Origin of the sequence: Verrucosispora sp. FIM060022 (genome assembly GCF_003977705.1) — a bacterium.
Lineage (GTDB): Bacteria > Actinomycetota > Actinomycetes > Mycobacteriales > Micromonosporaceae > Micromonospora > Micromonospora gifhornensis.
The window spans coordinates 1,435,765-1,493,263 of record NZ_RQIV01000001.1; the positions used below are offsets into that span (position 1 = coordinate 1,435,765).

Genomic DNA, 57,499 nt, shown 5'->3' on the forward strand with positions numbered 1-57,499 from the left:
GGGTCTCGATGCCGACCTCACCGGCCGGGTCGTCGAACCGGTACGCGGCCACCCGCACCACCTCGGCGGCGGCGTCCCCCTGGTACCAGCCACGGCTGGGCAGCCAGGCGGTCAACAGTTCGAGCTTGGTGGGGCGGATCTCCGCCCGGTGCAGTAACGCCATGCGCGGCATCGTATGCCCGCTCGGTGTCCGGCGCGGTCCCGGCGGACGTGTGCGCGGCGCGGTAGCGGGTATCGCAGCCCTCTCACCGGACGGGCGGCCACCGACGCGTACCGAAGGAGCGTGACAGTGACGGATCTCGGTGCGAAGGTCTCCTACCTCGCCCTCGGCGCCGGTGTCCCGGTCTACGCCCCCGGCGGCGCGTTCGTCGGGGTCGTCGAGCATGTCGTCGCCGACGAGGCGCAGGACATCTTCCATGGTGTGATCATCGAACCGTCCCGGGAGCACCATGCCCACCGCTTCGCCTACCGGGAGCAGATCGGTGAACTCCACGAGCGGGGTGTGGTGCTGTCGGTGCCGGCCGGGCAGTTGCACGAGCCGAGCACGGACATGCCGGCCGAGCAGGTGGAGGAGTCCGACGACCCGGTGCGGCTGGGCCTGCGTCGGGCCTGGGAGTGGCTGATCCGACCGCGGTGACCTGTGTTCAGGCCAGGTGCGGGTCGTGCAGCGTCTGCTCCCAGATCGACGACATCTCCTCGAACGCGTGCTCCATGATCTGCACCATGGCGCGGCGGGCGCTGTCGCCGTCGTGTCGTTGGATCCCCTGGGCGACCTCGGCGTGCAGTTGCAGGGCCTGCTCGTGCGGGTAGTGCGGCATCAGGTGGTAGTGATGCCGGCCGATGAGCACCTCGGCGACCAGGTCCTGGAGCTTGACGAACATCTCGTTGCCGGAGGCGCGCAGCACCCGCTGATGGAACTCGATGTCCAGGCGGAGGAAGCGTTCCTCGTCGCCGGCCTTGCCGGCGGCCCACATCTTCGCGGCGAGCCCCACCAGCTCGCTCGCGTCGTCGTGGTCGACGCGCTGGGCGGCCAGCCACGCGGCGTGCGGCTCGATGGCGGTACGCAGCTCGGTGATCGAGCGGATCTGGGCGATGCGTCCGGCCGAGGCCAGCCGCCAGCGGATCACCTGGGGATCGAAGACGTTCCAGTGATCGGCTGAGCGGATCATGACGCCGACCCGGCGGCGGGTCTCGATGAACCCCATCGACGCGAGCACCCGCAGCACCTCTCGGATCACCGAGCGGGACACCGCGTAGCGGTCGACCAGTTCATCGATGTTGAGCACGGCGCCGGCGGCCAGCTCACCGCCGCAGATGGCGGTGCCGAGGTGGTCGAGGACGCGTCCGTGCAGCCCAGCCTCGGCAGGGGCGGCCTGTGCGGGTGCAACCCCCGGTGAGGGCACAATCACGTCACGGATCATATCAGTCCGAGGTACCCCTTGTATAAGTCTGCTTTTTCGGCCTAGCATCCGGACGTTAAGCGGATGTAAAAACCCGTTGTCGTGCCCGTCCCCCCGGGGTCGCGACCAACACAGAAGGAGAGACGGACGTGGGACGTCGGTCAAAAATCGGGATATCTCTGGCGATGGTGTCCGCCTTGACGTTGTCCGCCTGTGGCGGCGGCGACGACAGCGGTTCCTCCGACACCGTGCGGGTCACCCTGGTCAACCATGTCTGGACCGAGAACATCCGGAAGGCGTTGCCGGAGTTCGAGCGGGAGACCGGCATCAAGGTCGAGGTCACCCAGCTCGGTGAGGACCAGCTGTCGGACCAGTACAACGTCAAGCTGAACGCCGGCTCCAGCGACATCGACGTGATGATGTACCGCCCGCTGCAGGAAGGCCGGCTGTTCGCCAAGAACAAGTACCTCGCCGACCTCACCGACAAGGCCAAGGGCAGCAGCGACTTCGACCTCGCCGACATCCAGGCGGCGCCGCTGAGCACCACCACCTACGAGGACAAGGTGGTCGGCGTGCCGATCATCACCGAGCAGCAGGTGCTCTACTACCGCAAGGACCTGCTGGAGAAGTCCGGCTTCAGCGCCCCGCCGGCGACCCTGGACGAGCTCAAGGCCCAGGCCGCGAAGATCCAGGCGGACAACCCGGGCGTGGCCGGCTTCGTCTCGCGTACCGGCAAGGCCGCCGCGGTCACCCAGTTCTCCAGCTTCCTGTTCAGCTTCGGCGGCGACTTCGTCGACGAGGCCGGCAAGTCCGCGGTCAGCACCGACGCCGCCAAGCAGGCGTACGCGTACTACGGCGGTCTGCTGCGGGAGCACGGCCCGGCCAACATCAGCACCGACATGAGCTGGTCGGAGGCGATGGCGATCTTCACCCAGGGCCAGGCCGCCTTCTACACCGAGGCGAACTCGCTCTACAAGAACGCCACCGACCCGGCCAAGTCGAAGGTCTCCGACACCGTCGGGTTCGCGCCGTTCCCGGCCGGCCCGGCCGGCTCGAAGCCGTACAACGTCCCCTCCTGGGCGCTGGCGGTCAACGAGGCCTCGAAGAACCAGGACAACTCCTGGAAGTTCATCGAGTGGGCGGCCGGTAAGGCGCAGACCCTGGAGCAGCAGAAGTCCGGTGTGCCGGGTGCCCGTACCTCCGTGTGGGAGAACCCCGAGGGCATCGCCACCTACCCGAAGGACATGGCCGACGCGATCACCGTGAGCCTGGCCAACGGTGTCGGTCACGACCGGCCGGTGGTCGAGCGGGTCGCGCAGGCCCGCGAGATCGTCGGTCAGCCGATCGTCGACGCCATCACCGGTAAGGACGCCGCCGCCTCCGCCGAGGCCGCCAACCAGGCCTTCCAGAAGTTCCTGGACGACGAGGCCCGCTAAGTCCGGGCACGGGGGTGGTGGGGCGGACAGCCCCGCCACCCCCGTCCGGCCTCCCCATCACGGAGATCTGATGCCAGCTGTAACCGCACCCAGCCGGACGCCACGCGGCGCCGGAGTCATGCCTGACACGCCCGGCTGGGCGCGTTGGGCCAACGACCATCGCAAGTGGCTCTTCGCGGCCCCGGCCATGGCCTTCGTCGCCGCGCTGATCATCTTCCCGCTGGCCTGGACCATCTACCTCAGCTTCACCGACTCCTCGGGGTCGGTCCGGGCCGAGTCGGAGTTCATCGGCCTGCGTAACTACCTGGACGTGCTCACCGACACCGACCGGTTCTGGCCCGCCGTGGGCCGGACCGCCGCGTTCACCGGTGCCGCGCTGTTCTTCGAGGTAGTGCTCGGCATGGCGATCGCCCTGCTGCTGTGGCGTCCGTTCAAGGGCGAGAAGTGGGTCCGGGTCGCGATCCTGCTGCCGCTGGTCGCCACCCCGGTGGCCGTCGGCATGATGTGGCGGCTCATCTTCGACCCCAACATCGGTATGGCCAACCAGATCCTCAGCTGGGTCGGCATCGGCCCGCAGCCGTGGCTGGCCGGGCAGAACACCGCGCTGCCCACCACGATCTTCATCGACATCTGGCAGTGGACCCCGATGGTGGTGCTGATCCTGCTGGCCGGCCTGACCTCGCTCTCCGACGAGCCGCAGGAAGCGGCGATGATCGACGGCGCGAGCACCTGGCAGCGCTTCCGACACGTCACCCTGCCGCTGCTGATGCCCACCGTGATCGTCGCGGTGCTGCTACGCGGCATCGACGCGCTGAAGACCTTCGACATCCTCTACGCGACCAAGGGGCGCGGCGGCGGCTCCTTCAACGAGGTGGAGACGCTCAACGTGTACGCCTACGGCCTGAGCTTCGACTACAACGAGTACGGCCTCTCCTCGACGGTGCTGATCCTGTTCTTCCTGATCATCATCGGCGTGATGTGGCTCCTCACCTCCCGCAAGAAGAAGGAGGCCGCCCGATGAAGACGAGTCTCGGATTCCGGATCTTCCGCACGGTGGCCCTGGTCGTCGTCGTGCTGTCGTTGGTGGCGCCGCTGGTCTGGATGGTCGCCGCCTCCTTCAAGACAAACGTCGACATCTACGACACCAGCAAGGCCCTGATCTTCTCGCCCACGCTTGACAACTACGGCACCGTCCTGCAGCAGGCCAACTACATCCAGTTCATCGGCAACAGCCTCTGGGTGGCCTTTGCCGCGACCGTGCTGTCGCTGCTGCTCGGCGTGCCGGCCGCGTACTCGATGAGCCGGTTCAACATGCGCAAGTCGGCGCTTGTGGTGCTGATGGCCCGGGTCATCCCCGGTGTCTCGCTGCTGGTGCCCTGGTACTACGTCTTCTCGAACCTGCGCATGGTCGGCGGGTTCAGCGTGCTGATCCTGAGCCACATGTTCGTGTCCCTGCCGTTGATCGTCTACATCATGATGGGCTTCTTCGACGGTCTGCCGGACGAGTTGGAGGAGGCGGCGCAGGTCGACGGTCTGACCCCGATCGGGGCGTTCCGGCGGGTCACCCTGCCGCTGTCGGTGCCGGGCATCGCGACCGCCGGCATCCTGTCCTTCATCTTCTCCTGGAACAACTTCATGTTCGCCCTGGTGCTCTCCGGCGCGGACACGAAGACCCTGCCCGTGGCGATCTTCGACTTCGTCGGCTACGCCAGCATCGACTGGGGCGGCCTGATGGCGGCGACCACCGTGGTCACCCTGCCCATCATGATCATCGCGCTGTTCGTGCAGAAGTACATCGTCTCCGGACTCACCGCAGGCGCGACGAAGGGCTGAGCACCATGACCACCATCTCCCGCGTCGAGACGTTCCTCGTCGCACCACGCTGGCTGTTCGTCCGGGTGGAGACCACCGACGGCATCGTCGGCTGGGGCGAGGCGACCTGCGAGGGCCGCTCGGAGACCGTACGCACCGCCGTCGAGCAGCTCAGCGAACTGCTGATCGGCCAGGACGCGCTGCGCATCGAGGACCACTGGCAGGTGATGACCAAGGGCTCCTTCTACCGGGGTGGCCCGATCCTGGCCAGCGCCGTCGCCGGCCTGGACCAGGCGCTGTGGGACATCGCCGGCAAGCGGTACGGCGCCCCCGTGCACCAGCTGCTCGGCGGACCCGTCCGGGACCGGATCCGGGTCTACGGCTGGGTCGGCGGTGACGAGCCCAGCGAGGTGCGCGACCAGATCGCCGCGCGGGTGGAGGCGGGACTGACCGCCGTGAAGATGAACGCCTCCGGGCGGATGAGCCCGCTGGCCACCGTCGCCGAACTCGACGAGGTGGTCCAGCGGGTCGCCGCCGCCCGCGAGGTGCTCGGCGAGCACCGGGACGTGGCCGTGGACTTCCACGGCCGGTTCACCCTGGCCAACGCCCGCCGGGTCGCGCCGCTGCTGGAGCCGTACCGGCCGTTCTTCCTGGAGGAGCCGGTGGTGCCGGAGAACTCCCACCTGATCGGGGAGTTCGTCCGCTCCACCACCACCCCGGTCTCCACCGGGGAACGGCTCTACAACCGGCAGGAGTTCCTGCCGGTGCTCCAGGCCGGCATCGCGGTGGCCCAGCCGGACCTGTCGCACGCCGGCGGCATCACCGAGGTACGCAAGATCGCCGCGCTGGCCGAGACGTTCGACGTGCAGCTGGCCCCGCACTGCCCGCTCGGGCCGATCGCCCTGGCCGCCTGCCTGCAGGTCGGTTTCGCCACGCCGAACTACCTGATTCAGGAGCAGAGCATCGGCATCCACTACAACCTTGGTGCCGAGGTGCTCGACTACTGTGTCGACCAGCAGCCGCTGACCTTCGTCGACGGGTACGTCCAGCGCCTCACCGCTCCCGGGCTGGGCATCGAGATCGACGAGCAGGCGGTACGCGCGGCGGACAAGCGGGGTCACGCCTGGCGTAGCCCGATGTTCCGACACGTCGACGGTTCGTACGCGGAGTGGTGACCATGACCGACCTGCTCACCGCCGAACTCACCGCGCAGCGGCTGCTGGCGATCATCCGGGGCACCGACACCGCCGCCGCGATCGCCACCGGCACCGCCCTGCTGGCCGAGGGGGTGTCGATCATCGAGGTGGCGCTGACCACCCCGGGCGCGCTCGACGCCATCGCGGCGATCCGGGCGGACGCGCCCGCCGGCACCCTGGTCGGTGCCGGCACGGTGCTCACCCCGGCGGCCGTGGCCGACGTGGCGGCGGCCGGCGCCCAGTTCGTGGTGACGCCGGCCGTGGTCGACTCGATCCCCGAGGCGGTCCGCCGGGGCCTGCCGGTCGCCGCCGGCGCGCTCACCCCGACCGAGGCGTACACCGCCGTCCGGTGGGGCGCCAGCGCGGTCAAGCTCTTCCCGGCGTCGGTAGGCGGCACGGCCTACCTGAAGGCGGTGCGCGACCCGTTCCCGGACATCCCGTTCGTCGCCGTCGGCGGGGTGGGTCTGGCCGAGCTGCCCGGCTACCTGGCGGTCGGCGCGATCGCGGTCGGCGTCGGCGGCCCGCTGGTGGGCGACGCCGCCTCCGGCGGCGACCTCGACGCGCTGCGGGGGCGGGCCCGCGCCTACCGGGCGGCGGTCCGCGAAGCGGGGCCACAGTGACCGCGCCCGTGGACGTGCTCACCCTCGGCGAGGCGTTGGTGTCGCTGCGCTCGTCCGGCCCGCTGGCCCTCGGCGGTCCACTGACCATGCACCTGGCCGGCGCGGAGACGAACGTGGCGATCGGGCTGGCCCGACTCGGCCACCGGGCCGCCTGGGTGGGCCGGGTCAGCGACGACGAACTCGGTGAGTTCGTGCTGCGCCAACTGCGGGCCGAGGGCGTGGGCACCGACGGCGTACGCCGCGACCCCGACCGGCTCGCCGGCCTGATGTTCCTGGAACGGCGCACCGCCGACCTGAGCCGGGTGCAGTACCAGCGCACCGGCTCGGCCGGCTCGGCGCTGACCTGCGACGACGTCGCCGGACCGCTCGCCGCGGGTGCCCGGGTACTGCACCTGAGCGGCATCACCCCGGCGGTGTCCGACAGCGCCCGGGAGGCGACGATGTTCGCGGCCCGGCAGGCGGCCGCCGCCGGCATCACCGTGTCGCTGGACGTCAACTACCGGGCCCGGCTCTGGTCCCGGGACGCCGCCCGCGCCGTGCTCACCCCACTGGCCGGGTACGCGTCGATCGTCATCGCCTCCGTCGACGAACTGGACCTGGTCGCCGGGCCCGGCACCGACGAGCCCGGCGTCGTCGCCGAACTGCTGGACCGGGGCGTGCAGACCGTGCTGGTCAAGCTCGGCGCCGACGGGGCCCGCGCGTACACCCGCGACGGAGCGCAGCACCTCGCCGCGGTGCCGGTCACCGCGGTGGACACCGTCGGCGCCGGCGACGCGTTCACCGCCGGCTACCTCTCCGGCCACCTCGACGGACTGGACCTACGCGACCGGCTGCGGCGCGCGGTGGCGCTCGGCGCCTTCGCGGTCACCGCGCACGGCGACTGGGAGGGTCTGCCCCGCCGTGACGAGCTTTCCCTGCTGACCGGCAACGCCGCCGGCACCACCCTCCGCTGACACTGCGAGAAAGGCACCCCCTCGTGAAGATCGTCGCTGCCGACGTCATCGTTTCCAGCCCTGACCGCAACTTCGTCACACTGAAGATCACCACAGCGGACGGCATCACCGGCCTGGGCGACGGCACCCTCAACGGCCGGGAACTCTCCGTCGCCTCGTACCTGCGCGACCACGTGGTGCCGCTGCTCATCGGGCGCGACGCGCACCGCATCGAGGACGCCTGGCAGTTCCTGTACCGCTCGGCGTACTGGCGGCGCGGCCCGGTCACCATGGCCGCCATCGCCGCAGTGGACGTCGCGCTGTGGGACATCAAGGCCAAGGCCGCCGGCATGCCGCTCTACCAGCTGCTGGGCGGTGCGTCGCGCAACGGCATCATGGCCTACGGCCACGCCTCCGGCCGCGACGTGCCGGAGCTGTTCGACTCCATCCGCGCGCACCTGGAGCAGGGCTACCGCTCGATCCGGGTGCAGACCTCGGTGCCCGGCATCAACGCCGTGTACGGCGTGGCCGCCCAGCCCAGCACCGGCGGCAAGCGCTACGACTACGAGCCGGCCCAGCGCACCCCGCTGCCCGCCGAGGAGGACTGGGACACCCGCGCCTACCTGCGGCACCTGCCCGGTGTCTTCGAGGCGGTCCGGAACGAGTTCGGCCCGGAGCTGCCGCTGCTGCACGACGGCCACCACCGGATGACCCCGATCCAGGCCGCCAAGCTCGGCAAGGCCCTGGAGCCGTACGACCTGTTCTGGCTGGAGGACTGCACCCCGGCGGAGAACCAGGAGGCGCTGCGGCTGGTCCGGCAGCACACCACCACACCGCTGGCCATCGGCGAGGTGTTCAACACGGTGTGGGACTACCAGACCCTGATCCGCGAACAGCTGATCGACTACGTGCGCTCGGCGGTCACCCACACCGGCGGCATCACCGCCATGCGCAAGCTGCTCGACTTCGCCGCCCAGTACCAGATCAAGTCCGGCATCCACGGCCCGACCGACATCTCCCCGGTGGGCATGGCCGCGGCGCTGCACCTGGACCTGGCCATCCACAACTTCGGCATCCAGGAGTACATGCGCCACGGTCCGCTGACCAACGAGGTGTTCCGCCAGTCGTTCACCTTCACCGACGGTTACCTGCACCCGGGGGAGCAGCCCGGTATCGGGGTCGAGTTGGACGAGGAGGCCGCCGCCCGATTCCCGTACCAGCCCGCGTACCTGCCGTTCAACCGGCTCAAGGACGGCACGGTCCATGACTGGTGAGCCGTCGACCCGGCACATCGTGGTGATGGGGGTCTCCGGCGCGGGCAAGACCACGGTGGCCCGGGGGATCGCCGCCCGGACCGGACTGGCCTTCGCCGAGGCCGACGAGTTCCACTCCGAGGCCAACGTGGCGCGGATGCGGGCCGGGATACCGCTGGACGACGACGACCGCTGGCCGTGGTTGCAGGCCCTGGCCGACTGGATGACCGCCCGGCACCGGGAGGGCGTCTCCACCGTGCTGACCTGTTCGGCGCTCAAGCGCTCCTACCGGGACCTGCTGCGGCAGGGACCGCCGGGGGTGTTCTTCGTGCACCTCGACGGCCCGACCGAGGTCATCCGGGAGCGGATGTCGGTGCGTACCCACGAGTACATGCCGCCCAGCCTGCTCAACTCGCAGACCGCGACACTCGAACCGCTCTGGCCGGACGAGCCGGGCATCGTCATCGACCTGCGGTCGACCAGCGAGGCGCTGGTCGACGAGGCGGTACGGCGGCTCGGCCTGCCGGCACGCGACGAGTCGCCAGAGGCGCTGGCCGGAATTGAGGTGCCGGTCGACACCGAGCTGGTTGCCGCGACCGAGGCGGTGGCGGTGGTCGAGGAACGACCGGACCTGTCCGGACGCGCGTGACGACAACGGTGGCGACCCCGGGCGGGGTCGCCACCGTTGTCACCGCTCCGGGTGGCGGCGGACGAAGTCCTGGTAGGTCTCGTTGGCCAGTTCGGCTTGGCGCAGTTCGGCTTGGCGCAGCTCCGCGGCCGACCGGGCGCGGGCCAGCCGCAGCTCGTGCCGGCGATCCCGGAACCGGGACCAGCCGCGCACCCCGGCCCAGGCGATCCAGCCGCTGGTGGCGACCAGGCCGGTCAACGCGAAAGCGAGCAGGAACTCCATCTGTTCCTCCGTCTCCGGCGGGTCAGCTGACGTCCCGACGCGCCGCCAGCCAGCTGCCGAGCCCGAACATCAGCAGGGTGTAACCCAGCAGGACCGTGGCCGGCAGCACCGCACTTGACGATTCCAGCACGCCGGGCGTGCCCCCGTCGAACTGGGACCGGGCGCCCAGCGCGCCGGCGAGCGCGCCCGAACTCGGCGCCAGCAGGAGTTTCTGCAGCACCTCCAGCGGGCTCAATACCAGGGCGAGCCCGCTTATCGCGTTCTCCAGGACCAGGGTCCACACCAGACCGATCGCGATCGCCGTGGCGGTGCTGCGGAAGACGATCGCGAGGAACCAGCCGACGCTGGCGTGCGCGGTGCAGATCAGCCAGGCGGCGGCCACCGCACCGGCCAGGTCCGCGACCGGCGGCCAGTCCGCGCCACGTCCCTCCACCACCGCGAGCACCCCGGTGACCACCGCCAACGCGCCGAAGGTGAGCACGGCGACCAGCAACGTCAGCCCACAGAGGACGACGGCGTGACCGGCCAGCACCTGCCCGCGCCGGGGGCGCTGCGTGAAGATCAGGTTGAGGGTGCCCCAGCGGTACTCGTTGCCGACGACCAGGGCACCGAGGATGACCACGATGGCGCCGCCGAAGAGGGGAAACAGCCCGATGCCGGTGGTGACCAGTTGGCCGGGCAGGACGGCGGCCAGCAGCGTCTCGGCGGCGTCGGCCTGCTCCGGGTCGCCGGCCAGGGTCAGGTGCACCAGGTACGGGATGCCGATGCCGAACGCCAGGGCGAGCAGCGTCCAGGTCGCCGTTACCGTCCACACCGCCGGGCGTCGCCGGTCGGCGAACCAGGCGGCACGTACCGAGGCGATCATCGCTGGGCTCCCGTCGTCGCTTCCGGCTGGTCGGATCGTCGGGGCGCGGACGCGGTCGGCGTGGTCAGCTCCAGGAACGCCTCCTCCAGCGAGTGACGCAGCGGACGCAGTTCGCGTACGTCGACCCCGGCGGTGACGAGTCGTCGGTTGAGCGCTCCGGCCAGGGCCGGGTCGGTGCTGACCCGCAGCGTCCCGTCGACCTGTTCCACCGCCCGGACCCGGTCGTCGGCGCCCAGGCAGGCGATCGCCTCGTCGGCCGGGTCGGCGTCGATCAGCAGTACGCCGGTGCCCAGGGCGTCGCGCAGCTCGTCCGGCGTACCCTCGGCGATCAACCGGCCCCGGTCGATGACCGCGATCCGGTCGCAGACCTGCTCCACCTCGCCGAGCACGTGACTGGAGAGCAGGACCGTCTGTCCACCCTGGCCGAGTGAGCGCAGCAGTTCCCGCATCTCCGCCACACCGGCGGGGTCGAGGCCGTTGGTGGGTTCGTCGAGGATCAGCAGGGCGGGCTCCTTGAGCAGCGCGGCGGCGACCCCCAGCCGCTGTTTCATGCCCAGGGAGTAGGTGCGGAACGGCGAGCTGGCCCGGGCGGTCAGGCCGACCTCGTCGAGCACCCGGTCGGCGGCGGCGTCCGGTACGCCCGCGTACCGGGCGGCCAGCCGCAAGTTGTCCCGGCCGGACAGGTGCGGGTAGAAGGTGGGCGACTCGATCAGGGCGCCGATGCGGGCCAGTTGCCGTCCGGGGGGCTGCCCCAGGACCTGGATCCGGCCGGCGCTCGGGCGCACGAGCCCCACCAGCATCCGCATCGTGGTGGTCTTGCCGGCGCCGTTGGGCCCCAGGAAGCCGAGCACCTCACCCTCACGAACCCGCAGGCTGAGCCCGTCGACCGCGGTGACCCCACCGGGATAGCGCTTGCTGACCTCGTGCAGTTCGGCGGCGAAACTCGCACCCATCAACGGCACACCGTAACCGGAAAATCGGGCAATGGGGACCGGTCACGTTGATTTCCACGAATGTTCATGTCTGGTGCCTCGTTTCCTGTGCCGCCACGCAGGGTTGCTTGCACATCGCCAATTAATTCCTTCGGTGAGTTCGGCGGGGGTGCCCGGTGGGCAGGCGTCGTATGGCCGCGTGGCGGTAATCCAGGTTGGACGCCGTTCGACGCTGTGACCTGCGCTGGAGCCTCGGACGCACCACAGGGTAGCGGAGGCGATCGACGCACGGAAGAACCTCCGGCCCCTTGAACGGACGTTTTGTCGCAGCTGCGGCTCACGACCGGGGCATTCACCGACTACATTGCTTTTTTTGAAAGAGTTTGTTGACGGGGCGAGTAGATCATGGGCAGCATGTAGTCGCTTTCGAGATGGCCGATGTCGATGCATGGGAGCGGTGGATGAGCGAGTCGCCGGACGCCGGGAAGACGCTGGCAATGCGGCCGAAGTTGCGGCACGACGTGGTCTTCCTCGACGCTCCGGCCGGGGCGTACCTGCGCGGCCCGGACACCGCCTTCCTGATCAAGGGCAGGACGGCCTTCCGCTGGTTGACCTCGCTGAGCCCGTACCTCACCGGTGAACACACCCTCGCGCAGCTCACCGCGACCCTCGACGACGGGCAGCGCGGGACCGTGCTCACCCTGGTCCGGGCGCTGATCGCCCGCGGCTTCGCCAAGGACGCGGGGGAGCGCACCGCGCTGCCGCAACCGTTGGCCCGTCGATTCGCCGCGCAGGTCGAGTTCGTCGATCACTTCGCCGACGACCCCACCGGCCGGTTCCTGCGTTTCCACCAGGCCCGGGTGGCGCTGGGCGGCAGCGGGGCACCACTACTGGCGGCAGCCCGCGGTCTGCTGCGCAACGGATGCGTCACTCTGGACCTGTACCCCGAGGACGACCCGGGCTGGTACGTCGAAGCCCTCCGCGCCGACCTCGACGAGCTGAGCGCCGACCAGATCGCGGCCGAGGTTAACGTGCACGCAGCGGCACTGACGGTTGCCGGCGCCGACGCGGTCGTCTACTGCACCGGCCCGGAGGGCCTGTCCCGCCTCGCCGACCTCGCCCGCACCTGCCACCGCGACGGTCCACTGCTGGTGCCGGTGCACTGGGACGAGCAACGCACCGTGATCGGGCCGACCGTGGCCACCGGCCAGACCCCGTGCTGGCTCTGCGCCCAGCTGCGACTCACCGCCGCGGCCGATCCGGCGATGTCGGCGCGGTTCTGGCGCCAACTCGCCGTCTCGGTCGGCGCACCGGCGGTGCTGCCCGAGGTGACCGGCCGGATGGTCGGCAACGCCGCCGCGTTCGAACTGTTCCGGGTGCTCACCGGCGCCCTCCCGGCGGACACTGCCACCGGGGTGCTGCTGCTGGACACGACCACGCTGGAGTCCACCCGGGAGCGAGTGCTGCCGCACCCGGCGTGCCCGGTCTGCCGGCACGTCGAGGTGCCCACTCCCCCGGCGCCCGCCGACAGCGACGACGAGACGACGTACCAGCGGGCCGAGGTGCTGGTGGCGCCGAACGCCGGCGTCTTCACCCGGTTCGTCGACGACCCGCTGGAACAGGCGCCGCTGAAGACGGCCCGGCTGCGGCTGCCCGGCCGCAGTGGGCCCCGCGAGGTGACCGCCTTCGACGTGCACACCGTGATGGGCGCCCGGCTGGCCGCCTACCGCACGGCGATCCGCGACCACGCCGGCCGGTACGCCGACCCGTCCGGCACGCTCATTACGAGCGCCGCCGAACTGCGGGAACGTGGCGCTGATCCGGTGTCCTGGACGGAACTGGACACGGCGGCCGGCGCACCGCCGGACGACCCGCGGCGGCGGTGGCTGCCCGCCCGGGTGCTCGGCGGGGCCGACGAGGTCTGGGTTCCGGCCGCGCTGGCACTGCCGACCGGCGGCCACGACACCGAGGGCTGGGCCGAGCCGACGGTGGCCGGGGCCGCCGTCGGGGCCACCCTCGACGAGGTGATCGACCGTGGGCTGGCCGACGCGCTGGCCTACCACGCGCTGATCAGCGCGATGCGCGGTCGTTCGGGCCCACGCCTGGTCGGTGACGAGGAGTTGATCGGCGACGACGACACCGCGTTCGTGGTCAAGGCGGCGCACCGGCTCGGCTGCCGGCTGACGGTCGTCGCGCTGCCGGCCGCCGCGCCGGCCCACGCGGTGCTCGCCGTCACCGAACTGCCCGGCACCGACCGCCGCTACTGGGCGCTGGCCGGTGGCTTCGACCCGGTCACCACCCGGCTGGCCGCCGTGCGGGACGCGGTCGGCCACGTCCAGGTGCGGCACTTCGAGCGGACCGACGCCGACCTCGGCGACCCGGTGCTGCGGGACTTCGAGCCGGCGACGCTCCTCGCCGACCTCGCCCCGGTCGGCTCCACCACCGACCCTGCCGACACTCCAGCCGAGACCGACCGGGCCGCCGTGCTGGCCGCGCTGGACCAGCGGTCGATCAGCGCGCTGCTGGTGGAGACCACCACCCGCGACATCCATGCCGGCGGGGCGTTCCGCAGCGGCGTGGTCCTGCTGCGCCACCACGGCCGTACGGCCGACTGAAACCACCACGACACGTGGTCCCGACGAGGCACACATCGTGAAAGGAGGTGGAAACATGCCGATCACCCTGAACGACGAGCTGCGCGAACTGGAGACTGAGACCTTCGAGATCGAGGAGGTCGCCGACGGCGAGGAGATGCTCGCGGCGACCAGCTCCAGCTGCTCCTGCTCCAGCTGTTGCAGTTGCAGCACGTCCAGCTGCTGCAGCACCAGCACCAGCACTTCCAGCTGCGGCTGACCGGGTGAACGGGTTCAACCCGACGCCGATGACCCTACGTCCTGGTGGGATCGCAACACGACGCCCAACCGCCGCCGGTGCGAGCCGGCGAGCAGCCCTGCGTGCCTCCGCTGGAACCATCGTGGTGGTGCGGCCCCTACCAGGACCACTGGCGCCGATCGCGGCTCAAGGAGACGTCCGTGCCGACACAACCCCCGACATCCGGTTCGCTCGCCGACTCGGTCCGTAGCGAACTGCGCGACCTGCAGACCGAGACGTTCGAGGTCGAGGACATCGCGGATCTGTCCGCCGACCTGATGGACATCTGCAGCAGCAGCACCAGCACGTCGAGCTGCTCCAGTTGCAGTACGTCCAGTTGTTGCAGCTGTACCTCGTCGAGTTGCAGCAGCACCAGCTAGGTCACCTGCCGCCGGACGTTCCGCACGCCCGGCGGTCGACGTGACCCGCACACCCCGAGGGGAGGTGTACCCAGATGCCGGAGCTCACTGAGGAACTACGCGCGCTCGAGACGGAGACGTTCGAGATCGAGGACGTCGACGCGATCGACGCCATGGTCATGGACTGGTCCAGCTCCAGCTGTTCCTGCTCGAGCTGTTGCAGTTGCAGCACGTCCAGCTGCTGCAGCAGCAGCACCAGCACCGGATGCGGCGGCGGATAACCGCCGCCGCCACCGTCCCCGCCGGCGGTCCACGTCGGCGGGGCACCCGGTACCCCGCCCCCGCCGCACGACCGCAGACAGGTGAACGCATGATCGTCGACGTCCGGACGACCTCCACCGGATGGGACAGCAGCCTCAAGCAGCTCGGTGAGGTGCTCCACGAACGCCGCCAGGACCGGCCGCCCGCGCCGGGTCCGACGCCGCTGGACGGCCTGACCGTCCGCATCGCCGCGCTGGGGCTGATCGACGCCAACCGCGACAGCGCCGAGACGGTGTCCGGCGGCGACGTCCTGCCGGTCTGGTTGTCCAGCGCCACCGCGCTGGTCGGCCCACGCTGGTCGCCGCCGACCCAGGGGGAGCACGTCGGACCCTGCCCGCTCTGCGTGCAGCGTCGCTGGCAGGCCATCCGGGTACGCGAGGAGCGTCACGCCCTGGAGCACGGCGCCCGAGTCGGCACGGTCGGCGCGCTGCCGCACCTGACCCCGTTCGCCGTCGACGCCCTGTGGCAACTCCTCCTCACCGCCGCCGACTCGCCGCCCGACCGGCCGGGAGTGGGCCGCCTCTGGCAGCTGCGCATGGACACCCTGGAGACGACGACCGTGGCGGTGCTGGTCGACTCCGAGTGCCCGGCCTGCGCCCGTCCCGTACCGGACACCGCCGAAGCTGCGGTCATGCCGCTGACCAGCCGCCCCAAGCCGGATCCGGAGTCGTACCGGCTGCGGTCGGCCGGGGAACTGGACCTGCCGGTGACGGCGCTGGCCAACCCGCTCGTCGGTGCGCTGGGCGGCAACGCGCTGCGTGCCTACAATGCCACCGCCACCGCGCCGGTGACCGGCTACTTCCGGGTACGCAGCCGCTACGACCTGCACGAGATGTGGTGGAGCGGGCACGCCAACAGCTACGGCAGCAGCGAGACGTACGCGCTGCTGGAAGGGCTGGAACGGTACGCCGGCCAGTTCCCCCGGGCCAGGACGACCACGGTCTTCGACAGCTACACCAACCTCGCCCCGCACGCCCTCGACCCGGCCGGCCTCGGCTACCACCCGGCGTTCTACCACGGCCACGGGCTCTACTACGCCCCGTACTCGCCGACCGAGCCCATGCACTGGGTCTGGGGCTACTCGTTGCGGGACCGGGCACCCCGGCTGGTCCCCGAGCAACTGGTCTACTACCTGGACCGGCGTACCGACCAGCGCAAGTTCGTCCAGGAGTGCTCCAACGGCTGCGCCAGTGGCAGTTGCCTGGAGGAGGCGCTGCTGCACGGCATGCTCGAACTGGTCGAGCGGGACGCCTTCCTGCTCGCCTGGTACGGCTCCGCGCGGCTGGCCGAGATCGACCCGGCCACCTGCCGCGACGAGCGGGTGCACTTCATGATCGACCGGGTGAACCTGCTCGGGTACGACCTGCGCCTGTTCGACACCCGCGCCGACCTGCCCGTCCCGGTGGTCACCGCGGTCGCCGTCAAGCGGGGCGACGGGCTCGGGCAGCTCTGCTTCGCCGCCGGGGCCAGCCTCGACCCCGACGACGCGGTCCGTGCGGCGGTCTGCGAAACCGCGTCGTACGTGCCTGGGTTCGACGAGCGGGTGGCCGCCAGTGAGGCGGAACTGCGGGAGATGACCCGCGACTACACCAAGGTCACCGAACTCAGCCACCACGCCCTGCTGTACGGCCTGCCGGAGATGACCGACCACGCCCGGTTCCTCTTCGACAACCCGCCGCTGCGGTCGATGACCGACCTGTACGGCGACTGGTTGGCGACCCGACCCACCCACGACGACCTGTGGGCCGACACGGAGTACCTCGGCGGCCTGATCGCCGGGCTGGGCGGTGACGTCGTCGCGGTCGACCAGACCTGCCCGGAGCAGGAGATCGCCGGGGTGCACACGGTGGCGGTGGTCGCCCCTGCCCTGGTGCCGATCGACTTCGGCTGGCAGCGGCAGCGGGTGCTCTACAGCGACCGGCTGGAGCGGCACCTGGCCCGAGGCACGCACGGACCGGACCGGCTCGGTGCCACCGGTCGCAACCTGAACCCGCACCCCTTCCCGTAGGAGCACCGGCATGCAGCTTCCGGCCCGCGACATCGTGCGGGAGTACACCGAGGCGGTCTTCCGCCGGGCCCGGGTTCCGATGGAACCCCTCAACTTCGAGGTGGACTGGGGCGACCAGCCCTCCCGCCACACCGCGTACCCGGCTGCCCGCACGGTGCCGCTGCCGACGCGACTGCCCGAACTGGCCACCCTGCGTGACCTGTTCACCGGGGCGTCGCCGTCGGCACCGACGGGCTGGTCGATGACCCGGCTGGCGGCTCTGCTCCGGCTGTCGTACGGGGTGCTCGACCGGCGGATGACCGTCAACTGGAATCAGGACGTCGCCAAACGTGCGCACTTCGAGCACGCGGTCTGGGGGCGGGGCACCGCCTCCGGCGGCGGCATGTACCCGGTGGAGGTGCACCTGGTGGCCGGGGCGTCCGCGCCGCTGCTGCCCGGTGTCTACCACTACGACACCGGCCGCCATGTGCTCCAGCGGCTGCTGGTCGGGGACGTCAGCAGCAACGTTCGAGCTGGGCTGGCCGGACCCGAGGACACCGACAGCTTCCTGGTGGCGAGCATCCGGTTCTGGAAGAACTCCTTCAAGTACAACAGCTTCTGCTACCACGTGGTCACCCAGGATCTCGGTGCGCTGCTCGGCTCCTGGGAGCTGCTGGCGTCGGCGCTGGGTGTGCCGCTGCGTCGGCTGCTCTGCTTCGACCCGGAGCCGATGGACCGGCTGCTCGGGTTCGACAGTGACGAGCAGAGCGTCTTCGCGGTCGTGCCGTTGAGCTGGCACACCGACACCGGGGCCGGTGACCCCGCCGTGCCCACCCGGGCCGGGGACGGCGAGGTCACGCCGGCAACCGTCCAGGTCGGCCACGCCGCGCACGAACGCTCCCAGCGGGTGCGGCGGTTCCCGGCCGTGACCGCGGTGCACCGGGCGGCGGCCACCGCGCCGGCGGTCGACCCCGCCGCGGTGCTGGACGCCGCACCCCGGCCACTGCCCGGCGATCCGGTCGCACTACCCGAACCCCGCCTCGACCTGCTCGACCGGCCCCTGTCGGCGGTGCTGACCGGCCGGTCCAGCAGCTTCGGCCGGTTCCGACGGCCGCCCGAGCTGACCGTCGCCGAACTCGGCACCACCCTCGCGTTCGCCGCCGCCGGCCGCCCTCACCCGGCCGACGCCGGCCTACCCGCCGACGCTGCGGCGCTGACCCGGCTCTGGGTCTTCGCCAACCACCTCGACGGGCTGCCCGCCGGCGGCTACGCCTACTGCGCCCGGCGACACGCGCTGCTGCCCGCCGCGTCCGAACCCGACATCGGGATGTCGGCGTTCCTGCAACAGCAGTACTTCCTCACCAACTACACCATGGGACAGGTCGGCGCGGTGCTGGCCGTCTCCGGACGGCTCGACGCCGTGCTCGACGCGTACGGTCCCCGGGGTTACCGGATCCTCAACGCCGAGATCGGCGCGGTGGCCCAGCGGGTGTACTGCGCCACGACCGCCCAACGGGTCGGCTGCGGGGCGGTGCTGGGCTTTGACAACGTCTCCATGGACACCGCGCTCGGGCTGGACGGCAGCGACGAACGGACGGTGCTGTTCCTGCTCCTCGGCCGCAACTCGGACGCCGTCGCCGACCTGGAGTACCGGCTGTGACACCCCCGACCCACACCGACACGCCGACGAAGGAGATGCCCGTGACGGTGTCGTTGCCCGCCCCGCCGGCCACCGAGATGTCCTGGCTGATGCCCGAGGTGTTCATGCTGCGCACCGGTGGGCTGCCCCTGGAGGTCGCCGACCGGCTCGCCTTCGACCGCAGCGCCGCCTGGGCGAACCAGGTCGTCGACCTGGAGACGCGGCTACGCGACACGGGCCGGGACCTAGCCGACACGTTGCAGGCGGTGGTGGCCCGCCACCTGCACGACGACGGGCTGCGGCAACGACTCATCCGGTTACGCCGCGACGTGTACAACCTGCGCCGGCCGCGCCCGGCCGACCCGGACGCCTGGGCCGACGTCCTCGACGCCGACACCCACCGCGCGTTGACCGACTGGCTGGAGACCTTCGACGCGTACCGGCGCAGGCTCGCCGACGGCCCGGCGGTGCTGGCCGAGGAGTTGACGGAACGCCGCGCGGTGCTGCGGGATCTGGCCGACGACCCCGACCTGCGCGGCGGAATCCTGCTCGCCTCCCCGTCGCTGGACCAGTACCTACCCGGCTACCTCGCCACGCCGGGCCGGCCCGGCAAACGGACCCGCCGGGTGGAGCGGTCGCTGCTGGAGTACGCACTGCGCACCGCCTGCAAGACCAGCCCGTTCAGCCGACTGACCACCGTGAACGTCGGGACCTTCAGCCACGGCGGCGGCCGGCTGCTCGACGTACGCCCGGCCACCGGCGCGGGCAAGACGGCGGTGGCCCGGCTCAACCTCGCCGCGCTGGGCCGGCTGTCGGCCATCGTGCTGGCCGACGAGACGCTGCGCGTGGACCTGCCGGTCACCGTCACCACCGGCTGGCGCATCGAACGGGGCCGGCTGCGCTACCTGCGCCGACGGCGGACCAGTTCGGAGGACGGCGACGCGGCGATCACCCTGGAGTCCATCCACGAGTCGCTGTTCGTGCTGCCCACCGGGCAGGTGCTGCACGACATCCTGGCCGCGCTCGACGGCGGTCGGGTCCGGCGGCTGTCCGAACTGGCCGCCGAACTGGCCGTCGACGGCCGTCCCGCCGACGAGGTCGGGCAGTACCTGCACCACCTGCTGCGCGTCGGTCTGCTGGTGGTGCCGAACCTGCAACTGGACATCCACGCCGACGATCCGGTGGAGGGCTACCGGCGGGCGCTGCGCGACATCGACCGCCCGTGGGCCGACCGGCTCGCCGACCGGGTGGCCAGCGTCAACCGCCTCGCCACCGACTACCCGGACGCCGACGTCGACGGCCGGCGGGCCGCGCTGGCCCAGATCCGCCAGGAGTTGCTCGCCGCCCACACCGACCTCGGCCGCGCCGACATCCCGGCCCCCCGGACCCTGGTGTACGAGGACGCCACGCTGCGTACCGACGCACCGGTCACCGCCGACCGCGACCGGTGGGACCGCACGGTGCTGCCCGGCCTGCGGGCACTGGCGCGGATCATGCCGGTGTTCGACGTCAACCTGCCCCGTCGGGTGGTCACCAAGGGCTTCTTCCTGGCCCGTTACGGGGTCGGGGGCCGGTGCGACGACCTGCTCAGCTTCGCCCACGAGTTCCAGCAGGACTTCTTCGAGCACTACACCGGGCGGTCGATGCGCCGCCGGGCCTTCGACGCCGACAACACCTACGTCCGGCAGGAGAACTGGTTCCGGCAGGACGAGATCACCGCCCTGGACGACGCGCGCGTCGAGGTGGCCCGGCGGGTCAACGAGGCGTACGCCGCCCTGCCGGCCGACGCCGAGGAGATGGTGCTGGACGAGACGTTCATGGCCGAGGTGGGCGCGATGGTGCCCGACACGCTCGGCACCCTCGACCCGCGTTCCTTCTTCCTCCAACTCGCCGACCAGGGCGACCGGCAGCGGGTGGTGGTCAACCGGGTCTACTCCGGCATGACGCTGCTCTTCTCCCGCTTCGCCCACCTGTTCGCCGCCGAGGATCTGGCCGGGGCGCTGCGCGCCGAGTTGGCCCGGCTCCAACCACCCGGCGCGGTGCTGGCCGAACTGCGCGGCGGGTACGACGCCACCAACCTCAACCTGCACCCGGCGGTCACCCCCTACGAGCTGGTCTGCCCCGGGGAGATCAGCTTCCGGCCGACCGCCGAGCAGATCCACATGGACGACCTCAGTGTCGAGCACGACCCGGTGGCCGACCGGCTGCTGCTGCGCTCGCGCCGGCTCGACGCCGAGGTCATCCCGGTCTACCTGGGTTTCCTGCTGCCGATGGCGCTGCCCGAGGTGCAACAGGTGCTGCTCAACTTCGCCCACCTCGGGATGGCCCAGCCGGATCTGTGGGCCGGCACCACGGTGCCGCTGCCCGAGGGGGGCATGGTCGGTTATCCCCGCATCGTGCACGGCGACCTGGTGTTGCAACGGCGGATGTGGAAGCTGCACCCCGGTCACCTGCCGCCCGCGCGTACCCCGCAGGTCGACGACGCCGAATGGTTCCTCGCCTGGCAGCGGTGGCGGCGGGAGAACGGCCTGCCGCGTCGGGTCTTCGCCACCCCGGAGGGCACCCGGCTGGTCCCCGCCGCCGACGACGGCGAAGCACCCGCCGGTGGTGGCGCGGCCGGTGGTGGCGCGGCCGGTGGTCGCCCGGAGCACAAGCCGCTCTACGTCGACTTCGACAGTTACCTGTGCCTGCAACTGTTGGAGGCGACGGGCCGCTCGGCGGGCAGCCGGCTGGTGCTCGTCGAGATGCTGCCCGACCGCGACGAGCAGGTGGTACGCGGGGCGTCCGGGTCGTACGTGACCGAACTGACCGTGGAACTCAACGGTGTCCGAGGGGGAGTGGACCGTGACTGACTATCCGTCGCCGGTGGACCACGGCTGGCTCAGCGTCCACGTGTTCTACGCCAGCAACGCCAACCCGATGCTGGTGGAGGGCGTGCGGCCGCTGGTGGACGAGTTGCGTGAGGAAGGGCTGATCAGCCGGTACTTCTTCATCAAGTACTGGATGGAGGGCCCGCACGTCCGGCTGCGGGTGCTGCCCGCCCCGGGCGTCGACCCGCAGGTGGTGCGCTCACGGGTGGACGAGGCGATCGCCGCCTTCCTGCGTCGCCGCCCCGCGCTGTACGAGGTGGACAGCGAAGGGCTGGGTGACCTGTACAAGCAGATGTTCCTGGCCGAGTACGGCCAGCAGCGCTGGGACGCCGAGTACGGTGCGACCGGCAGGATGCCGATGCGGGCCAACAACAGCTATCACCACATCCCGTACGAGCGTGAGTACGGCCGCTACGGCGGCCCGGCCGGCATCGAGCTGGCCGAGTGGCACTTCGAGCACTCCAGCGACGTGGTGCTGGACCTGCTGGCCACCACCAACGTGCACGTACGGCCGGTGCTGCTGGGCCTGTCGGCGCAGCTGGGCATGATGCTGTGCGCGGTGTTCCTCGACGACGACCGCCGCATCGCCGAGTTCCTCGACGAGTACCGCCGATTCTGGGAGGTCTCCTACTCCGAGCCGAGCGACGACTACCACGCCAGCTTCGACACCAGCTATCGGCGGATGGACGCCGCGCTGCGCGACCGGCTGGCCGCCATCCGGACGGCGGCACGGGGCCCCGCGTCCGCTCAGGCCACCGGGGTCGAGGGTCGCTGGGCGGCGCACTGCCGTGAACTGCGGGACCGGGTGGTCGCGGCGGCCGGGCAGGGCAAGCTGGTCTTCCAGCGCGGCGATGCCGAGCCTCGGGTGGTCGAGGATCTCGACGCGGTCGTACCGATCGTGCTCAGCTCGTACCTGCACATGACCAACAACCGGCTCGGCGTGAGCATCCTCGACGAGATCTACCTGTCGTACCTGATGCGGGCCGCGCTGCTCGACGAGCCGGCGCCGGCCGGGCCCCGATGACCACCGTCGAGGCCGGCCAGGCCGCCACCTGGGCCCGGCCCCGGCTGCGCCCCGGTATCGTGCTCGGCCCCGGGACGTGGCGGGACGGCAAACTCGTGCACCATGTCAAGGACCCGGAGACCGGCTGGTTCTACCGGGTGGGGCCACGCGAGCACTTCCTGATGTCCCGGATGGACGGCACCCGGAGCCTGGACGACCTGGCCGACGAGTACGCCACCGCCTACCAGCGCCGACTCGGGCCGGAGAACTGGCAGCAACTGTTCGCCATGCTGCACAAGCGGCAACTGCTCGACGGTGCGACGGACCCGGACGCCCTCGCCGCGCTCACCGCCTCGGCCGCGGCGGGCGCGGCGAAGACCCGGCGTGGCCCGCTGTCGGCCCGGCTGCCGCTGTTCGACCCGCAGCGGCTGTTCGACCGGGTGCTGCCCTGGCTGGCCCCGGTGTTCAGCTGGTGGTTCGTGGTGCCGGCGCTGGCGCTCGCGCTGGCCGTCGCGGGCTATGTGGTGTGGCACCTGCCGGAGTTGGCCGGCGGGGTCGGCGGTGGCCGGCCGCTGCCGGCGATCCTGGTCGCGGTGGTGGTCACCTGGTTGATCGTGTTCCTGCACGAGTGCGCGCACGGACTGACCTGCCGGCACTTCGGCGGTCGGGTCACCGAGATCGGGGTGATGTGGCGGTTCCCGCTGCTGGCCCCCTACTGCAAGGTCGACGACGTGGTGCTGTTCACCCCGCGTCGGCGGGTGGCCACGGCGTTCGCCGGTGTCTTCGTGAGCATGCTGGCGCTGGTGCCGTTCGCCGCGTTACGCCTCTGGGGTCCGCCCGGGGTGCTGTACGACCTGGCCGGCACGATGCTGCTGTTCGGCACCGCCACCGCCGCGATCAACCTGGTGCCGTTCCTGCGCCTCGACGGCTATTACATGCTCAGCCACGCGTTGAACCTCGCCGACCTGCGCGTCGACTCGTACCGCTTCTACGGCCGCCTGCTGCGCCAGGGCCCCCGGGCGGTCGCCGGCTACCGGATCCGCGACCGGGTGGCCTTCACCCTGTACGGCCTGACCTCCGTCCTGCTGGCCGGCACCGTACTGACCTTCCTGATCCGCTACTGGTACACCACCCTCGCCAACTGGCTCACGCCCACCTGGGCGGTAGTCATCCTCACCACCGAAGCCGTCCTCCTGGCCACCCTCATCACCCACCTGACCCGCCGCCGCCCCACCCCCACCCCCTGACCCACCCCTCCCACCCCCACCCCACCCCCAAGCTCCGCCGATCTTGCGCTTTCCGTCTGGGCATACCCCTCGAAACGCCACGAATCAGCGACCAAAAGTGCAAGATCGGCGGGGCGGAGGCAGGGGGCGTGGGGTGGGTTTTTGGGTTTGTGGGGTGGGGTGGGGGTGGGCGGGGGGAGCATGGGGGCGGCGTTACGGAGGACGTGATGGCGGGCGTGCGGGAGACAGCGGTTGAGTCGATCGTCAGCGGCGAGGACGGCAGCCTGGCCGAACAGGTGTGGCGCAACGCGGCCGAGGATCCGGACGCGGTGCAGTTCATCCGCCCGGACCCGGACCCCCGTTCCTGGCCGGTACGACGCTCCGGCCACGGCGGCGCGCTGCCGGTGACCTGTCGGCAGTTCCGCGACGACGTACTAGCGCTGGCCCGTGGCCTCATCGCCGCCGGAATCGTCGGCGGTGATCGGATCGGCCTGCTCAGCCGTACCCGCTACGAGTGGACACTCGTCGACTACGCGCTCTGGTCGATCGGGGCGGTCACCGTACCGATTTACGACACCTCCAGCCCCGACCAGATCCGCTGGATTCTCGCCGACTCCGGTGCGGTCGGCTGCGTGGTGGAGACGGCCGATCATGCCGCCACGGTCGACGGGCTGCGGCCGGAGCTACCGGTGCTGCGGCAGACCTGGCGCATCGACACCGGCGACCTCATCACGCTGGCCGCCCGTGGGCGTGCGGTCGACTCCGCGGCGGTCGACGCCCGTCGCCACGCGGTGACCGGCGACCACCTCGCCACCATCGTCTACACCAGCGGCACCACCGGCCCGCCAAAGGGCTGCATGCTGGCCCATCGCAACATCTCCGCCGACATCGGCAACGCCACCGCCGTCCTGCCGCAACTGCTGCACCCGGGGGCGTCGACGGTGCTGTTCCTGCCGCTGGCACACGCCTTCGCCCGGCTGATCCAGGTCGGCATGGTGCGCAGCCGGGCCACGATGGTGCACAGCGCCGACATGTCCGCGGTGCTCGACCAGCTGCGCCGGTTCCGGCCCACCTTCATCCTCGCCGTACCGCGGCTGTTCGAGAAGATGCACGACCAGGCGCGGCGTACCGCCGAGGACTCCCACCGTGGGGCGCTGTTCAGCCTCGGTGAGTGGACGGCCCTGCGCTACAGCCGAGCTCTCGACCGGCCGGGTGGCCCGCGCCTGCCGTTGCGCCTGGCGCGCCTGCTGTTCGACGTGGTCGCGTACCGCAGGATGCGGGCCGCGCTCGGCGGACGGTGCCGGATGGCCATCGTGGGCGGCGCACCGACGGGGGAGTGGCTCGTGCATTTCTTCCGGGGCGTGGGCATCACCGTGTTGGAGGGGTACGGCCTGACCGAGACGTCCCCGGCGGTGGCGGCGAACCTGCCGTCGGCGATGCGGATCGGTACGGTCGGCCGCCCCCTGCCCGGGGTACGCATCCGAATCTCCGACCAGGGCGAGGTCCTCGTGCGCGGTGAGCTGGTGTTCCCCGGCTACTGGAACAACCCGGAGGCCAGCCAGGAAGCGGTGACCGAGGACGGGTGGCTGCGCACCGGTGATCTGGGTCGGCTCGACGACGACGGCTATCTGCGGATCACCGGCCGGACCAAGGAGATCATGGTCACCGCGGCGGGCAAGAACATCGCCCCGGCACCGATCGAGGAATGCATCCGGGCGCACCCTCTGATCAGCCAGGTGATGCTGGTGGCCGATGGTCGGCCGTACGTGGCCGCGCTGGTGACCCTGGATCCGCAGGCGTGGCAGCGGTGGCGCGACGAGCACGGGCACCCCGGCGCGGCGCTGGCCACGCTCCGCGACGACCCACGTCTGCGCGCCGATATCCAACACGCGGTCGATCGGGCCAACCGGACGGTGTCGCGCGCCGAGCAGGTGAAGACCTTCCGGATCCTGCCCCGCGATCTCACCGAGATCGACGGCGAACTCACCCCCACCCTCAAGATCAAACGGGACGCGGTGCAGGACCATTTCGCCGACGAGGTCACCGCCCTGTTCCGTCCCCACTGACCCACCGTGCGGCGCGCCCACCGGCCTTGCGCGCCTGCCGGGTTCCCTCCATCCGGACCTGCCCGAGGACGACACGCCGGACGCTGTGTGGTCGGGCCATCGCGGCAGGTTAAGGTGCGTTCGCATCTGTTGGCTGGCGGCATGGAGAAGTCGGTGACGGATCGACGGCGGGGGCGGCTCGGGCACAGTCTGCTGCGGCTCGGACTCCTGGCCGTCGTCGTCGGCTGCGCCTGGGGTGTCCACGAAGTCGCGGCGGTCGGCATCGCCCACGCCGCCGAGTTGTCGGCGGTGGGTTTCGCCCACGTTGCCGGGTCATCGGCGGTCGGCGTCACCCAGGTTACCGAGGCGTCGGTGGTGACCAGGTCGGACACTGCGGCCCACCAGTCGACGCCGCCCTCCATGCCGGATGTGACCGCCGACGCGCCTGACGTCGCCACGGTCGTCACGCAGTTGACCGCCGGTCTCGACGGCGACCTGTCCGTCTACCAGGTGGCCGCGTACTGGCTGGCGGGCGGGAAGATCGTCGCCCATTCGTCGCAGCAGGGGGCCGGGTACGTGCCACTGGCACCGCTGTCCCCGGCACCCGCGTCGAGCGGGCTCGACTCCCGGCCGACCTCGCACAGCAGCGCCGCCGACCTGGGACCGGCCGCGTGGGCACCGCCGCCGGCGCGCAGCCAACTGACCCGTCGGGTCCGGGCCACCCGACGGCCGTCCCGATCCCCTCGTCCGAGAAGCCGACCGGCCTGACCGGGGCAGCCGCCGCGTACCCCTGCGCCGCCGTGCCCGTGCCGGTCGGCCGACGCGGCGTCTGACGCCTGCGGAACCGCAACCCCGCCTCTCCGGCGGTCCGGCCACGCCGGTACGCGCGGCCCGGCCGACCCACTGTGTCACTCGGACTTTCGTCTCCCCAGGAGTTCCCATGCACCAATCCCCGCCGGTCAAACGCGCCCGTTGGCGCGACATCGACTGGATCGTCGACCTCGTGACCGCTACCGTCGCCCCCACCACACTCGGTGCGTGGCTGGTGCCCGACGAGCGACGGCGTCCCGCCGTGCTTGCCGCCGCGGCACGCATCTGGGTCGAACACGCCCTGCTGTTCGGCGACGCCTTCCTGCTCACCGACGGCGCGGCGGCCACCGTCTGGTTCCACCGTTATCGTCCGATCCCACCGCCGTCGCGCTACGGCGAGCGCATCAAGGACGCCTGCGGCGAGCACGTGGACCGCTTCCGCCGGCTGGACCGGGCCCTCGGCGCGTGTCATCCGCAGGAGCCGCACAACCACCTGGCGATCCTCGCGGCGCCGCCGGACACGCAACGGGCGAGCCAGGCCGCGGCCGTGCTCGCCGGCAGTCACCGGTTGATGGACACCTTCGGTCTGCCGATCTACGCCGACCTGTACAGCGACGCCGATCGGTGGCTCTACCAACGCCTCGGCTATCGCAAGCACCACGAGGTGGTGCGGCCGGACGGGGCCCGCGTCGACCTGCTGTGGCGACCCGCCTCACCGAGGCGGATCCACCCCACGCCGTTCGCCGGTCCCTGCCCCGACCAGCAGCTACCCGAACATGCCATGACGCCGGGTTAGTGCCTGCCACGCGAACCGGCCCGGTGTGATCGGTCCTGCGCCAGTCGAAGGGAGGCGTGTCCGCCTCAATCCGGCAGCAGGGGCATCTCCGGGCCGGCGTCGTGACCGAGCAGCACCGCGCGGGTCAGGGCGGTGGAACCGAAACGTTCGCGGACCGCGTCGACGGCCGCGTCCAACTCGGCCGTCGGGTCGCTGTCCCACGGCAGGGTGAGCTGGACGTGCCCGTCGCCCAGGTTGCCGACCGCGACACCGATCAGCGTGACGCCGCGGCGTTCGATCTCGGGCTGAGCCGCCCGCAGCAGACCGCGAGCGGCGCCGAGCACGACAGGCGTGTCGGCGGTCGCCTTGGCCAGGGTGTGGGAGCGGGTGGCCCGGGCGTAGTCGGCGAAACGCAGCCGCAGGGTGATGGTGCGTCCGGTGCGGGCGGCCGACCGTAGCCGCCGGGTGACCCGGTCGACCAGGCCGGCGAGGATCGCCTCCAGCTCGGCCGGGCGCCGCCCCGAGCGGCCCAACGCGTGTTGCGCACCCATCGAGCCGCGACGCCGACCGACCTGCACCGGCCGGGGGTCGCGGTTGTGGGCCAGCGCGTGCAGGTGCCGTCCGGCACCTGCGCCGAGCAAGGACACAAGCGTCGCCTCACCGAGACGGGCCACGTCACCGACGGTACGGATCCGGTGCCGGCGGAGCTTGTCGGCGGTCACCGGCCCGACTCCCCACAGCCGCTCGACAGGCAACGGATGCAGGAAGGCCAACTCCCCGGCCGGCGCGACGACCAGCAGGCCGTCCGGCTTGGCCACCCCACTGGCGACCTTGGCCAGGAACTTCGTCCGGGCCACGCCCACCGTGATCGGCAGGCCGACCTGCTCGCGTACCGCCCGGCGCAGCCCGGCCGCGATCGCCTCGGGCGGACCGACCAGGCGGCGCAGACCGCCGACGTCGAGGAACGCCTCGTCGATGGAGAGCCCTTCGACCAGGGGAGTGGTCTGCCGGAAGACCTCGAACACCGCCCGGCTGGCCGCGCTGTAGGCGGCCATCCTGGGTGGTACGACGACCGCGTCCGGGCACAGCCGGCGCGCCTGCGCACCGCCCATTCCGCTGCGTACGCCCCGGGCCTTGGCCTGGTAGCTGGCCGCCAACACCACCCCACCGCCCACGATCACCGCCCGGCCGCGTAGCCGTGGATCGTCGCGCTGCTCGACCGAGGCGTAGAACGCGTCCAGGTCGGCATGCAGGATGGTGGCCTCGCCCGACACCCCGCCATCATCGCACACACGTACTAAAAGCGGGTTTGACCTGCCGTGAATCACCCCGACGAGACACCTCAACGCCGCACGGGTGCCGGGTCAGGTCTGCGCGGTCGGGGACGGGGTGGCGCTGCCGCCCTGCGGCGATTCCTGTGACATCAGTTCCGCGATGGCGGCGCGGTCGGCCGCGGACGGCAGTCCCCAATCCGGGCGGTACCCGTACACCTCGCGCAGTGGGGTGGAGGTGGTCCGGCCGCCGAGGATCTCCACGGCGTCGGTGTCGATCAGGCCGGGATGTTCGACACCGCACGCCTCGGCGACCTTCAGCAGGTCCCGCCGCAGCGTCTTGACGTAGTGCGCGGCGCGGACCGCCTTCGATGCCGGGTCCAGACCCCGGGTCAGCCAGGCGTTCTGGGTGGCCACCCCGGTCGGGCAGCTGTCGGCGTGGCACTTCTGGGCCTGGATGCAGCCGATCGCCAGCATCGCCTCCCGACCGACGGCCACCATGTCGCAACCGAGCGCGAAGGCGACAGTCGCGTTGTCGGGCAGGCCCAGCTTGCCGGAGCCGACGAAAACCACCTGCTCGTGCAGGTCACGCTCGGCGAACGTGGTGTAGACCCGGGTGAAGCCCTGCTGGAACGGCAGCGACACGGAGTCGGTGAAGATCAGTGGCGCGGCGCCGGTGCCGCCCTCGCCGCCGTCGACGGTGACGAAGTCGACGCCCCGGCCGGTGTCGCGCATCAGGTCGGTCAGTTCGGTCCAGAAGTCGAGGTCACCGACGGCGGACTTGATGCCGACCGGCAGGCCGGTCTCGGCCGCCAGCAACTCCACCCAGTCGAGCAGGCTGTCGCAGTCGGAGAACTCGGCGTGCCGGGACGGACTCACACAGTCCCGCCCGGCCGGGATGCCCCGGGTCGCGGCGATCTCCGCCGACACCTTTGCCGCCGGCAGCAGCCCGCCCAGGCTGGGCTTGGCACCCTGACTGAGCTTGATCTCCAGGGCCCGTACCGGCGCGCCGGCCACCACGTCCTTGAGGCGGGCCAGGTCGAACCGGCCCCGGTCGTCACGACAACCGAAGTACGCCGTGCCGAGCTGGAAGATCAGCTCACCGCCGTGCCGGTGGGACGGCGACAGCCCACCCTCGCCGGTGTTGTGCAGGCACCCGGCGATCGCCGCGCCCCGGTTCAACGCCTCGACCGCCGGCCCGGACAGCGAGCCGAAGCTCATCCCGGACAGATTCACCACCGACTCCGGTCGGAACGCGCGGGCGCGTCCCCGGGCCGCGCCGAGCACCTTGGCGCACGGCAGCCGCACCTCGTGCCCGAGCGTCGGCGTGGACGCCGGCACCGCCCGACCGAACGTACGGTGCTTGATCACCGGGTAGCCGGGGGTGAACTCGATGTCGTTGTCGGTGCCGAAGCCGAAGTAGTTGTTCTGCTGCTTGGCCGAGGCGTACACCCAGCGGCGCTGGTCGCGGGTGAACGGGCGTTCCTCGTTGTTGCCGGCCACGATGTACTGCCGCAGTTCCGGCCCGATCGCCTCGAGCAGGTAGCGGGCCCGGCCCAGCAGGGGGAAGTTGCGTCGCAACGCGTGTTCGCGTTGCAACAGGTCGCGGGTGGCGACGGCGGCGAGCGCGGCGACGGCTGCGGGTACGGCGTGGCGGGCCCATCTCATCTGGCCACTCTTTCCGCCACCGTGCCAGGTCAAACGTCTCGCCGGCCGGTCAACGGCGACGACGCATTGACCGAGGGTGCTACCTGTGGCGGTGTGTCCGTGACCGACCATCACGCACCGGGCTCGGTGCCCGGCGGCGCCGCCCGCCGTCCACCGTCCCCGTCGGACGAAACACCAACCGGCCGGCGGCGGACGGCACCTGAGGGACGGATGGCCCCGACGAACGTGGTGACGATAATGATCACCGTATCCAGGAACACCGTCCAGCTGTGCGGAGCACGGGGAGCGGCGACATGATCGGATGGCAGGTTTCCGGTTACACCTCGGTCCGCCGGCTCGGTGCCGGTGCGTCCGGCAGTGTCGACCTCGCCGTCCACGACGCCACCGGCACCCCAGTGGCGATCAAGTACCTGACCGGCCGGCTCCACGACGACCTGTTTCGGGCTGCCTTCCGGACCGAGGCCCAGCTGCTGTCCGACATCGACGACCCGTACGTCTGTCGCCTCTACGAGTATGTCGAGGCGTCCGATGGGGCGGCGATCGTGATGGAACTGGTGAACGGGGTGTCGCTGCGCCAGATGTTGCGTGCCCAGGGGCCGACCACACCGGAGTCTGCGCTCTGCGTACTCAAGGGCTCGCTGGCCGGGCTGGCCGCCGCCCACGCCCGTGGGGTGGTGCACCGCGACTACAAGCCGGAGAACGTGCTCATCTCCGCCGAGGGCGCGAGCAAACTCGCCGACTTCGGGATCGCCATGCCGGTCGGCGCCGACTCCGGCGGCAGCGTCACCGGCACACCCCGTTACATGGCCCCCGAACAGTGGACCGGCGCCCCCGCCAGCCCGGCGTGCGACATCTACGCCGCGACCGCCACCTTCTTCGAGTGCCTCACCGGCCACCCCCCGTACGACGGACGGGACCTGGCCACCCTGCGACAGCAGCACGTTCGCGGGTCGATCCCGACCGACCCGGCCCCGCGCCCGATGCACGGGCTGCTGCGGCACGGCATGGCCAAGCGTCCCGCTGACCGGCCGCAGCCCGCGCAGGTCTTCCTCGCCGAGCTCGAACGGGCGGCCGTCGGGGCGTACGGAGCGGACTGGGAGGAACGCGGCCTGCGGGAACTGGGCCGGCGGGCCGCGCTGCTGGCCGCCCTCTTCCCGTTCCCGGACGGCAGCGGCGGCACCGTCAGCGTGGCCAGCACCGCGCTCGGCGCGTCCGGCGCACCGCCGGGCGGGGACGGCACCGGCGAGCGGCCGGCACCGCGCCGCACCGGCCGGGCCCGGGCAGCGCTGGTCGGTGGCGGGTTGGTGACGGCGCTGCTGGTCGGCGGCGTCGGGCTCGGCTACGCGGCGCAGGACGAGCCGCCGGTACCGACCGGTGCGGCGGCCGAGGCGAGGACGGACCTGACCGTCGACCCGGCCGCGACAGTCGGCGCCGTGCTCACACCTGCTCCGACCCTCACGTCCACGCCCGACGTGTCTGGCACCCCCACCCTCACACCTGCGGCCCCGACGACCGGCGGCACCACCGCCGCAGCCGGACCCAGCACCTCGCCGACGCCCAGCGACAGCCCCGCACCGTCCACCGTGGCCCCGACTCCGTCGACCAGCACCAGCCCCGCGCCACCATCGGACGCCGCGCCCACGATCGGCCGGGTCTCGGTGAGCCCCACCGAACTGGATCCGGTCGGCTGTCCCTTCGGACCCACCACGAGCACCGTCACCGCCATCGTCGATGACGACCACTCGGCCTCGGTCGACCTGCGGGTCCACTTCCGCTACACGATCGGGCAGCAGTCGCACGAGCGGAGCCTGAGCCTGCTGAAAAGCGGCCAGTTCCGGGGCGTGCTGGGCGATCTGCCCCAGCCCAGGTCCACCACCCGGATCCCGGTGACGGTCGTCGCGACGGACGCCGCCGGCAACACCGCCACCAGTCAGACGGTGTACGTCACCCTCTATCCCTTCTGCACGCCGGGCTGACCGGGCGTACCCACCTACCAGGCCGACGACGACGTGGGAGACCCAGCCGTGACCCAGCCCGACGACGTGACCCAGGCGCTACCGACCCAGCAGATGCCGCCGGCCCCGCCCGCGCACCCCCGCACCCCGTCGGCATCGACGGAGGAACCGACGGTGTCGCTGCATGGCGGTGAACCGACGGTGTCGTTGGGTGGTGGTGAACCGACGGTGTCGCTGGACCAGACCGTGCGCCGGATGGCCCCGAACCTCGGTGCCACCGACGAAGACCTCACCGTGTCCCTCGGCCCGGCCGGCATGACAACGTACGCCCCGACCGCCACCGGCGCGTACGCCGTGACCCATCCAGGTCAGGCCACGGCGGCCCAGGTCGCATTCGACACGGTACGCACGACCGGCGCGCAGCCTGGGGGCGGCGCGTTCGCGGCTCCGATCACCGGTCCCGGCGGTGAGCTGCGGTTCGGGCCTGGTGTGCCGGCCGGTCCGCCGCCGGCACCCGCATGGCCGACCCCGGTGCCTGCGCCGCGTCCCCGGTCCGCCTGGCGCCGGGTGGTGTCGGTGCTGTCCACCCTGCTCACCCTCGCCCTGATCGCCGCCGTCGGGCTCTGGATCTGGCAGCGGCTCGACCCGCTGGAGATCGGCGAGGTGAGCATCGTCGTGCCCCGGCCGGCCGGCGCGCGGTGCGACGTCACGGTGGACGTGGTCGCCACGGTGCACACGAACGGCCGTGCGGGCACCATCGAGTACCAGTGGCTGCGCTCCGGGAGCGCACCGGGTGCACTGCTGCGCGAGCGGGTCGGCCCGGGGCAGCGGACGGTCGAGTTGACCCTACGGTGGTCGTTCAGCGGAGTTGGCAGCACCACCGAGACGGCCACCGTGAACATCGTTTCGCCGTCATCCGCGCAGGCGGTCACCGAGGTCGCGTACGCCTGTCCGGGCTGAGCCGGACGCTACCGACGTTTCTCGCGCTGGTCACCCGGGTAGGTCGGGCCGGACGTATCACCCGCCCCCTGTGGAGGACCCTCCGATGCGAGACAACTTCGGTGACGCGGTGGGGGAGACCCTCCGCTCGATACTGCTCTTCCTACCCCGAGCCGTCGCCTTCGTGGCGATCCTGGTGGCCGGTTGGCTGATCGCCAAGGCCGTACTGAAGCTCGCGGACCGGCTGCTCGAACGCGTCGGCTTCGACCGCGCCGTCGAGCGTGGCGGCATCCGCCGGGCGCTGGCCAACTCCCGGTACGACGCCAGCGACATCGTCGCCCGGCTGGCCTACTACGGTGTCCTGCTGCTCACCCTCTACCTCGCCTTCGGCATCTGGGGCCCGAACCCGATCTCCGACCTGATCGCCGGAGTGATCGCCTGGCTGCCGCGGGCCTTCGTCGCGATCGTCATCGTGGTCGTCGCCGCGGCGATCGCCAGCGCGGTGAAGGACATCATCTCGGGGGCGCTCGGTGGCCTGTCGTACGGCCGGCTGCTGGCCACCATCGCCTCGGTGTTCATCCTCGGTCTGGGCATCATCGCCGCCCTCAACCAGATCGGGGTCGCCACCGCCGTGACCACTCCGGTGCTGATCGCCGTGCTCGCCACCGTCGGCGGCATCCTGGTCGTCGGGGTCGGCGGCGGGCTGGTGCGGCCCATGCAGAGCCGCTGGGAGTCCTGGCTGTCCCGCGCAGAGCAGGAGACGCGGACCATCACCGAGCATGCCCGCGCCTACTCCGCCACCCGCCGCGACGCCCAGCAGCGCCCGGCCGAACCCGTCGCCCCTGCCGCCGGCATCGTCACCGAGTCGACGAGCTTTGCCGGGCCGACCACCCCCACCGGGCCGACCACTCCCGCCGTCGACGTACCGGCCGAGCCGACCTTCACCGCTCCGACCGCGAGCACCTCCGCCGGGTCCTTCGGTGACCGTCCCGGCTACGACGACCCCGAGGCCACCCAGATCGTCACCGCCCCCGGCAGCAACGACGACACGACTGCGCTGCCCCGCCGAGACGACCCGGAGGCCACCCAGATCGTCGACACCGCCGGCATCGACAGCGACCCGACGACGACGCTGCCCCGCCAGGACGACGACCCGGAAACCACCCAGGTCACCACATCGGCGCCCGAGGTGCCGACCCAACGCACCGCCGACGACAGCGAGTCGACAATCGTCCTACCCCGGCGCGACGACGAGCCACGCCGCTGAGGCGGATGCGGAACGGGGCTGTTCGCGGCCCCGTTCCGCATCGCCGGTGGGGCAGCGACAAATCGCCCCACCGGCTACCATCGCCGCCATGCACTGGCGACATTGATGCCTGAACCGAGGCCGTGGGCCGCCTGCGGACGCTGCAACACCGGCGTCCGTCATCCCGTCCCACCCGGAAGGCCTCATGATCCTCACCATCGCCGGGGGTCGCCGTCTGGCGACCACCCTCTACGCGTACGCGTTCCTCACCGACCTGGTCCTGCTCTATCCGGTGTACGCCCTGCTGTTCGCCGACAGCGGCCTGTCGGTCGGGCAGATCTCCTCGCTGTTCGTGATCTGGTCGGTGGCCGGCATCGCGCTGGACGTGCCCTCCGGCGCGTGGGCCGACGCCACCTCCCGGCGTCTGCTGCTCTGCCTCGCGCCGCTGTGCACCGCCGCCGGGTTCGCGCTGTGGACGTTCGTGCCGTCCTATCCGGCGTTCGCGCTCGGGTTCGTGCTCTGGGGTGCCGGTGGTGCGCTCGCCTCCGGGGCGCTCGAAGCGCTGGTCTTCGACGAACTCGATCACCTCGGTCTCGCCCAGCGCTACGCCCGCACCATCGGCCGGGCCCGCACCGCCGGCACCGTCGGCGTACTCGCGTCGATCGTGCTGGCCGGGCCGGTGCTCGGGTACGGCGGCTATCCCGCCGTCGGCCTGGCCAGCGTCGTGGCCTGCCTGCTCGCCGCCGCCGTGGCCACCCGCTTCCCGGAGCACCGGGCCACGGCCACAGACACCCTCATCGTCGCTGCCCCGGCTGCCCCGGCTGCCCCGGCTGCCCCGGCTGCCCCGGTCGCGCCGACGCAGCACCGCGATCCGGCCGATCCGGCCGACGAGCCCGGCTGGTGGCAGGGACTGCGCGGCGGCCTGGCCGAGGCCCGCCGGGATCGGCGGGTACGCGCCGGGGTGCTGCTGGTCGCGGTGGTGACGGCGACCTGGGGTGCGCTGGAGGAGTACACCCCGCTGCTGGCCCGCGACACCGGCGTCGCCCTGACCACGGTGCCGCTGCTGCTTCTGCTCCTCGCGGTCGGACAGGTGCTCGGCGGCCTGCTCGCCCCGGCCGGCGAGCGGCTACGCGTGCGCGGGTACGCCCTGCTGCTGGCCGGGTCGGCGGCAGCCCTGGCCAGCGGGGCACTGCTGCGGCACCCGGCCGGCTTCGTGCTGCTGGCAGGGGCGTTCTGCGGATTCCAGCTCGCCTCGGTGCTGGCCGACGCGCGATTGCAGGCGCGGATCAGCGGCACCCGACGGGCCACCATCACCTCGTTGGCCGGCATGGCCACCGAGCTGATCACCATCGCCGTGTACATCTGGTTCGGTGTGGTCGCCACCGCAAGCGGCAACGGTGTGGCCTTCGCGCTCGCCGCCCTGCCGTACGCGCTGATCGCCCTGCTGATGCTCCGCGGTGGCCGGCCCACGTCCCGTCGATCACGACCGGAGGCGTCGGCATCGAGCGTGGTCTGAGAGTGCGGCGGTCGAGGCGTCGACGTCGAGCGTGGTGTGACGGTGTGGGTGGTCAGGGCCGGTCGACGTCCAGGTAGACCCAGCGGCCGTCCTCACGGACGAAGCGGCTGCGTTCGGTCATCGAGCCGGCACCGGCACCGTCGCGGTAGTGGGCGCGGAACTGGACGGTGCCGGTGCTGTCGAACAACCCGCCCTGCTCGGTGGCGACGACCTCGAGGCCGGTCCACCGCTGGCCGGGATCGAGGCGCAGCCGCGCCGGCCGGGTGCTGCTGTGCCAGCTGTGCAGCAGATAGTCCGGGTCGCCGACGGCGAAGGCGGCGTATCGGGAACGCATCAGCGCCTCGGCCGTCGGCGCCTGCGCCTCACCGGAATGCAGCCGCCCACAACAGTCCCCGTACGGCAGACCCGTCCCGCACGGGCACACTCCCACCGTCACGGCCCGTCGCGGCTGTCTGCTGTCTCGTCTGGCCATGCACGCCATCCTCGCCGCGCCCGCCCCAGCAGGCCACGCCGGGGGTAGGCCGTCGGGCAACGCCGGCTCGTGCGCAGGCCGGATCATGCCGATTGCGCGCACCGCAGTCTCGTACGCGCGGGTCCCGAGGGCCCTCGGTCAGCGCGACCTGGTACGCGCGCCGCGCCGACTGCCGAACGACTCCATCGTCGTGGCCTTCTTCGCCGGGGTCGTGCTCGCCGTACGGGACCGGGACGCCGCCGACTGGGAGGCGGTGCTCTTGCGCGTCGCCGCCTTTTTCGTGGTCGTCTTCTGCGCCGGTGCCGTCGCGCCGGTGGCCTTACCGGCCGGTGCCTTCTTCGCTGTCGCCCGGGTGGCTGTCGAGGTCTTCTTGGCGACCGCCGTTGCCTTCTTGACCGCCGGTGCCGTCTTCGCGGCGTTGCCGGTCTTCGGGGTGGTGGTCTTCTTCGCCGCCGTCGCCTTGGCGGTGGGCCGACGGGTCGGCGTGGCCGTGGCGGAGACCGCCTTCTTGCGGGCGGTGCGTGGGGTCGTCGGTGTCGGCTTCCCGCCCGGGGACTTCGCGGCCGTGGCTCCGGTGGCCCGCTTCGTCGCCGTCGCCACCTTCTTCGCCGCCACCTTGGCCGGCGGTGGAACCTTACGCGCTGTGGTGTGCTTCCTGGCTCGTCCTGCGTCCGCCATTCGTCGCTCCTCGGGATCTGCCGTGGACGCACGGTCTTCCCGACACCGGGCCGGTCAAACGCGGCCGTAGCGCCTCACGCCGTGCGGGTCGCGAACACGATCACGTTGTCGACATACTCGCCGCTGTCCTGGTCGAACCGGCCGCCGCAGGTGATCAGGCGCAGCCCGGCGACGGCGCCCGGGCCGTACACCAGGTCGGTGGGAAAACCGTCCTTCGGGTACGCCACGACACCGTCGACGGCGAAGCGGACCACGGTGGCGTCGGCCCGGGCGATGTGGATGGTGTCGCCGGGACGCAACCGTCCCAGGTCGAAGAAGACAGCCGGCCCGACCGGAGAATCGACATGGCCCACCAGCACCGCGTTGCCGATCTCACCGGGGCTGACACCGGGGGAGTACCAACCGGCCACGCCGGGTCGGTCCAGCGGGGGCACCTCCAACGCCCCGGCCGGGTCGGCAGCGACCGCAATCAGTGGCGCGCGTACGCCGATGCGGGATATCCGGACCTCGACGGGGTCGGCGCGCGGCAACGGCGACAGACTCGGCGCCGTCACCGCCCGGGGCGGCACACCGGCGACGTCGGGCTGCGGCGGCCGGGGCGGCAACCGCGCCACACCGGCTCCGACCAGCGCCAGCCCCGCCACTGCGGACAACGTCACCAGGAGGCGACCGAGCCGATGTCCCCGCATTGTTTCGTACCTCCTGTGATCGGCCTGCCCTGGCGGTACTGCTCATCGCCGCCGGCGGGCCGGTGCTCGGCCATGCGTCGCCGGTGCAGGCAGACGCGGACGGGTGCCCGTGCCGGGCTTGCGGCGCGGGCACCCGTCGTCGGAGTCTGATCGCTCAGAGCGTCGCGGCCTCGGTTGCGTGGCGACGGCGTCGGGCCAGGATGACCGCGCCGCCGAGCGAGGTGACGAGCAGAGTCGCCCCAGCGGCCATGGTCCCGCCGCCGGTGTCGGCCCGACCGCCGGCCTGCGCGCCGCCGATCGGGGTGACCGTGAAGGTCGCGCTACCGTCGGCCGTACCGTCGCCGCAGGTGGCAGCCACGGTGTACGTCCCCAGGGTGAAACCGGCGGTGAACAGTTCGGCGCTCAATCCGCCGCCGGCCGCTGCGGTGGTGGACCGGACATTCTGGTCACGGTCCGGTCCGGTGACGTGGAAGATCGCATCGCCGGAGTTCGGGTTGCAGTTGGTCGCAGTGAGCACGACGGTCCCCCCGACCGGGGTGGTCGACGGCGACACGGTGGTGTCGGCCAGTGCGGTGCCCGGCAGCAGCAGCGCCCCGAGAGCGATACCCCCCGCCACTGGTACGAGAACATTGGTTGCCTTCATACGCGCTTCCCTCACTTTTCGTCCGCTGACTACGTAGGACGCTGCTCGGGTGGCCAACTCCGCGACTAGCACCGGTGTGCCCAACACTAGGGGGCCTTGCCCCCCGATCCGATGAAAATGAGAAATCCCCGTTAACGTCCCATGTCCTCCGCTCGCCGCCCCAGACACACCCCCTCGCCTGCCCCGCATGCGCCTGCCCCGCCGATTCCTGCCCCCGGACCCGCCGGCCCTCTGACAGTGAATCCACCCCTGCCTCATTTCGGCCCCGCGCCCGTTCCTCCCCAGGTCCGCTCGCGCCGCCGCCCCGCCCTGTCCCCGAGGGCCTCGCGCCCGTTCGGTGCGCCGACCTAAAGCACCCCGCTGGCCTGTGTCTGCATCGCCGAATGTCCGTTGTGTCCGCCTACATTCGCGATCCGCTCACGTTCGTCGCGGTGATCGAATCCGTTACGCCGGAATGGCGGTTTCCCGCCGCCCCGGATCCCGCCGTTTCGGCGTAACGGCGATGGTCCCGCCAGGCCATGCCGCGCGATGACTGTGTGGACTTCTGCGTCTGCCGCATGATGAGTCGAATGTCCGGCCTTGGCGATCCTGGCTATGACGGCTTGCCCGGCCGTGCGCTGCCCGCCCCAGCCCCTCTCTGGAAGACCAGTCCGTGCGGCGTTTGAGGGTGGGCCCGTGGTGTGGAGTCAAATGAGCGGTTCACGGCAGGTCCGGTTTGGGGCTGTGGGGGTGTTGGTGCGTGGCATGTCCGGTCCGGCGTGAGGGCATCCGGGGAATGGTGGTGGCGGCCAGGTCGTTGTACATGTCTGACCGGCTGATGGAGGCTTCCGGAGCAGGCCAGATGGCTTCGTGGTTGGCCCGGCCCCCGGGAATGATGGTGGGTGGTCGGTCGTTGTACATGGTCCCGGCGCCGCGATGGTTTCCCGCCCCGCGATGTGCGCGATGGGCTCCGCCCCGCGAGTGAGCCGGTGAACCTTCCCCCCCTTTTTGAGCGCCTGACGGCGTTTGCATGCACCTGTCCCCCGTGGTGTGTGTCTACCCCCGAATGGAGCTTGGTGATGAACTCGATCTTCCGTAAGAGCGTGCTGGGTGTTGCTGGTCTGGCTTTCGCCGGTGGTGTGTTCGCCGGTCCGGTGGCGGCTCACGCCGACACCACCGAGGTGAGGACCACCCCCGCCGTGGTGCAGGCTGAGAAGCCGGATGCGGGCAAGTTGATCCCGCATGGTGTGCAGGGTGCGCAGTCGCGTATCGATCTGAACGGTGAGCAGGTCGCGAACACGAAGGCGATCATCGCGGCGACGAAGAAGGCCGGTATGGATGAGCGTGCGGCGGTCGTGTCGATCGCCACCGCGTTGCAGGAGTCGAAGTTGGAGAACCTGGGTCACCTGGGTGACCGTAACGACCATGACTCGCAGGGCTTGTTCCAGCAGCGTCCGTCCAGTGGTTGGGGCACGGTGGAGCAGATCACCGACCCCGAGTACTCCACGACCGCGTTCCTGAAGGGTTTGAAGCAGGTTGATGGTTGGCAGGACATGCCGTTGACCAGGGCCGCGCAGACGGTGCAGGTGTCGGCGTACCCGGATCACTACGCCCAGTGGGAGCAGCAGGCCGCTGACCTGGTCGCCAAGTACTGGAACAGCTGACCCCAAAGACATTCCTCCACAGGGGGAGCAAGAAACCATGTGGCCGGCACCCGAACCTGGGTGCCGGCCACATGGCGTCTACCCACCTACCCCGACAACACCCACGGGGCCGCCGAAAGCGGAGGCCGACGGGATGGACGAAGGCCGACCGGGTCGGGTTGGGGCGACCGTGCCCGGCGTACGGATCAAGCCTGACCGCCCGAAGCCGGGCACAGCCGCCCCAACCCTCCACCGCAACCACCCCACAACAAGGCACGATCACCCCAGAGCCCAAAGGGGCCCCCTGCTGCACGGCCCGCTGGATGTGGCAGCGTGGCCGGATGGGTTCCGTGCCGTTGGAGGTCGACCTCGCCCTGCTCGGTGGGGGTGGGGCGGCGTCGCTGGTGCTCGCCGCCCTGGCCCGGCATGGCGTGCGCGATCTGCGTATTGCTGTGGTCGATCCGGTGCACCGGCGCGGTCAGGACCGGACCTGGGCGTTCTGGGACCGGCCCGGAAACGACCTGGACGAGTTGCTCAGCGCGAGTTGGTCGCGGGTCGAGGTGGTCACCGCCGAGAAGCAGCGCGTCCTCGACGTCGCTCCGCTGCGGTACGCGATGCTGCGGTCGTCACCGATCTACGACCGGGCGGCCGAGGCGGAGCGACTGCTGGGCGTGACCCGCGTGGTCGTCAGTGCCGACACGGTGACCGATCATGGGGACGGGGTGCTGGTGGGCGGCACCGATGGGCCGGCGCTGCGGGCCGGCTGGGTGCTGGACTCCCGACCCCGACCACCCGAGCGGCCCGGGCGGACGAACTGGTTGCAGCATTTCCGCGGGTGGTGGCTGGCGGCGGACCGTCCGTTGTTCGACCCGACCCGTGCCGTGTTGATGGACTTCCGTACGCCGCAGCCGACCCGTGGGGTGTCCTTCGGGTACGTGCTGCCGGTCAGCAGCCGGTACGCGCTGGTCGAGTACACCGAGTTCTCACCGGACCTGCTCACCGGGGCGGCGTACGACCGTGCCCTCGGCGGCTACTGCGACCTGCTCGGTCTGGACCCGGCCCGGTTCACCGTGGGCGAGGTGGAGAACGGGGTCATCCCGATGACCGACGGGCCGTTCGTCGCCCGCCCGTCACCTCGGGTGGTACGCCTGGGCACCGCCGGCGGTGCGACCCGCCCGTCCACCGGGTTCACCTTCGCGGCCATGTACCGGCAGGCCGACCAGGTGGCCCGGGCACTGGCTGCCGGACGGCCACCGGTGCCGGGTCCGGCGTACCCCCCTCGGCATCGCTGGATGGACGCGGTCGCGCTGCGGGCCCTGGACCGTGACCTGGTCGACGGCCCCGCGTTCTTCGCCCGGTTGTTCGACCGTAATCCGGCGTCGCGGGTGCTGCGGTTCCTCGACGGTGCCACGAGTGTGGCGGAGGACCTGGCGGTGATGAACTCGACCCGGCTGGTACCGATGGCTGCGGCGGCCGTGGGCGATGCCGCCGGTCGGCTTCGCGACCGGGTCGTACCGTCGCGTCGGCCGGCCTGGCGGGTGCCCCCGCCGGTCGTCGGTTCGGATCCCTGAGACCACGGGTCGAGGGGTGGGTCGCGGGTCCAGGGTTCCCGCGGGCCCGCGTGGCCGGTCGTCGGTCGGTGCAGGTGGCTTCGGTAGGTTTGGTGGCATGGTGGACGAGGCGGCCGGTCGGGTCGTGCAGATCTGGACCGACGGCGCGTGCAGCGGAAACCCTGGCCCGGGTGGCTGGGGCGCGGTGTTGCGCTACGGCGCCCACGAGCGGGAGATCTGCGGTGGGGAGGCCACCCCGACGACCAACAACCGGATGGAGCTGACCGCCGCCATCAAGGCTCTGGAGAGCCTGACCCGGCCGGTCACTGTCGAGTTGCACACCGACAGCACGTACGTGCGCAACGGCATCACCAGTTGGTTGGCGTCCTGGAAACGTAACGGCTGGTTGACCGCGGCCCGGCAGCCGGTGAAGAACGCCGACCTGTGGCAGCAGTTGGAGGCGGCCTGCGCCCGGCACCGGGTGACCTGGCTGTGGGTCAAGGGCCACAACGGACATCCGGAGAACGAGCGGGCCGACGCCCTGGCCAACCAGGGCATGACCGAGGCGCGATCCGCCACCGTGTGAACGGGCCACCCTCGTCGCCAGGCGACCGAGAACCGGTAGCCACCGACGCGGTGTCGGCGGGCGGTCAGCGTCGTCGGGTGCGGCGGGGGGTCAGCGGCAGGGCCGACCAGTGGGCGGGCCGACCGAGCCGGACCGGTAGGCGGGTCTGCCGGTCACCACGGGCCGCGTCGACCTGAGCCTGGTGCAGGAACAGAGCATCGGACAGATCCGCGCCCCGCAGGTCCGCCCCGCGCAGATCGGCACCGGTCAGGTCGGCGCGGGTCAGGTCGGCGCCGCGCAGGTCCGCCCCGATGAGCGTCGCGCCGCGCAGGTTCGCCCGACGCAGGTCGACCCGGCGCAGGTCCCGGCCGACGAGCACGGCACCCCGGTGGTCGGCGCCGGCGGCGCCGCCGCGAGTGCGGGCCAGTTCGGCGGTACGCGACAACAGCACGTTGAGCTTCGCCCGGTGCCCGTCGACGTCGAGGGCGAGCAGATCCTGCGGGCTGCCGGCGGCCACCGCATCGGTCTCGGCCAGCGCGGCGGACAGCTGCGCGGCCAGGTCGGCCGGTGGCCGCAACCGCAGTGCCTCGGTCAGGTACCAGAGCAGTTCGTGCAGCGAACGCATCACCGCGAAGACGTCGAACATCTGATGGGCGTGCTCCGGCGCGTTACGCCAGTCCCGGCCACCGAAGGTCTGCTGCGCCACCCGCTGACCGGCACCGAAGCAGTCGAAGACGGTACACCCGGCGAAGCCGCGCTCGCGTAGCTCGGGGTGGATGCCGCAGCCGAAGTCGGTACGCAGGTTGCGGCACGGCTGGCCGGCGGGCTTGTCGTGCGCGAAGTCGGCGGACGCGGCGAACGCGGGGGCGACGCAGCAGAGGCCGAAGCAGCGGGCGCAGTCGGCGCGCAGCCCACCCTCCACCGCCCCGACGCCGGGAACCGCCCGCCCTGCGCCGGCCCGCCCCGCTGCGGCCCGCTCTGCGCCGGTGCGGCCGGTCGTGCCTGCGGTCGGGTCCGCCGTGGCCGCTCCGGTCATCTCCGACACGTTGGCCGCCCCTTCTCGCTGATCCGCTGCCGGTACTCATTGTTCCCGCCGGGCCGGCCCGGCCGCCCACGGGTCGAGGCGCGGGCATCGGCGTCGATCAGGGGACCTGTCGCTGGTCGGTACGGGCCCAGCGGAGGAGCGCGGTGAAGGACAGCGCGGCGGTCACCGCCCCACCGGCGAGTCGTACCCAGTGCCCGGCGACGAACTCGTCGGCGACCTGGCGCAGGTACTCCGGTGAGTGCGTGCCGGCCGGATCGACGAACATGATTTCGTTGCGGGGCCAGAAGAAGACCACTGAGAACAGGAACTCGCAGGCGACGAAGACCACTGTCGCGGCGGCGATCCACCATCGCAGACCGCGCTGACGCCAGCTGAGCACCGTCGCGGCGACGCTGAGCAGCACCACCGAGGCGCCCAGCGGGGGGAAGTAGTCGCTGGGGCCGCTGACGGCGAGGAACTCGCGGGCCCGCTCCAGCGAGGCCGGCGGGTCGTGGAAGATGTTCGGGTAGAGCATGACCGTCTCGGCTGCCACTCCACCGAACGACATCATGGCCGCCCAGGTCAGGCCGACGAGGGCGAGCCAGATGAGTTTGCCGCGCATCGCATCCTCCCATCGGTGCCCGGACGGGCACGCTCGATCTGGTGCGCGGCCAACGGTAGGTGCGCCGACGGTGCTCGCCTGCCGTCCACGGACCCGGATCCGGGTCGCCTTTCGGCGTACGACGGTGCCGGGCCGGCACGTCGCTGGGCGTACCCCGCCCTGATGCGCGGGTAGGTGTAGGCACCACGAGCGTGGGTAGCCGCCGCGGGTGGAGCTGGTCGAGGAGTCGCCGTACCGTTTCCGGATCGACCGGCGTGATCCGATGCGGGTCCCGGGGGTGATCTTCGCGTCCCGCGCGTTGCTGCCCGATCCGGTGGCCGACCGGTCGCTGGAGCAGGTGGCAAACGTCGCCACCCTGCCCGGCATCGTCGGCGCCTCGTACGCCATGCCCGACCTGCACTGGGGCTACGGCTTCCCGATCGGCGGGGTGGCCGCCACCGACGTCGCGGTCGGCGGGGTGGTCTCGCCCGGCGGGGTCGGCTTCGACATCTCCTGCGGGGTCCGGCTGCTCGCCGCCGACCTGGACCGCGACGAGCTGCGGCCTCGGCTGGAGGCGGTGATGGACGCGCTGAGCGCGGCCACCCCACGCGGTATGGGCAGCGGCGCGGTGTGGCAGCTCACCGGCCGCGACGAGCTGGACGCGGTGCTGCGCGGCGGCTCCCGGTACGCGGTGCAGCGCGGCTTCGGGATCGAGCGGGACCTGCTGCGCTGCGAGGACTACGGCGCGGTGCACGACGCGGACCCGGCACAGGTCAGCGACCGGGCGATCGAGCGCGGCGCCCACCAGGTCGGCAGCCTCGGCTCCGGTAACCACTTCCTGGAGGTCCAGGCCGTCGACCAGGTGTACGACGTACCGGTGGCCGAGGCGTTCGGGCTGCGCCCCGACCAGGTCTGCGTGATGATCCACTGCGGTTCGCGCGGGCTCGGCCACCAGATCTGCACCGATCACGTACGCGCCATGGAACAGGTGATGGGCAGCCACGGCATCCAGGTGCCGGACCGGCAGCTGGCCTGTGCTCCGGTCGCCTCGGCGGCCGGTCGGGCGTATCTGGGTGCGATGGCCGCCGCAGCGAACTACGCGCGAGCCAACCGGCAGCTGCTCGCCCACGCGACCAGCCGGATCTTCGAGCGGGAGACGGGCCGGCGGCTCGACCTGGTCTACGACGTCTCGCACAACCTCGCCAAGATCGAGGAGCATGCGGTCGACGGGGCGGTGCGGCGGTTGTGCGTCCACCGCAAGGGCGCCACCCGGGCCCTGCCGCCCGGCCACCCCGACCTGCCCGAGGAGTTGCGGGATGTCGGCCAGCCGGTGCTCATTCCCGGCTCGATGGGCACCGGCTCGTACGTGCTGACCGGGGTGGCGAACTCGCCCGCCTTCGCCTCCACCTGCCACGGCGCGGGGCGGGTGCGCAGCCGCAAACAGGCGGTCGCGGCGGGCACGGGCGGGGATCCCCGCGCCGAACTGGAGGCCCGGGACATCGTGGTACGCGGGGCGTCGCGGCGCGGCCTGGCCGAGGAGATGCCGGCGGCGTACAAGGACGTCTCGGCTGTCGTCGAGGCGGCCGAGGGCGCCGGGCTGTGCCGCAAGGTGGCCCGGCTGGTGCCGTTGGGTGTGGTCAAGGGCTGAGTCGCCGCAGCCGTCACACGTCCAGGGTCACCGCACCGGACCAGCCCGCGTCGTTGCCGCCGAAGCGCAGCTCGTGCAGGGAGACCGCCTTCGGTACCGCGCCGGTCAGCTCCACCTCGCCGGTCGCGGTGACGCCCCAGCGCACCCGCAGGCCACCCGCGTCGTCGGTGATCTCGGTGACCAGCGGCAGTTCGTCCGCCGTCTCCATCCGGTAGATCACCTCGTCGAGGACGGCGACCAGCAGGTCCTCGTCGGCGGCCGGTGGCGGGCGGAACTCCCGTTCGGCGTGGGGTCGGGCACCGGCGAGGTCGGCGAACGACTCGACCATCGCGGTGACCGCCTCGGCCAGGCAGCCGGCCCGGTCCGGCGCCCACGCCTCGATGCGGACGTCGGCGGTGTGCGGCACCAACCGATGCCCGCGTGCTGCCCCCATGCCCCGAATGATGCCGCCCGCCGGACCGGCGCGGTGACCGCTCTCACCGACGGGTCGGGCCGCCGCAGGCGATCACCGTTCGGCGGCGACCAGCTCCCGGGTGGCCGGTGCGACCTCGGCGGCGAACCGCCGCAGGTCGTCGGGGTCGTCGCTGGCCAGGATGAAGGCGCTGACGCCCTCGGTCAGGGCGAGGTCGGCCAACTCCTCGGCCCACTGCTCGGCCGGGCCCTGCAGCGGGCCGCTGCCGGTCGCGGTGAACCGTCCGCTGATGTTGAGCAGCCGGCGTACGTCGGTGGGGGAGCGGCCGGCGGCGGTGGCGGCCTCGTCGATGACGGCGTTGCCCTTGGCCAGGTCACCGGGCTGCAGGTAGGGCAGCGACGGCAGCCAGCCGTCGGCCAGGCGTCCGGTCAGCGCCTGCATCCGTGGCTTGTACGCCCCGATCCAGACCGGTACGTCGTGGGCGGGGGCCGGACCGCGTTTGGCCCCGATGACCCGGTGGAACTCGCCGTCGACCCGCACGCCGCCCCGTGCGCCGGCGTCCCAGACCTGGCGGATGATCTCGATCGCCTCCTCCAGCGCCCGTACCGCCTGCCCGGGGGAGAGGCGTCGCCCGCCCATGGACTCGATGGCGTCCCAGAATCCTCCGGCGCCCAGACCGAGTTCCGTGCGGCCACCGCTGAGCAGGTCGAGGCTGGCGATGCTGCGTGCGAGCACCGCGGGTGGACGCAGCGGCAGGTTTGTCACGTTCGCGGCCAGGCGTACCCGGCTGGTCCGGGCGGCGACGAAGCTCATCAGCGTCCAGGTGTCCAGGTACGCGGGCTGGTAGGGATGATCCTGGAAGGTGACCAGGTCGAGCCCGACCTGCTCGGAGAGCATGGCGAGCCGGACCGGCTGCGTCGCGTCGGCGCTGCCGGGGGTCAGGAACGAGCCGAAGATCAGGTCGTGTCCGTAGTCGCTCATCGCGGTCGTCCTTCCTGAGAGCGGAGAACGCCAATGCTATGCCGGTCAGAACATGTGTGCTCAATAAAGTCTGTGATCTGGGCTAACCTTGGGGCATGAGCGGTCCCCACGGCGACGACATCCACACCGACCCGATCACCAACGACTTCGGGTGGATGCTCGGCGTCCTCTTCCGGGCCCACCTCCGCGGCGCCGAGCACACCGTCGGTGACCTGCCCGGCGGGCCCCGCGGTTACCAGGTGCTCGTCGCCGCCGACCGGGAGCCGGCGCGTAACCAGGGCGCGATCGCCGAGGAGTTGGGCATCGACCGGACCGTGCTGACGTACCTGATCGACGACCTGGAGCGCGACGGGCTGCTGTCGCGTCGCCCCGACCCGGCCGACCGGCGCAGCCGGCTGGTCGTCGTCACCGACGCCGGTCGGGCGGCGGCCCGGCAGCGGCGGGAGGCGTTGCGGGACGTCGAGACACGCCTGATGGCGGCGTTGACCGACGAGGAGGCGGCCACCCTGCGGGCCCTGCTGCGCCGGGCGGCGTGCGCGGCGCAGGCGGCCGACCCGTTGACCGACCTGTGTGCGGTGGCCGAGGTGGTGGCGGACCCGCCACCGTCACGCCGCCGCCCGGCGACCCGCGCCACGCGCAGCGGGACCCCCCGCCGCACCGCCGAGCCGTAGCCTGCATCGGGTGCGGATAACGAAGTACACCCATTCCTGCGTCCGGCTCGAACTGGACGGCACGGTGCTGGTCATCGACCCCGGCACGTGGAGTGAGCCGCGGGCCCTGGCCGGCGCCGACGCCGTACTGGTCAGCCACGAACACACCGATCACGTCGACGTGCTGCGGTTGGCCGGTCTGGGCGTGCCGGTCTTCGTACCGGAGGGCGCCGTGCTGCCGGACCTGGCCCGGCTGCCGGTGACCCGGGTGCGACCGGGGCAACGCTTCACCGCCGCCGGGTTCGAGGTGACCGCCGTCGGTGGACGGCACGCCACCATCCACGGCGACCAACCCGACTGCGTCAACCTCGGCTATCTCGTCGACGACGCCGTCTACCACCCGGGCGACTCGCTGCACCTGCCGGGTCGGCCGGTGCGGACCCTGCTGGTCCCGGCGCAGGCGTCCTGGCTCAAACTCACCGAGGCGATCGACTTCGCCACCGCGGTCGGCGCGACCGAGGTGTTCCCCATCCACGACGCCCAGCTCAACGACCGGGGCCTGGCCAGCGTCAATGGCTGGTTCACCGAGACCGTCCCCGGCTACCGGTACCTCGCCCCGGGCGAGACCGCCTGAGGGCACCCCCGGTCGCGTACGGGATCGGCGCAGCCCTGCCGGCCACCGGGCGGGCCGGATACCCTCTGGCGAGGGGTCACGGCAGGAGCGTGCGATGAGCGACAAGACGGTGTCCACGATGCCGGCCGTGTTCTTCGGCCATGGCAGTCCGATGAACGCCCTGGAGGTCAACCGGTACACCGCCGCGTGGCGGGCCTTCGGCCGGTCGGTGCCCCGGCCCCGGGCGATCCTGGTGGTCTCCGCCCACTGGTACATCGGTGCCACCGCGGTCACCGCGATGCCCCGCCCGAAGACGATCCACGACTTCTACGGCTTCCCGCAGGAGCTGTTCGACGTCCGCTATCCCGCGCCAGGCCTGCCCGAGCTGGCCGAAGAGGTAAGTGACGTGGTGCACCCGACCTGGGTGGGCGCCGACATCGACTCCTGGGGCATCGACCACGGCACCTGGTCGGTGCTGGTGCACGCCTTCCCCGAGGCGGACATCCCGGTCGTGCAACTGAGCATCAACGCCTTCAAGGGCCTCGACTACCACCTTGAGCTGGGCGCGAAGCTCGCCCCGCTGCGCGAGCGCGGAGTGCTTGTGGTGGCCAGCGGCAATGTGGTGCACAACCTCGGTGGCGTCGACCGTCGACTGGTCGACCAGGGCTTCGACTGGGCGCAGCGCTTCGACGAGGCGGCCAAGGCGACCATGCTGGACGACCCCACCGAGGCCGGTCACCTTGACGCCCACCGCGACTTCGGCCTCGCTGTGCCGACACCGGACCATTTCATCCCGCTGCTCTACCTGGCCGGCCTGGCCGGGGCGGCCGGGCAGGGCACCGAGGTGCTGGTGGACGGGTACGCCTACGGGTCGCTGTCGATGACCGCGTACACCCTGGGTCTGCCCGGCCGGGCCACCGAACCGCTCGCCGGCGCGCCGACGCTGCCCGACGCGGTGCCGCCGGACTCCGCGAACATCTGAACCCACTACCCTTGCGGACATGGCAGCCTCCACGCCCTTCGCCCGTGGACGGGAGGCCGACGTGTACGCCCTCGACGGCGACCAGGTCCTGCGCCGCTACCGCGAGGGCGCAGAGGTGACGGTCGAGGCCGCCTTCATGGCCCACTTGTACGCGGTCGCGCCGCTGCCCGGCACCGGCGAGCAGGCACCGATCCTGCACCTGGACCTGCATCCGGAGAACGTCATCCCGGTCAACCGCTCGCCGCGGAAGCCGGGCACCTGCTTCGCGCCTACCTGCGGGCGATCGGTGACCATACCGAGCCGCTTGTCGACGAGGCGGTGGCGATACGCCACGCCAACACCACCCTGAGCCCGGCGGAACGTGCTCTGCTGCCCACGGCGGCGGCCCTGGTCACCACCGCCCGCCAGGCCGCGCTGGTCCACCCCACCGGATAGGGTCCCCAGGCAGCGTCTCGCGTACCTGGAGGAAGATCAGATGGCCCCGGACCACGTCGACGTGCTCATCGTGGGCGCCGGGCTGTCCGGCATCGGCGCGGCCTGCCAGTTGCGCCGGCACTGCCCGGACAAGACGTTCGCCGTGCTGGAGGCCCGCGACTGCATCGGCGGCACCTGGGACCTGTTCCGCTATCCGGGCGTACGCTCCGACTCCGACATGTCCACCTTCGGCTACTCCTTCGCCCCGTGGCAGGCCCCGAAGGTGATCGCCGAGGGCGCGACGATCCTCGACTACCTGCGTCGTACCGCCGACGAGCACGACGTCACCCGGCACGTCCGGTTGCGGCACCGGGTGCTGCGGGCCGACTGGGACAGCAGGCAGGCCCGCTGGACGGTACTGGTCCGCCGCGACGACACCGCCGAGACACTCACCCTCACCTGCTCCTTCCTGTACGCCTGCACCGGCTACTACCGTTACGACGCCGGGTACGCCCCGCAGTTCACCGGGCAGGAGCAGTTCACCGGCCAAATCGTGCATCCGCAGCACTGGCCCGCCGACCTCGACCTGCGCGACCGCCGGGTGGTGGTGATCGGCAGTGGCGCCACCGCCATCACCCTGGTCCCGGCGTTGGCCCGGCAGGCCGCCGAGGTGACCATGCTGCAACGCTCACCCACCTACGTGCTGGCACACTCCAGTGACGATGCGCTCGCCGACACGCTGCGCCGCCGGTTGCCGGAGCGGCTCGCGTACCCGCTGATTCGCTGGAAGAGCATCCTGCTGGTCACCGCCATCTACCAGCTCAGCCGGTGGGCGCCCGGGCTGGTGCGGCGGGCGCTGCGCCGGCGAACGGCCCGCGCGCTGCCGGCCGGCTACGACGTGGACCGCCATTTCAACCCCCGCTACGACCCCTGGGATCAGCGGTTGTGCGTGGATCCCGACGGGGACCTGTTCGCCGCGGTGTCCGCCGGTCGGGCCACCGTGGTCACCGACACCATCGACCGTTTCACCACCGACGGCATTGCGCTGACCTCCGGTGTCCACCTGCCGGCCGACGTGGTGGTCACCGCCACCGGGCTCGACCTGCTCCTGCTCGGCGGGATGACACTGCGGGTGGACGGCGTCGACGTCGACGTGGCGCAGACCGTCGCGTACAAGGGGACGTTGCTCTCCGGGGTGCCGAACTTCGCGTTGGCCTTCGGCTACACCAACGCATCCTGGACGCTGCGGACCGACCTGGTCGCCGAGTACGTGTGCCGGCTGCTGCGGCACCTGGACCGCACCGGCACGCAGGTGGTCACCCCGCTGGCCCCACCCGACGATCGCCGGGCGCCGCTGGTCGGGCTCACCTCCGGGTACGTGCGCCGGGGCGTCGATCGGCTGCCCCGGCAGGGTCATCGGGCACCGTGGCGGGTGCGCCAGAACTACCTGCGCGATCTGCTGCTGCTGCGGTTCGGGCGGGTCACCGACCCTGGGGTCCGATTCAGCCGGGCCGACTCGGCACTACGGAGGTCTGTCGATGCGTAGGTTCGACTTCACCGGCGGCACCGCCGTCGTCACCGGCGCGGCCGGTGGCATCGGCGCGGCCCTGGCCCACGGGCTGGCCCGGCGCGGCAGCGACCTGGTCCTGCTCGACCGGGACGCCGACGGACTCGACGCGGTGGCCGCCGCGCTGCGCGCCACCGGTCGGACGGTGCACACGTACCAGGTCGATCTGGCCGACGCGCAGGCCACCGCCGCTGTCGCCGAGCAGATCCGCACCCGACACCCGAGGATCCGATTGCTTGTCAACAACGCCGGGGTGGCCCTCGGCGGGCGCTTCGACGAGGTGACCTTCGACGAGTTCAGCTGGGTCGTCGAGGTGAACTTCCGGGCGGTGGCACAGTTGACCCACGCGTTGTTGCCGGCGCTCAAGGCCGAACCCGGCGCGCACCTGGTCGCCGTCAGCAGCCTGTTCGGGCTGATCGCCCCGGCGGGCCAGGTCGCCTACTCGGCCAGCAAGTTCGCGGTACGCGGCTTCACCGAGGCGCTGCGACACGAACTCGCCGTCGACGGCATCGGCGTCACCTGCGTGCACCCGGGTGGGGTGCGCACCCGCATCGCCCGCGACGCGCGGGTGGGCAGCGGGGTGGACCGGGTCCAGTTCGAGGACGGCCGGCGGCGCTTCGAACGACTGCTCACCATCGACCCGGCGACCGCCGCCGAGGCCATCCTGCGAGGCGTCGCCCGCCGCCGAGGTCGCGTCCTGATCGGCTGGTCGGCCCGCCTTCCCGACCTGCTGGTCCGGGTCGCGCCGGCCGCTCACCGTCACCTGCTGGCCGCCATCGGCCGCGCCGAGACCCGCCCCCGTACCCCCGCGCAAGGGTGAGCACCCCCGCGCGGTTCCGGCACCTCACCGTCGACGGGCGGCGGGTCCATCACCGCGTCGACGGCGCCGGGCCGCCGGTGCTGCTGCTGCACGGCATCGGGCGTACGCTGCGGGACTTCACCGAACAGCATGACCTGCTGGCCGACCGGTACCGGGTGCACAGCGTCGACCTGCCCGGCCACGGCGGATCGTTGCCGATGACCGAGCCGTACACCCTGCCGGCGCTGGCCCGGTTCGTCGGCGCCTACCTGGACGCGGCCGGGGTCGACGAGCCGGTGCATCTGGTGGGCAACTCGCTCGGCGGCGCCGTCGCCATGGGGTACGCGGTCACCCGGCCGACCCGGGTCGCCTCCCTCACCCTGGTAGCCAGCGCGGGTTTCGGCCGCGAGGTGACCCTGGCGTTGCGGCTGATCACCCTGCCCGGCCTGGGTCGGCTGCTGCTGCGGCCCAGCCGTCACACGGCCGGTCGCGCCGAGCGGGCGCTGTTCCACGACCCGACGCTGGCCAGCCCCGAGCGGATCGGGCACACCCTGGCGGTGGCCCGCCGCCCGTACGCCGCACGGGTGGTGCTGGAGACCGCGCGTGGTCTCGGCACCGTGCGCGGCATCCGGCAGCCCTGGCGCGACGAGCTGCTCGGCCGGTTGGCCGGACTCGGCCTGCCGACCCTGGTGGTCTGGGGCGACGACGACCGGATCCTGCCGCCGGCGCACCTGGCCGCCGCGCGTACGCTGCTGCCCCACGCCCGTACCCAGGTGTTCGCCGGCTGTGGACACCTGCCGCAGGTCGAGCGTGCCGAGGAGTTCAGCGAACTGGTGCGCGACTTCTGGGCCACGGCACCCGGGTCGCGATAGCAGCAGGACGACCGCCACGGCCACCGCGCAGCCGGCGACCGTCGGGACCCTGCCGGAGCTGCCGAAAGTCCTGAGGCGCATGATAGATACATGACGCATCCCTCGTCGGTCGGTCGTACCGCCGCGCCATCGGCCGCCGAACGCGCCTACCGCCACCTGAAGCAGGCCATCCTGGAACAGGTCCATCCCGGTGGGGCGTTGGTCAGCGAGGGTGAGATCGCCGAGGCGACCGGGGTGTCACGAACTCCGGTGCGGGAGGCGTTGCTGCGACTGGAGACCGAAGGGCTGGTCCGGCTCTATCCCAAGCGCGGGGCGCTGATCCTGCCGGTCTCGGCCCGCGAGATCACCGACGTCATCGAGGCCCGCCGGCTGGTCGAGGTGCACGCCGCCGAGCAGGTCTGGCCGCGGCGCGCCGAGATCCGCGCCGACCTGGCCGCCCGGCTGGCCGAGATGCGCGCCGCCCACACCGCCGGTGACCTGACCGCCCTGATGGCCGCCGACCGGGCGTTCCACGCCACCGTCGTGGACGCCGCCGGCAACGAGATCCTCGCCGAGTTGTACCAGCGGCTGCGTGACCGGCAACTGCGAATGGGTGAGACGACCTTCCGGCTCTCGCCCCGCTGGGCCGACATGGCGCTGACCGACCACGCCGCCCAGTTGGCCGCCCTCGACGCCGACGGCCCCGGACCGTGGCTGGCCACCGTGGCCACCCACATCGACAACGCCGCCCGCGCGCTGCGGGGCCTGCGGTGAGCCTGGCCGACCCGGCACCCGTACCGCGCCGGCAGGCGCTGCTGGTGTGGGGCGTGGCCCTGAGCGCGTACGCCGCGTCGGTGTTCCACCGCAGTTCGCTCGGTGTCACCGGGGTGGAGGCGTCCCACCGCTTCGAGATCAGCGCCGCGACGCTTGCCACCTTCACCGTCGCCCAGCTCGCCGTGTACGCGCTGATGCAGGTGCCCGTCGGCATGCTGCTCGACAGGTACGGCTCCCGCCGCCTGCTGATCACCGGCGGCGCCCTGATGGTGGCCGGTCAACTCTGCTTCGCCCTCGCCACCGACGTACGCCTGGCCGTGGCGGCTCGCGTCCTGGTCGGTCTCGGCGACGCGATGACCTTCATCAGCGTGCTGCGGATCGTCGCGTACTGGTTCCCGGGCCGCCGCAACCCGATGCTCGTGCAGTTGACCGGCACGCTCGGGCAACTCGGCGCGGTGTTCGGCGCCGTCCCGCTCGTGCTGCTGCTGGAACACACCGGCTGGACCACCGCCTTCCTGACCGCCGCCGCAGTGTCCACGGTGATCCTGCTGGTGGCCGTCGCCGCGATCCGGGACAGCCCGCGCCGGGTGACAGTGGCCGCCGCGCCGCCGCCGCGCGGGCTGCTCGCCGCCGCCTGGGCCGCCCCGGGCACCCGCCTCGGGCTGTGGACCCACTTCGTCGCCCAGTTCTCCGGCAGCGTGTTCGCGCTGCTGTGGGGCTTCCCGTTCCTGGTGCAGGGGCAGGGGCTCACGCCCACGGCGGCCGCCACCCTGCTCACCGTACTGACGATGGGCATGCTGGTGACCGGGCCGACGGTGGCGCACCTGTGCGCCCGGTTCCCGCGACGGCGTTCGGTGGTGGTCTTCAGCATCGTCGCGGCGACCGCGGCGACCTGGACGGTGGTGCTGGCCTGGCCCGGCCGTGCGCCCGGCTGGCTGCTCGTCGCCCTGGTGCTGGTGCTGGCCTTCAACGGCCCCGGTTCGCTTATCGGCTTCGACTTCGTCCGCACCTTCAACCCGGTCAACCGCATCGGCAGCGCCACCGGGATCGTCAACGTCGGTGGCTTCGTCGCGGCGATCGCCCTGGTGCTCGCCATCGGCGTGGTGCTCGACGTGGCCACCCCGGCCGGGCAGACCGTGCCCGGTCTCGACGCATACCGCTGGGCTTTCGCCGTGCAGTACGTACTGTGGGCGGTGGGTGTGGTGCAGGTGCTGCGGTGGCGCAACGCCGCCCGACGCCAGCACGACGGGCCGGACCTGCCGGTCGGCCGCCCGGACACTGTGCCGATCGGTGGTCGCGGCGGTAGGTTCGCCTCCGGGGATGATCGTCGGCGCCGTCGGTTCACCGGCGAAGCCGCAGCACGGCGGCGCGGCGCGCCGGCGCGGATGAGGAGGAAAGCGTGAGCCAGCAGGTCAGGGGAGTCATCTCGCGCAGCAAGGGCGCTCCGGTCGAGGTGACCGACATCGTGTTGCCGGACCCCGGGCCCGGCGAGGCGGTGGTACGGGTGCAGTCCTGCGGGGTCTGCCACACCGACCTGCACTACCGCGAGGGCGGCATCAACGACGACTACCCGTTCCTGCTCGGGCACGAGGCCGCCGGCATCGTCGAGCAGGTCGGTGCGGGGGTCGACGCGATCGCCCCGGGCGACTTCGTGGTGCTCAACTGGCGGGCCGTCTGCGGTGTGTGCCGGGCCTGCCGACGCGGCCGCCCGTGGTACTGCTTCGCCACCCACAACGCCGCCCAGAAGATGACCCTGACCGACGGCACCGAACTCACCCCGGCCCTGGGCATCGGCGCGTTCGCCGAGAAGACGCTTGTGCACGCCGGCCAGTGCACGAAGGTGGACCCGGCCGCCCGGCCCGCCGCCGTGGGGCTGCTCGGCTGCGGGGTGATGGCCGGCCTCGGCGCGGCGATGAACACCGGCGGGGTGACCCGCGGTGACTCGGTGGCGGTGATCGGCTGCGGCGGCGTCGGCGACGCGGCGATCGCCGGTGCGGTGCTGGCCGGCGCGACCACGATCGTCGCGGTGGACACCGACTCCCGCAAGCTCGACTGGGCCCGCAAGTTCGGTGCCACCCACACGGTGAACGCTTCCGAGGCCGACCCGGTGGCCGAGATCCAGGCTGCCACCGGCGGGTTCGGCGCCGACGTGGTGATCGACGCGGTCGGTCGACCGGAGACCTGGAAGCAGGCCTTCTACGCCCGTGACCTGGCCGGCACCGTCGTGCTGGTCGGCGTACCCACCCCCGAGATGCGCGTCGAACTGCCGCTGCTGGACGTCTTCGGCCGGGGCGGGGCACTCAAGTCGAGCTGGTACGGCGACTGTCTGCCCAGCCGCGACTTCCCGATGCTCACCGAGCTCTACCTGCAGGGCCGCCTCGACTTGGACGCCTTCGTCACCGAGGAGATCAGCCTCGACGGGGTCGAGGAGGCGTTCGCCCGGATGCACCACGGCGACGTGCTGCGCTCGGTGGTGGTCTTCTGATGACCGCCCGCATCGACCACGCCGTCACCTCCGGCACCTTCTCCCTCGACGGGCAGACCTTCGACGTCGACAACAACGTCTGGGTGGTCGGCGACGACACCGAGTGCGTGGTCATCGACGCCCCGCACGACGTGGACGCCATCTGCAAGGTGGTGGCCGGCCGCCGGGTCACCGCGATCGTCGCCACCCACGCCCACGACGACCACGTCCGGGTCGCCCCGCAGCTGTCCCGCGCCACCGGCGCGCCGGTGCTGCTGCACCCTGCCGACCGGGTGCTGTGGGACATGGTGCACCCCGACGAACCGCCGGGCGGCGAGCTGCACGACGGCCAGCGGATCCAGGTCGGCGGCAGCACGCTGACCGTGCTGCACACCCCCGGGCACAGCCCCGGCGCGTGCTGCCTGCACGACGCCGCCCAGGAGGTCGTCTTCACCGGCGACACCCTGTTCGCCGGCGGTCCCGGTGCCACCGGCCGCTCCTACAGCGACTTCGGCACCATCATCGACTCGATCCGCGACCGGCTGCTCACCCTGCCGCCGCAGACCGTGGTGCATCCCGGTCACGGTGACAGCAGCACCATCGGCGCCGAAGCGCCGCAACTGCCGCAGTGGCTGGCCCGGGGACACTGACCTGCGTCGCCGACAAATGTGATGCGTCGGCGGTCGAAGTCGGGCGACCCTGTCGCCGTGTCATCCGTACCCGATTGTGAACGCGCACCGGCGGCGGTTCCACCCGCCGCCGGTGTCGCCCCACGCCAGCCCGGCCCGCCACCGACGTTGACCCCGGCCCAGCGTCACGCGCTGCGGCACGTGCGGACCGTGGCGCTGCGCGACCGTCCGGACGCGCGGGCCATCATCGGTCGACTGCTCACCGGGGTACGCGCCGACACGGCGCACCTCGTCGAGGCGATCGGCCACGACGGCCGGATCACCCTCAACTTCCACCCCGACCGGCTGCTCGCCGACGGCCGGTCGGTCGCGCAGGCCCTCGCCGCGCAAGGCGTCTACCGCAGCCAGTTCGAGACCGGGATCTCCAACGGCGGGCTGACCGCGTACCCGGGGGGCGATCGGGACCGGTGGGAGCAGCAGATGTTCGGCGGGGCGTACCAGCGACCGGGCGTGCGCCCGGCGGAGCGGCCGAAGTACGGCGGCCTGAACCTGCTCGACCACCCGGACGGCGCCGCTGTCCGGTTCGGCTCCTGCCACCTGCGGTTGCGGCCCGAGGTGCGGCACCGCACCACGTTCTGCTTCGGCGACAGCCACCTCGGTCCCCGCGACGTCGGCACCGCCGAGGTGTTCGAGCCGGTGTTGGCCGCGCTGCTCGCGGCGACGGTGGACACCGGCGTCTGCCTGGGCCGTCCCGGCATGAACCTGGTCGACCTCACCGCGCACCTGCTGCGCCGCCGCGAGGACCTCGCGGCAGCCGCCGCCGGCCGGGCCCTGGACGACTACGTCGAAGCCCAGGTGCACGGCGAACTGCACCTGGGCCGGGACGTGCAGGAGCTGGTCGCCGATCCCTCGTTCCGGGGCACCGCCGTCGGCGCGGACCTCGCCACCGCCGCCCGACGGTACGGGTTCCGGCTGCGCTGGCACGCCGGCTTCGTCCTGCCGGTGGACCAGGTC

General features: G+C 71.8%; 55 protein-coding genes and 2 pseudogenes (2 of these 57 running past the window's edge). 41 read left to right on the forward strand and 16 right to left on the reverse strand.

Annotation, left to right across the window (positions count from 1 at the left end; all coding sequences use genetic code 11):
* Positions 1–163 carry the start of a CG0192-related protein gene (locus EG812_RS06225; protein WP_126711014.1) on the reverse strand. The gene continues 473 nt to the left of window position 1, outside the view, so only the first 163 of its 636 coding nucleotides appear in the window; the start codon lies at positions 161–163; the stop codon falls past the left edge of the window.
* Positions 164–289: 126 nt separating this feature from the next.
* On the opposite strand from EG812_RS06225, the gene EG812_RS06230 reads away from it, so the two are divergent.
* The gene (locus EG812_RS06230; protein ID WP_013733998.1) at positions 290–637 is read left to right on the forward strand and encodes a hypothetical protein; all 348 of its coding nucleotides are present in this window, start codon (positions 290–292) and stop codon (positions 635–637) included.
* 7 nt (positions 638–644) lie between these two features.
* On the opposite strand, the gene EG812_RS06235 is transcribed toward EG812_RS06230, so the two are convergent.
* Entirely contained in the window at positions 645–1,409 is a 765-nt protein-coding gene (locus EG812_RS06235) for a FadR/GntR family transcriptional regulator (RefSeq protein ID WP_223165704.1), read from the reverse strand.
* Positions 1,410–1,588: 179 nt separating this feature from the next.
* Between EG812_RS06235 and EG812_RS06240 the strand changes: the two genes are divergently transcribed.
* The 8 genes from EG812_RS06240 to EG812_RS06275 all read left to right on the forward strand — a co-directional run bounded on the left by EG812_RS06240 (position 1,589) and on the right by EG812_RS06275 (position 9,298).
* The gene (locus tag EG812_RS06240; protein WP_415878016.1) at positions 1,589–2,836 is read left to right on the forward strand and encodes an ABC transporter substrate-binding protein; all 1,248 of its coding nucleotides are present in this window, start codon (positions 1,589–1,591) and stop codon (positions 2,834–2,836) included.
* 70 nt (positions 2,837–2,906) lie between these two features.
* Positions 2,907–3,857 carry a carbohydrate ABC transporter permease gene (locus tag EG812_RS06245; RefSeq protein ID WP_198408908.1) on the forward strand — a complete coding sequence of 317 codons (951 nt, stop codon included), beginning with the start codon at positions 2,907–2,909 and terminating at the stop codon, positions 3,855–3,857.
* Positions 3,854–4,669, forward strand: coding sequence for a carbohydrate ABC transporter permease (locus tag EG812_RS06250; protein ID WP_013733994.1), 816 nt, complete (start codon positions 3,854–3,856; stop codon positions 4,667–4,669). The genes EG812_RS06245 and EG812_RS06250 overlap by 4 nt, the downstream gene beginning before the upstream one ends.
* 5 nt (positions 4,670–4,674) lie before the next feature.
* Entirely contained in the window at positions 4,675–5,823 is a 1,149-nt protein-coding gene (gene dgoD / locus EG812_RS06255) for a galactonate dehydratase (protein ID WP_013733993.1), read from the forward strand.
* A 2-nt stretch (positions 5,824–5,825) separates the two neighbouring features.
* Entirely contained in the window at positions 5,826–6,464 is a 639-nt protein-coding gene (locus EG812_RS06260) for a bifunctional 4-hydroxy-2-oxoglutarate aldolase/2-dehydro-3-deoxy-phosphogluconate aldolase (RefSeq protein ID WP_233579394.1), read from the forward strand.
* A complete protein-coding gene (locus EG812_RS06265; protein ID WP_126711017.1) occupies positions 6,461–7,417 on the forward strand; it encodes a sugar kinase in 957 nt (318 codons plus the stop codon). The genes EG812_RS06260 and EG812_RS06265 overlap by 4 nt, the downstream gene beginning before the upstream one ends.
* Positions 7,418–7,440: 23 nt before the next feature.
* Positions 7,441–8,670 carry a D-mannonate dehydratase ManD gene (manD, locus tag EG812_RS06270; RefSeq protein ID WP_013733990.1) on the forward strand — a complete coding sequence of 410 codons (1,230 nt, stop codon included), beginning with the start codon at positions 7,441–7,443 and terminating at the stop codon, positions 8,668–8,670.
* Positions 8,660–9,298: a gluconokinase gene (locus tag EG812_RS06275; protein ID WP_013733989.1), complete on the forward strand. Its 639-nt coding sequence runs from the start codon at positions 8,660–8,662 to the stop codon at positions 9,296–9,298. Before manD ends, EG812_RS06275 begins: the two co-directional genes overlap by 11 nt.
* Before the next feature lie 39 nt (positions 9,299–9,337).
* Here the strand turns inward: EG812_RS06275 and EG812_RS06280 are convergent, their stop codons facing one another.
* The 3 genes from EG812_RS06280 to EG812_RS06290 are packed head-to-tail and all read right to left on the reverse strand — an operon-like array spanning position 9,338 to position 11,377.
* Entirely contained in the window at positions 9,338–9,559 is a 222-nt protein-coding gene (locus EG812_RS06280) for a hypothetical protein (protein WP_126711018.1), read from the reverse strand.
* Between the two features lie 22 nt (positions 9,560–9,581).
* Entirely contained in the window at positions 9,582–10,424 is an 843-nt protein-coding gene (locus tag EG812_RS06285) for an ABC transporter permease (RefSeq protein ID WP_013733987.1), read from the reverse strand.
* Positions 10,421–11,377: an ABC transporter ATP-binding protein gene (locus EG812_RS06290; protein ID WP_126711019.1), complete on the reverse strand. Its 957-nt coding sequence runs from the start codon at positions 11,375–11,377 to the stop codon at positions 10,421–10,423. The genes EG812_RS06285 and EG812_RS06290 overlap by 4 nt, the downstream gene beginning before the upstream one ends.
* 440 nt (positions 11,378–11,817) lie before the next feature.
* On the opposite strand from EG812_RS06290, the gene EG812_RS06295 reads away from it, so the two are divergent.
* The 12 genes from EG812_RS06295 (at position 11,818) to EG812_RS06345 (ending at position 27,283) form a co-directional block, all read left to right on the forward strand.
* Positions 11,818–13,971 (forward strand): TOMM precursor leader peptide-binding protein, encoded by a 2,154-nt coding sequence (locus tag EG812_RS06295; protein WP_158632491.1) that lies wholly within the window; start codon positions 11,818–11,820, stop codon positions 13,969–13,971.
* A gap of 55 nt (positions 13,972–14,026) precedes the next feature.
* Complete coding sequence (locus EG812_RS29245; RefSeq protein ID WP_013733984.1) at positions 14,027–14,209, forward strand: hypothetical protein; 183 nt, start codon at positions 14,027–14,029, stop codon at positions 14,207–14,209.
* Positions 14,210–14,388: 179 nt separating this feature from the next.
* Positions 14,389–14,607 (forward strand): thiazolylpeptide-type bacteriocin, encoded by a 219-nt coding sequence (locus tag EG812_RS06300; protein ID WP_081476133.1) that lies wholly within the window; start codon positions 14,389–14,391, stop codon positions 14,605–14,607.
* 74 nt (positions 14,608–14,681) lie between these two features.
* Entirely contained in the window at positions 14,682–14,867 is a 186-nt protein-coding gene (locus EG812_RS30035; RefSeq protein ID WP_046564718.1) for a thiazolylpeptide-type bacteriocin, read from the forward strand.
* Between the two features lie 89 nt (positions 14,868–14,956).
* Positions 14,957–16,915 carry a TOMM precursor leader peptide-binding protein gene (locus tag EG812_RS06310; RefSeq protein WP_158632492.1) on the forward strand — a complete coding sequence of 653 codons (1,959 nt, stop codon included), beginning with the start codon at positions 14,957–14,959 and terminating at the stop codon, positions 16,913–16,915.
* Positions 16,916–16,925: 10 nt separating this feature from the next.
* Entirely contained in the window at positions 16,926–18,554 is a 1,629-nt protein-coding gene (locus tag EG812_RS06315) for a SagB family peptide dehydrogenase (protein ID WP_013733980.1), read from the forward strand.
* 41 nt (positions 18,555–18,595) lie between these two features.
* A complete protein-coding gene (locus EG812_RS06320) occupies positions 18,596–21,385 on the forward strand; it encodes a lantibiotic dehydratase (RefSeq protein ID WP_158632493.1) in 2,790 nt (929 codons plus the stop codon).
* Positions 21,378–22,427: a thiopeptide-type bacteriocin biosynthesis protein gene (locus EG812_RS06325; protein ID WP_043724535.1), complete on the forward strand. Its 1,050-nt coding sequence runs from the start codon at positions 21,378–21,380 to the stop codon at positions 22,425–22,427. The genes EG812_RS06320 and EG812_RS06325 overlap by 8 nt, the downstream gene beginning before the upstream one ends.
* Positions 22,424–23,653 (forward strand): M50 family metallopeptidase, encoded by a 1,230-nt coding sequence (locus EG812_RS06330; protein WP_013733977.1) that lies wholly within the window; start codon positions 22,424–22,426, stop codon positions 23,651–23,653. The genes EG812_RS06325 and EG812_RS06330 overlap by 4 nt, the downstream gene beginning before the upstream one ends.
* Positions 23,654–23,859: 206 nt before the next feature.
* Positions 23,860–25,698, forward strand: coding sequence for an AMP-dependent synthetase/ligase (locus EG812_RS06335; protein ID WP_126711023.1), 1,839 nt, complete (start codon positions 23,860–23,862; stop codon positions 25,696–25,698).
* A gap of 153 nt (positions 25,699–25,851) precedes the next feature.
* Positions 25,852–26,445 carry a hypothetical protein gene (locus tag EG812_RS06340; protein ID WP_126711024.1) on the forward strand — a complete coding sequence of 198 codons (594 nt, stop codon included), beginning with the start codon at positions 25,852–25,854 and terminating at the stop codon, positions 26,443–26,445.
* A gap of 172 nt (positions 26,446–26,617) precedes the next feature.
* Entirely contained in the window at positions 26,618–27,283 is a 666-nt protein-coding gene (locus EG812_RS06345) for a hypothetical protein (protein ID WP_126711025.1), read from the forward strand.
* Between the two features lie 65 nt (positions 27,284–27,348).
* Here the strand turns inward: EG812_RS06345 and dinB are convergent, their stop codons facing one another.
* Positions 27,349–28,536 (reverse strand): DNA polymerase IV, encoded by a 1,188-nt coding sequence (dinB, locus tag EG812_RS06350; RefSeq protein WP_013733973.1) that lies wholly within the window; start codon positions 28,534–28,536, stop codon positions 27,349–27,351.
* 90 nt (positions 28,537–28,626) lie between these two features.
* On the reverse strand, positions 28,627–30,201 hold the full coding sequence (locus EG812_RS06355; protein WP_126711026.1) for an FMN-binding glutamate synthase family protein: 1,575 nt from the start codon (positions 30,199–30,201) through the stop codon (positions 28,627–28,629).
* Between the two features lie 293 nt (positions 30,202–30,494).
* Here EG812_RS06355 and EG812_RS29905 point away from each other — a divergent pair, with 293 nt between their 5' ends.
* From EG812_RS29905 to EG812_RS06375, 4 genes and pseudogenes are all read left to right on the forward strand, one after another.
* Positions 30,495–32,177, forward strand: a complete 1,683-nt coding sequence (locus tag EG812_RS29905) for a serine/threonine-protein kinase (protein ID WP_126711027.1) — start codon at positions 30,495–30,497, stop codon at positions 32,175–32,177.
* 48 nt (positions 32,178–32,225) lie between these two features.
* On the forward strand, positions 32,226–33,116 hold the full coding sequence (locus tag EG812_RS06365; RefSeq protein ID WP_126711028.1) for a hypothetical protein: 891 nt from the start codon (positions 32,226–32,228) through the stop codon (positions 33,114–33,116).
* A gap of 85 nt (positions 33,117–33,201) precedes the next feature.
* Positions 33,202–33,927, forward strand: a pseudogene (locus EG812_RS29525) (mechanosensitive ion channel family protein); the annotation flags it as partial.
* Positions 33,928–34,546: 619 nt separating this feature from the next.
* Positions 34,547–35,857, forward strand: coding sequence for an MFS transporter (locus tag EG812_RS06375; protein ID WP_126711030.1), 1,311 nt, complete (start codon positions 34,547–34,549; stop codon positions 35,855–35,857).
* Between the two features lie 52 nt (positions 35,858–35,909).
* On the opposite strand, the gene EG812_RS06380 is transcribed toward EG812_RS06375, so the two are convergent.
* The 5 genes and pseudogenes from EG812_RS06380 to EG812_RS06395 form a co-directional block, all read right to left on the reverse strand.
* Positions 35,910–36,260, reverse strand: a complete 351-nt coding sequence (locus EG812_RS06380; protein ID WP_353505298.1) for a YchJ family protein — start codon at positions 36,258–36,260, stop codon at positions 35,910–35,912.
* Positions 36,234–36,416, reverse strand: a pseudogene (locus tag EG812_RS30040) (SEC-C metal-binding domain-containing protein); the annotation flags it as partial. The gene EG812_RS06380 and the pseudogene EG812_RS30040, both read right to left, overlap by 27 nt.
* A gap of 51 nt (positions 36,417–36,467) precedes the next feature.
* A complete protein-coding gene (locus tag EG812_RS06385; RefSeq protein ID WP_126711032.1) occupies positions 36,468–37,007 on the reverse strand; it encodes a histone H1 in 540 nt (179 codons plus the stop codon).
* Positions 37,008–37,081: 74 nt separating this feature from the next.
* Positions 37,082–37,696, reverse strand: a complete 615-nt coding sequence (locus EG812_RS06390; RefSeq protein ID WP_126711033.1) for a class F sortase — start codon at positions 37,694–37,696, stop codon at positions 37,082–37,084.
* A 154-nt stretch (positions 37,697–37,850) separates the two neighbouring features.
* Positions 37,851–38,312: a hypothetical protein gene (locus EG812_RS06395; protein WP_013733964.1), complete on the reverse strand. Its 462-nt coding sequence runs from the start codon at positions 38,310–38,312 to the stop codon at positions 37,851–37,853.
* A 1,085-nt stretch (positions 38,313–39,397) separates the two neighbouring features.
* Between EG812_RS06395 and EG812_RS06400 the strand changes: the two genes are divergently transcribed.
* From EG812_RS06400 to rnhA, 3 genes are all read left to right on the forward strand, one after another.
* Positions 39,398–39,982, forward strand: a complete 585-nt coding sequence (locus EG812_RS06400) for a hypothetical protein (protein WP_126711034.1) — start codon at positions 39,398–39,400, stop codon at positions 39,980–39,982.
* A 302-nt stretch (positions 39,983–40,284) separates the two neighbouring features.
* A complete protein-coding gene (locus EG812_RS06405) occupies positions 40,285–41,532 on the forward strand; it encodes a lycopene cyclase family protein (RefSeq protein ID WP_126711035.1) in 1,248 nt (415 codons plus the stop codon).
* A gap of 97 nt (positions 41,533–41,629) precedes the next feature.
* Positions 41,630–42,097: a ribonuclease HI gene (gene rnhA / locus EG812_RS06410; protein ID WP_013733961.1), complete on the forward strand. Its 468-nt coding sequence runs from the start codon at positions 41,630–41,632 to the stop codon at positions 42,095–42,097.
* Positions 42,098–42,161: 64 nt separating this feature from the next.
* On the opposite strand, the gene EG812_RS06415 is transcribed toward rnhA, so the two are convergent.
* Complete coding sequence (locus EG812_RS06415) at positions 42,162–43,121, reverse strand: pentapeptide repeat-containing protein (RefSeq protein WP_233579396.1); 960 nt, start codon at positions 43,119–43,121, stop codon at positions 42,162–42,164.
* A 97-nt stretch (positions 43,122–43,218) separates the two neighbouring features.
* The gene (locus tag EG812_RS06420; protein WP_013733959.1) at positions 43,219–43,722 is read right to left on the reverse strand and encodes an anthrone oxygenase family protein; all 504 of its coding nucleotides are present in this window, start codon (positions 43,720–43,722) and stop codon (positions 43,219–43,221) included.
* 208 nt (positions 43,723–43,930) lie between these two features.
* Here EG812_RS06420 and EG812_RS06425 point away from each other — a divergent pair, with 208 nt between their 5' ends.
* The gene (locus tag EG812_RS06425; protein ID WP_013733958.1) at positions 43,931–45,349 is read left to right on the forward strand and encodes an RtcB family protein; all 1,419 of its coding nucleotides are present in this window, start codon (positions 43,931–43,933) and stop codon (positions 45,347–45,349) included.
* Positions 45,350–45,362: 13 nt separating this feature from the next.
* Here EG812_RS06425 and EG812_RS06430 read toward each other — a convergent pair whose 3' ends face one another.
* Entirely contained in the window at positions 45,363–45,782 is a 420-nt protein-coding gene (locus EG812_RS06430; protein WP_126711036.1) for an archease, read from the reverse strand.
* Between the two features lie 72 nt (positions 45,783–45,854).
* The gene (locus EG812_RS06435) at positions 45,855–46,742 is read right to left on the reverse strand and encodes an LLM class flavin-dependent oxidoreductase (RefSeq protein WP_013733956.1); all 888 of its coding nucleotides are present in this window, start codon (positions 46,740–46,742) and stop codon (positions 45,855–45,857) included.
* Between the two features lie 95 nt (positions 46,743–46,837).
* Here EG812_RS06435 and EG812_RS06440 point away from each other — a divergent pair, with 95 nt between their 5' ends.
* From EG812_RS06440 to EG812_RS06495, 12 genes are all read left to right on the forward strand, one after another.
* Positions 46,838–47,413 (forward strand): MarR family winged helix-turn-helix transcriptional regulator, encoded by a 576-nt coding sequence (locus tag EG812_RS06440; RefSeq protein WP_126711037.1) that lies wholly within the window; start codon positions 46,838–46,840, stop codon positions 47,411–47,413.
* A gap of 10 nt (positions 47,414–47,423) precedes the next feature.
* On the forward strand, positions 47,424–48,026 hold the full coding sequence (locus EG812_RS06445) for an MBL fold metallo-hydrolase (RefSeq protein ID WP_126711038.1): 603 nt from the start codon (positions 47,424–47,426) through the stop codon (positions 48,024–48,026).
* A gap of 94 nt (positions 48,027–48,120) precedes the next feature.
* Positions 48,121–48,987, forward strand: a complete 867-nt coding sequence (ygiD, locus tag EG812_RS06450; RefSeq protein WP_233579397.1) for a 4,5-DOPA-extradiol-dioxygenase — start codon at positions 48,121–48,123, stop codon at positions 48,985–48,987.
* 19 nt (positions 48,988–49,006) lie between these two features.
* Positions 49,007–49,336: a hypothetical protein gene (locus tag EG812_RS06455; protein WP_199743813.1), complete on the forward strand. Its 330-nt coding sequence runs from the start codon at positions 49,007–49,009 to the stop codon at positions 49,334–49,336.
* Between the two features lie 126 nt (positions 49,337–49,462).
* The gene (locus tag EG812_RS06460) at positions 49,463–50,947 is read left to right on the forward strand and encodes a flavin-containing monooxygenase (RefSeq protein ID WP_126711039.1); all 1,485 of its coding nucleotides are present in this window, start codon (positions 49,463–49,465) and stop codon (positions 50,945–50,947) included.
* Positions 50,940–51,788, forward strand: a complete 849-nt coding sequence (locus EG812_RS06465; protein ID WP_126711040.1) for an SDR family NAD(P)-dependent oxidoreductase — start codon at positions 50,940–50,942, stop codon at positions 51,786–51,788. The genes EG812_RS06460 and EG812_RS06465 overlap by 8 nt, the downstream gene beginning before the upstream one ends.
* Complete coding sequence (locus EG812_RS06470; protein WP_013733950.1) at positions 51,785–52,639, forward strand: alpha/beta fold hydrolase; 855 nt, start codon at positions 51,785–51,787, stop codon at positions 52,637–52,639. The genes EG812_RS06465 and EG812_RS06470 overlap by 4 nt, the downstream gene beginning before the upstream one ends.
* 90 nt (positions 52,640–52,729) lie before the next feature.
* On the forward strand, positions 52,730–53,392 hold the full coding sequence (locus tag EG812_RS06475; protein WP_126711041.1) for a GntR family transcriptional regulator: 663 nt from the start codon (positions 52,730–52,732) through the stop codon (positions 53,390–53,392).
* Positions 53,389–54,795 carry an MFS transporter gene (locus EG812_RS06480; RefSeq protein WP_126711042.1) on the forward strand — a complete coding sequence of 469 codons (1,407 nt, stop codon included), beginning with the start codon at positions 53,389–53,391 and terminating at the stop codon, positions 54,793–54,795. The genes EG812_RS06475 and EG812_RS06480 overlap by 4 nt, the downstream gene beginning before the upstream one ends.
* Complete coding sequence (locus EG812_RS06485) at positions 54,792–55,877, forward strand: S-(hydroxymethyl)mycothiol dehydrogenase (RefSeq protein WP_126711043.1); 1,086 nt, start codon at positions 54,792–54,794, stop codon at positions 55,875–55,877. The genes EG812_RS06480 and EG812_RS06485 overlap by 4 nt, the downstream gene beginning before the upstream one ends.
* Entirely contained in the window at positions 55,877–56,506 is a 630-nt protein-coding gene (locus tag EG812_RS06490) for an MBL fold metallo-hydrolase (RefSeq protein ID WP_126711044.1), read from the forward strand. Before EG812_RS06485 ends, EG812_RS06490 begins: the two co-directional genes overlap by 1 nt.
* Positions 56,507–56,695: 189 nt before the next feature.
* Positions 56,696–57,499, forward strand: the 5' portion of a protein-coding gene (locus EG812_RS06495; protein ID WP_233579413.1) for a DUF3626 domain-containing protein. Its footprint extends 225 nt past the window's final position; 804 of the gene's 1,029 nt are visible here — the first part of the coding sequence; its start codon is at positions 56,696–56,698; its stop codon lies off the right edge, out of view.

Coding starts and splice junctions, on each gene's coding strand:
- EG812_RS06285 (WP_013733987.1), bottom strand. CDS start 10,424: ATGATCGCCTCGGTACGTGCCGCCTGGTTCGCCGACCGGCGACGCCCG.
- EG812_RS06275 (WP_013733989.1), top strand. CDS start 8,660: ATGACTGGTGAGCCGTCGACCCGGCACATCGTGGTGATGGGGGTCTCC.
- ygiD (WP_233579397.1), top strand. CDS start 48,121: ATGAGCGACAAGACGGTGTCCACGATGCCGGCCGTGTTCTTCGGCCAT.
- EG812_RS06290 (WP_126711019.1), bottom strand. CDS start 11,377: ATGGGTGCGAGTTTCGCCGCCGAACTGCACGAGGTCAGCAAGCGCTAT.
- EG812_RS06460 (WP_126711039.1), top strand. CDS start 49,463: ATGGCCCCGGACCACGTCGACGTGCTCATCGTGGGCGCCGGGCTGTCC.
- EG812_RS06420 (WP_013733959.1), bottom strand. CDS start 43,722: ATGCGCGGCAAACTCATCTGGCTCGCCCTCGTCGGCCTGACCTGGGCG.
- EG812_RS29245 (WP_013733984.1), top strand. CDS start 14,027: ATGCCGATCACCCTGAACGACGAGCTGCGCGAACTGGAGACTGAGACC.
- EG812_RS06355 (WP_126711026.1), bottom strand. CDS start 30,201: ATGAGATGGGCCCGCCACGCCGTACCCGCAGCCGTCGCCGCGCTCGCC.
- EG812_RS06335 (WP_126711023.1), top strand. CDS start 23,860: ATGGCGGGCGTGCGGGAGACAGCGGTTGAGTCGATCGTCAGCGGCGAG.
- EG812_RS06345 (WP_126711025.1), top strand. CDS start 26,618: ATGCACCAATCCCCGCCGGTCAAACGCGCCCGTTGGCGCGACATCGAC.
- EG812_RS06310 (WP_158632492.1), top strand. CDS start 14,957: ATGATCGTCGACGTCCGGACGACCTCCACCGGATGGGACAGCAGCCTC.
- EG812_RS06390 (WP_126711033.1), bottom strand. CDS start 37,696: ATGCGGGGACATCGGCTCGGTCGCCTCCTGGTGACGTTGTCCGCAGTG.
- EG812_RS30035 (WP_046564718.1), top strand. CDS start 14,682: ATGCCGGAGCTCACTGAGGAACTACGCGCGCTCGAGACGGAGACGTTC.
- EG812_RS06260 (WP_233579394.1), top strand. CDS start 5,826: ATGACCGACCTGCTCACCGCCGAACTCACCGCGCAGCGGCTGCTGGCG.
- EG812_RS06385 (WP_126711032.1), bottom strand. CDS start 37,007: ATGGCGGACGCAGGACGAGCCAGGAAGCACACCACAGCGCGTAAGGTT.
- EG812_RS06250 (WP_013733994.1), top strand. CDS start 3,854: ATGAAGACGAGTCTCGGATTCCGGATCTTCCGCACGGTGGCCCTGGTC.
- rnhA (WP_013733961.1), top strand. CDS start 41,630: ATGGTGGACGAGGCGGCCGGTCGGGTCGTGCAGATCTGGACCGACGGC.
- EG812_RS06475 (WP_126711041.1), top strand. CDS start 52,730: ATGACGCATCCCTCGTCGGTCGGTCGTACCGCCGCGCCATCGGCCGCC.
- EG812_RS06435 (WP_013733956.1), bottom strand. CDS start 46,742: ATGAGCGACTACGGACACGACCTGATCTTCGGCTCGTTCCTGACCCCC.
- EG812_RS06315 (WP_013733980.1), top strand. CDS start 16,926: ATGCAGCTTCCGGCCCGCGACATCGTGCGGGAGTACACCGAGGCGGTC.
- EG812_RS06400 (WP_126711034.1), top strand. CDS start 39,398: ATGAACTCGATCTTCCGTAAGAGCGTGCTGGGTGTTGCTGGTCTGGCT.
- EG812_RS06465 (WP_126711040.1), top strand. CDS start 50,940: ATGCGTAGGTTCGACTTCACCGGCGGCACCGCCGTCGTCACCGGCGCG.
- EG812_RS06375 (WP_126711030.1), top strand. CDS start 34,547: ATGATCCTCACCATCGCCGGGGGTCGCCGTCTGGCGACCACCCTCTAC.
- EG812_RS06295 (WP_158632491.1), top strand. CDS start 11,818: ATGAGCGAGTCGCCGGACGCCGGGAAGACGCTGGCAATGCGGCCGAAG.
- EG812_RS06440 (WP_126711037.1), top strand. CDS start 46,838: ATGAGCGGTCCCCACGGCGACGACATCCACACCGACCCGATCACCAAC.
- EG812_RS29905 (WP_126711027.1), top strand. CDS start 30,495: ATGATCGGATGGCAGGTTTCCGGTTACACCTCGGTCCGCCGGCTCGGT.
- dgoD (WP_013733993.1), top strand. CDS start 4,675: ATGACCACCATCTCCCGCGTCGAGACGTTCCTCGTCGCACCACGCTGG.
- EG812_RS06245 (WP_198408908.1), top strand. CDS start 2,907: ATGCCAGCTGTAACCGCACCCAGCCGGACGCCACGCGGCGCCGGAGTC.
- EG812_RS06430 (WP_126711036.1), bottom strand. CDS start 45,782: ATGGGGGCAGCACGCGGGCATCGGTTGGTGCCGCACACCGCCGACGTC.
- EG812_RS06405 (WP_126711035.1), top strand. CDS start 40,285: ATGTGGCAGCGTGGCCGGATGGGTTCCGTGCCGTTGGAGGTCGACCTC.
- EG812_RS06455 (WP_199743813.1), top strand. CDS start 49,007: ATGGCAGCCTCCACGCCCTTCGCCCGTGGACGGGAGGCCGACGTGTAC.
- EG812_RS06490 (WP_126711044.1), top strand. CDS start 55,877: ATGACCGCCCGCATCGACCACGCCGTCACCTCCGGCACCTTCTCCCTC.
- EG812_RS06280 (WP_126711018.1), bottom strand. CDS start 9,559: ATGGAGTTCCTGCTCGCTTTCGCGTTGACCGGCCTGGTCGCCACCAGC.
- EG812_RS06330 (WP_013733977.1), top strand. CDS start 22,424: ATGACCACCGTCGAGGCCGGCCAGGCCGCCACCTGGGCCCGGCCCCGG.